Origin of the sequence: Gemmatimonas phototrophica, assembly GCF_000695095.2 — a bacterium.
GTDB lineage: Bacteria > Gemmatimonadota > Gemmatimonadetes > Gemmatimonadales > Gemmatimonadaceae > Gemmatimonas > Gemmatimonas phototrophica.
In genome coordinates, this window is record NZ_CP011454.1 from 4,260,254 (window position 1) to 4,317,924 (window position 57,671).

A 57,671-nucleotide genomic window follows, 5' to 3' on the forward strand; every position below is an offset into this window, starting at 1 on the left:
TAGAACCCGTGGAGGTGCATCGGGTGCACAATGGGGACCGTGTTGATCACGCGCCACCGAACCGTATCGCCAACGGTGTATGACAATCGCTCCGTGTGCGGCCACGACCGCCCATTCAGGAAGAACTTGAAGGTCGGACTGTCCTCATCGAGGTTGCCGGTGGAGATCATCATGACCCGCTCACCGGGCGGCGGCGTGCTTCCCACCGGATCCACGATGTATACGCCTTCAAAGACTCCGTATTCGATGTCGGACGCTGGCGGCCCCTCGGGGAACGCCTTGTAGAACGAAGTCGTCGCTCGCGAGGGCGTGAACCGTACGTCGCGTGTCTCTCCTGGCGCAATCACGAGCTGCGATGCGCGCACCGTCGCCGGCAGAAACGATGGCGCGTCCGGCGCGGGCGCGGCATCACGGTCGCCAAGGCCGAGCACGCGAATAGGGTGCGCAAGGGTATTGCGAATGGTGACGTGCATGCGGGTCCCGGCTGGCACGCGAATCATGGGGCCCGGTGTAGTAGGTGCCTTGCCCTCTTCCGCGAACGTCAAGGCCTTGCGCACGGGCCCCGATTCACCCCGCGGTCGCCACTCCGCCAGCACCGCATGGAGTGTCACATGCCTCTCTCCGTTTACATCGCGACCGGCCGGCGTCCGCTGCTCATTGGACGTTGCCTGGGGAAGCTGAGCTCCTGCCTGCGCCCTCGCCGGTACGGCATTCACGGCCACCGCCAGGAATGCGAACGCCAACGCACGAGATCGGATACATTCACCGCCCAGTGACAGGAAGGTCTTGCCGACGGCCGCGGCTGGGAGATTCATGGCAGAGCAACGTGAAGGGATGGGACTGGCGGGCATGCCTGATCTGAACAGTGGCGCCACTCATCCTTTGCTCCCAGTGAAGAAGCATTCACGGCACCTGAATAGCCCGTAGCATGCCCAGCTCGATGTGCGGACGTTTGCTCGCCCCATCGGCGACGAGACAGTATGCCACATAGGTGCCCTTCATCAGCGTCACAGGGAGATACGCCACCTCGCCGGGACTGACGCGCGCCATACCAGCCATCGTGATGGCGAGCGAGTCGGGATTTTCCGCCTGCATCCAGTCCCCCAGCGACGCGCCCTCCCGCAGGCGCGACAACCGGAGTTGATGGTCCTGCTTTCCCGTATTCTCAACCCGTAGCAGCTGCGGGCCAGCCGTCCACTGTTCGGGGCCGACGTAGGCAAAATCCACCATTCCCACGACGTGTGTATGGCGAGGGGCCGTAGCCGCGGCCGAATCTGCCAGCGTGGCCGGCCGCACGTGCAGGACGCGTGATTCTCCGTTTCGTACGTGGCGATGGCCATCGTCGCCACGGCGCACGCACGCCAGCACGTACACCCCGGGGGTGAAATGCACCACGACATCCCCCAGTGCCCCATTCTCCAGACCCCCCGTGGCCACGCCGGGCGCTGGCGTGGCGGGAGCGGTATCGAGCGCCTCCACGAACGCGCTCACCTCGGGTGCCGTCGCGTTCGCGGGAAGCCGGAAGGCCACCACAATGTGCCTGCCCTCGGCCTCCTCGAGGTGCAGAGGTAACCATCCGGGTGGCACGGTGTCCGGCGCACTCAGGTTTCCCGAGCGCGCCACGATGGTCACCCCCGTTGGCGACGACGCCGGCGTGGGCACATGGTCACGACAGGCCGTGAACGCTACGCACATGGCAACGATCGCCCGTCCACGACCGCGATAATTCATCCGCATCGTCTTCCGTGGCGATAACTCAGACTTGGCGTAACGGCGTGCAACCGCTATTTCATGAGCGTAACGTCGCGCCAGTCTCTCTTTTCATCAATGAGCAGGCCATGTTTCGTGTATCCCAAACGCCTCCCACTCGCTGAGCGGAGTCTCACACATGCGTGTTGCCATCGTGGGGGGGCCCGGTATCGGCAAGAGTACCCTGGTACGCCAGCTGGGCGATCTGTACCGCAACGGCTCGTACGGCGAAGGGGAACAGGGCGTATGGGACCCGCGTGTACTGGCCGACATTGAGGCCGGCCGTAATCCCGTTGGGGTCACCGCGTACTTTGCGCGTCTCTATGATGCCAATTACCGTCACGCCGCCACCCACGATGAGTCCGGGGCTGTGGTGCTCATTGAGGGCGCACAAATCACGCTTGAGGCGCACATTGCCGAGTACCCGGCGGAAACGCACGAGGCGCTACGTGGCGTGGTCACAATGGGGGCGCACTGGCAACCGAACCGTACAATTGTCCTGACCTCCGGTACCAACACTATTGAAAAGCACATCCGCTTGCGTCGACGCCCGCACGAGGAAGTGGAACGCATGGTGGAGCGTTTCCGGCTAATTGATGTGGAGTTTCGGCGGTTGGCCCCTTTCTATCCGGGAACGGTGGTGGTAGAGCGTGATGGCCTGGAATTTCACACGAGGGACGGACTGCTCGCCGTGATCAAGGTGGCGGGGTTGCCGCCGTTCCCCGAGATTCCGTACGAACAATTGGACTGAGGGCAGAACGTATGGCGCGTGTACTCGTAATTGGCGGCACCCAACTCATCGGACGGGCGCTGGTGGACCAGCTCCTCGAACGTGCTGATGAGGTCGTCCTCATGCACCGCGGAGACCATACCCCCTTTGGTGACCGGGTGCGGTCTCTTCGTTGCGACCGCAATGATGTCGAGGCGGTGAAGAAGGCGCTCTCCGGGGAACGCTTCGACGTGGTGTACGACAACGTCTACGACTGGCAGCGCGGCACCACTCCCGAGCAGGTCCTCGCCGCGGCGCGCGCCACGGCCCCCGGACTCGCGCGCTATGTGTTCACCTCCAGTGTGGCGGTGTATCCCATTGGCGGTGTGTACACCGAAGACTCACCGCTGGTCACCGAACATCATCCCGATGTCTACGCCGCGCAGAAGGCGAACACGGAACGCGCGCTCTTTGCGCTTGCGAAGAACGATGGGTTACCGGTAACAACACTCCGCCCCGCCTTCATTTACGGCCCCCATAACGCCTTCGATCGGGAAGCGTTCTTCTTTGATCGACTGCGGGATCAGCGCCCCATCATCATTCCCGACGACGGCCAGGCCACGATGCAGTGGGTGTCGGCGCACGATGTCGCGCGGGCCGCAATCCTCGCCGCGACTCATGAGGTGGCCGTCGGACAGGCGTATAATCTGGGGAATTTTCCGCCCATCTCGCAGCTCGAGTTTGTGCGTCACCTCGCGCGGGCGGCAGGATGCCGCCTGCAGGTGGCCTTCGTGCCCCGCGCCCGCATTCAGCAGATGGGAGGGAGCCTCATGCAGCCCCCCAACTACTTCGGCGTCTATCTCGATATCCCCGCCATTACCGCCAACGCCACGCGTGTCACGGAGCAGTTGGGGCTCACGCTTACGCCCCTCGAGGAGGGGATGCGAGAGACGTATGCGTGGCACGTGCAGCAGCCACGCGTTCCGCGCGACTATGCGTGGGAAGATGCCCTGCTGGCCAGTGATGGCCTTGAGGTCGTGGAACTCCCCACGGCCTGACGCATGAGCGGGGCTACCCTCAATCGTAGCCCGAGAACCACAGGACCCCGGCGGACGGCTCGTAACCTGGCGCGTTCTTCACTCACTTGCGTCTCGCTCGCGACGGGGCTCCGGCACCCTGGCTGCCGCTGGAACGCGATGGCGCCGAGTTTTCATTTACCGCGGTTCGTGAACACGCGGACTCGCCGCGCAAGTAGCAAGACACCGTCTGATGGGCACCGACAGATCATGCCCACCAGACGGGCGCCACCCTACTTGCTGCTCGCGCGCTCCTTGAACCGCGTGCGAATCTGCAGCAGTTCGCTGCTGTGATCCACATTCTTCTTGAGGATATCCTCGAGCAGCTTGAGGATCGCGATGTTGTCCTCAACCAGCGTCGGCTCGCTGCTGAGACGAGTGCCGAAGCCGAAGTGCTCGCCCGGAACCATCACGAGCGCGTTGTGCAGCACCACGTCGCTCGTATCATCGGCCACGCGCACCGCGACGAACTTCTTGCCAGCCTTCTCCATGTAGCCGATGCGCAAGCCGTTCGCGCTCGTTGGCCATGGATGATACGGGTGCATTGCACCATCACTGCCCACGAAACTGGTCGTCGCGTTGGTGAGGTTCGGAAAATTCTTCTCGAAATTTCCGATGTACATGAGCGCGTGTCGCATGAGTCTGAGCGTAAAAGGAAACCGTTGCGGGCGCCGCGTCCTGCCAATGGACGAGCCCGGGGGGAACGCGCGAAATGTGCCGCCTTAACCGTGAAGCCGAAAGGTGGGACGCCAGAGAGAGTTGTTCCAGACGGCAAAGGAAAGGATACCCAGCTGTTGTCGCTCAGTCCTCTGCGTCACGCCCGACCATTCACTTCGGTGCTGGGCTGAAGCGGCGACTGTTCACCGAGAACAGAATGCCGGTGTACTGCATCTCTTCCCACGACTGGTCGCCCCAACGCACATCCTTGGTAGCATCAGGATTGTTCTTGTTGGTCGCGGAGTTGTCGTACCACGCCTTCGATACGATCTTCGCGCCCGCCGGTACAACGAGCGGCTTGGCAAACATGTAGTAGCTCTGCCAGTTGAAGTCGTACCGCGGCACATCGAGAATCACTTCGGAGGTGCCATCGGGCTTTTCGAGCGTATACAGCCAGCGCGTGCCACGCACATGGGTGTGCGGGAAGAGACCGTACAGCGTGACGTCTTCGTTGATGGTGAGGGTGCTCGGCACCATCACATCCTTCTTGCCGGCAGGCAGGACGAACTTGCCGTTGAGGAACTGGCTGGCAATGACCTGATCTGCGGGCCTAGCCGTTGCGTACTTGAAGCCGATACTGGTACGGTCCTTTTCTTCGTGCCCGTGCGCCGTGTAGTGCATCTGGAAGACCAGCGTGGAACCGGCGCGAAGTCGCAGGGCCGCCCCTTCCGGGAAGCGCAGCACGTTCGTTCCTGGCGCGGTGGTGCCCACCAGATTGCCCAGGCGCATTGGCGAGGCGTTTCGCTGGTCGATGCGTGGCGGGTCGGTGAACTCGTTGTTTTCATCGCCGCTGATCGGCGGCTTCGGGGCGGCGGTTGGTGCCCCGCCGGGCGCCGACGACGCGGCAGGAGCAGCCGCAGGAGCAGCGACCGGCGCCGCCGGCGGGCGCGCGAACACCAGTGCGTGGTGCACCACTGCACGGGCGCCCGGCATGATCTCGATCGCCTGCACCCACTTGTCCTCGGTGAGGTTGGTGGGGACTTCAAAGTACTGGTACTCTATGGTGCCCTTTTCAGGCACGACAAAATCGGTGGCCATTGAGAAGGTGGCGTCTGGCGTCCCGATCTCCCACTTGGATGAGAACGCCGGCGCCGCCGGGTGAGCCCCGCGGTCGCCCAGCTTCGCGCCATCCTCAACCCAGCGCACGATGGTCTGCTTGTCGAGCGCCGACAGGCGACGGTCGTTGGCGAACGTGCCGTGCGGTCCATCGGCGTGCCAGGGCGGCATGTACCCGGTCCGCACGGCGTCGCGAATATCGTCGGCATACGCCTTCACGGTATCCGCCTGCAGCACGGAGAACGGTCCGAGCCCTCCGTCGCGGTGGCAGCTGGCACAATTGCGATAGAGAACCGGCGCCACGTCTTTCGCAAAATCGGGGGCCGTACCTTGCGCAACGAGGGGCGCGGAATCGTGGCTCACCGCCATTGTGACAACAGCAATGGCGGCACCGGCCACCAGCGTGGCTACGGTGGCGCGACCACGGCGAACTGATGAAGGACGTCGCATTGGGTGTGTCCTGATGAAGGGCGCGGACGGATACGGTACGGGTTACCCCGCCTAACGTACGTCTTATTGGCCACGATTGACATTTTGTCGTCTTCATCGAGCTCGGCGGCTTCGGTCAGAAGACGATCATTGTGCGGCGCCGTAGCCGCAAAACAAAGCAGGGCGCCCTTGGCAGAGCGCCCTGCGAGCTGACGGTCACGGTGATCCGTTACTTCGACGCCGCCGCCAACCGACGGATTTCGCTGGCCATGGTTCGCACGCGCGCGCCGTCCTTGGCGCCAGCGACATCCTTGCCCACTTCCGCCGCCAGCGCGTTCAGCGCGGCGGCCCGCGCCGTACCAGACTTGGCTTCGGCGGCGGTCAGCGCCGCGTCAATGGCCGACGTGCGCGCGCTTGCGAGCCCCTGCCCACGCACCAGCTGATCGAGGTACGAGCGCACCACCACGAAGGCGGCAGGCCACACCATCTTGGGCTGGCTCTGCGGATTGTACTCCGTGAACGTCACCAGCTTCGCCGCGGCGATTTCGTTGGCCGTCAGTTCCGCGCTCGGCGTGAGCTCGAGAATGTCCATGCCACGATCGAGCTCCGACGAGAAGATCAGCCCGTTCCAGTAGTACGCGCCCCACGAGCCGCCAATGGTGTTGCCGCCACCACGCACATTGCGGTTCATCTCGGCGGACGCGGCGGCGGGCACATCAACCATGCGGGGAGGATTGATGGAACCACGATCGAAGTAGCCAATTTCGAACGCCTTGTCGGCATCGGTGAAGTCCATGATGCTGACGCCACCCTGATACCACCCCTGCACATACAGGTCACGCCCCGGCACGGGAATGATGCCACCGTTGTGCGACACACAGTTTTCTTCGGCCGCCTGCGCCGACGGCAGCTTGAAGTACGCCCGCTGCGCCTGCTTCTTCTTCGCGTCGAGCGTAATGACGGTGTTGCCGCCGAGCTCGATCATGCTGGACGCCTGACACATGGGCCCCGTGCCGCCGCCCCATTCGTCGGTTTGAATGAGCTTCTTGCCATCGTTGCTGAATGCCGCGGTGTGGCGCCCCTGATAGTTGTTCGTATCGGCGAGTGCATCAATACGAAACGGCTTCTCGGGGTTGCTGATGTCCACGAGAATGGAGTGCGTGGAGCAGGACGCGGCAAGCAGGTTGATCGCCGGGTACGCGGTTACGTCATGGCAGTTGCGCGGCCCATCGGGCATGTCCGCCACCGGCGCAGGACGCGGCGCCCGACCTGCAGCACGCGGGCTTACCGGCTCGCAGAACTGCTTGCATTCACCGGCACCGCCAAGCCCCGTAAAGATGCGCGCACCGGGGATCACCTCGGCGCGTTCCGGATGATCCAGCGCCACCTTGATGATGTCGAGCTGATAGAGCGAGTTGGTGGGATCGGCCGGATTGTTGCCGTTCTTGCATCCGGCCAGCTCCGTTTCCGGACGGGCCGCCTGCTGCCCCGACACGTAGAGGTAGATGATGTTTTTGTTCGTCGGGCTGGGCACCAGCGTGTGCGTGTGCGAGCCTTTGCACGTCTGCACATTCTTGATCAGCTTCGGCGCCTTGGGGTCGCTCACGTCAAAGATGCGCACCCCCGCCATGTGATCCTTGGGATCCTGCACGCCGCCGTCGCCACAGTCGTTCCGATTGCCGGGCCCCTCTGCCGACAAGAAGAGCAGGTTGCCGTAAATGGTGGGGTCGCCCTGCGACGTGATGCAGCGCACGACCGACGCCATCACGGGCTTGGCCGGGTTGCTGATATCCCAGATGGAGAAGCCGGCGAAGTTCGCCTGGTAGACGTAGTTGCCGCGGAAGGCCAGATCCGAATTGATGAACGTGAGGCCGCGAGCGGTATCGAAAGGGGCCGGCTTGGGCACCGTCGAGACGAGCCGCATATTCTTTTCGGCGACCCCCGCATCGTAGCGACCGGGTTTGAGGGTACTGCGAGGATCCTTGCTGGACGGGAACGTCTGCGCCGACAGGAGCATCGGCACAGCCAGTGTTGCCGCAAGAAACAGCACGCCACGCATCACGCGCATTGGGTCACCCTTGTAAGTGAAAGAAGGAGTAGAAGAACAGGACGCCTGTTACTTGGCAGGGAGCTGCGTGAGGAGCCGTCGCATGATGCCGATTTCGGCCGTTTGTGCGGTAACCACGTCGTTGGCAAACACATTGGCATCGACTTCCTGGCCGGCGCCGGGCGTCTTGAACAGGTCGTCCACCATTTTGATGGCGCCGGCGTGGTGCTTGATCATGCCGTTCAGAAAAAGCCGGTCAAAGGCAGCCCCTTTGGCGTCGCTCATGGCCTTGAGCTCGGCGTCGGTGAGCATGCCATCCATCCGCATGTCGTGCCACGAAGAAGTATCCGGCGCGAACTGCTCGTAGCGCCGCAGCCAATCCTGCATGATCTGAATTTCCGGCACCTGCGACTGATCGATCTTGCGCGACAGCTTGAGGAGCTGCGTGTTGGTGCTATTGGTTTCGGCCAGCTTGGCCATCACGATGGCCTGAGCATGATGGGCGATCATCCCCTGCATGAATTCCACGTCGGCTTTCGTGTATTTCGCACCCTTGGGGATGACGATCTCGGGCCCCATGCGGTGCATGCTGTGATCCATACTGTGCTGCGCCGAGGCGGGTACCGCGAAGAGCAGGCTCAGCGCTGAGCAGGCGAGGAACAAACGACGGGCCATAGTGGGGACTCCGGTGGGATGCCGCCTTTCCACGGACTGGCAGCTGCCGGACCGTGAGAGGGAGATCCTGTAACGTTACGCTCTGGCGCGCAGCGCCACTAGTTCCACGCCCCCGTTGCCATCGGGTGGTGAAAAGGCGGGCCAGCATCGAAACAGGCAAGGTGCTCTCTATCCACATTCCCAGGACGGCGGGAATGGCCGTGGTGCGCCATCCAACAGCCCGCCTGGCCCCGGCTCAGGCAGTTTTGTGCTGCGGCACGACCCTCAAATGGCTCGTGCTCGCGCCTCAGGCCATTGAGCGGTATCATCGGGCAGGCTGATCGAGAGGCCGTTCCTTCAGGCACTTGGTCCTACGCAAGTTGATTCTCAATTTTGCAGTCCGAGGTTTCGATGCCCAATCATAGCTTCAAGAATTTCGCGTCGGTGTCCGAGCGCGTGCAGTGGGAGAGCGCGTTGCTTGATGCCGCGACCTATATGCCGCGCATCGTGAAGGACGCGAAGGCGAACAGCTCGGACATTGCCACCCGGGCCTACGCGCTGTATTTCGGCGCCTTCGACAAGGCGCGCTGGACCAGAGTGGTCACCACGCTATCCGCCATCGATTTTGCGATCAGCTCGGCGGGCGTGACATTTGTTCGCGTGTACACAGGGAAGGGTGCCCAGTGTTGTGCGGCAACGAATGCGCCTTATGGCAGGTGGAAGGACCAGACCCCGGGCATGATGGCGGATAGCGCACACAAACGTCAGCATGGCTATGTCATGACGGTTGGTGACGACTTCTACACTGCAGACAACAGTATCGACCGGACGATCAAGTCCGCCCAGTTCAATACGCTGTGCCATGAGTTTTCTCACTTGGTATCGAATACGGACGACCCCGTTTACGGCAACATCCAGTCGCGCGCATTGGCCATCGGCAAACCCGATACGGCAGTCGCCTGTGCCGAGAACTACGGGTTCTACTGTGAGATGCTGTATACCGAGTTCAAACGATTGGGCTGATGTGATGGAAAGTGGGAGACCCGTTCAACCCACCGTCTGGCACTTGCATCATGTCGCTTGTTTTTCGCCTCGTAACGCCGGCCGACGCCGAGCTCGTCGCGGCCTTACACACCGCCAGCTGGCAGCGCGCCTATCGCGGCATCCTCACCGATGCCTATCTCGACACGGACTTGCGTGGTGAGCGCGAGACCGTATGGCGCAGCAAGCTGAGGGAAGGAGACGGCCCAGGCTGGCTGGCCCTCGTGAACGAAGTGCCGGTGGGATTCGTGTTCGTGCGTGCCAATGCCGATCCGCAATTCGGCACCCTCGTAGACAACCTCCACGTATTGCCGGAGCATCAAGGGAGCGGCATTGGCCGTCGGCTGCTGCACACTGTGGGCGAGTGGGCGCAGGTGCACCATACGCACGCGGCGGTGCACCTGTGGGTATTCGCGGCCAACACCCCGGCGCGTGGCTTCTACGCCCGCATGGGCGGACGCGAGGTGGAGCTTTTCGATAAACTGGCAAGCGACGGGCGTCTGCTCCCCGAGTATCGGGTAGCGTGGGACAGACCCGCCGCGCTGCTGATGCCCTCGCCATAGGCGGCGCACCAAGCGCGGACAGTTCGCCGCGAGACACCGCGCAGCGTTACGCGGCCGGCACCGCGGTCAACGATAGCAGATTGCCGTCAGGATCCTTGAATCACGCAATGCGCGCACCGCCGGGCACATCCCAGATGCCGTGCGCATCCTGTTGCAAAAACGGATAGCGTTCAAACATTACCCCGCGCTGGAGCATGGTGTTGGTACTCGGTGCGGGAAAGAGTCAGCACAACCAGAATCCATTAGCGGATACGCTCACCCCGCCAACACGATGCCCGCCACGCCCACGAGCGCGACCAGGAGCGCGCCCGGAACGGCGAAGCGCAGCCAGCGCCCGTAGTCCACTTTGGCCGTGAGCAGAATGGCGAGCAGCGCGCCACTCGTAGGCGTGAGCATGTCCATGAGCCCACCGCCGGTCTGGTAGGCAATCACGGCCGCGTCTCGTGAGATGCCGAGCAGGTCGGCGAGTGGCGCCATGATCGGCATGGTGAGCACCGCCTGTCCACTCACCGAAGGGACAGGGATGTGCAGGAGCGCCTGGATGGGGATCATGAGGATGGCCGCTGCGGCCCCAGGGATATTTTCAAGTGGTGAAGCAAGGCCATGGACGATCGTATCGATGACACGGCCGTCGGTGAGCACCACGCTGATTGCACGCGCAACGCCAACGAAGAGCGCGGCCGCCAGCATGGTCTCCATGGCCTTGAGGAAGTCGATGGCTGTCTGTGAAAAGTCACGACCGGAGACGAGCCCAATAGCGAATCCGCTCACCAGGAAAAACGCCGAGAGTTCGTTAAAGCCGTAGTCGTATTTGATCACGCCAATCACATACGGGATGAACGGCACGAGCACCATCGCGAGCAGTACGAGATCACGCTTGGTGGCGGGTTCAGTTGCCGGCGGCGGCATCGCCGGGCGAACGTCGTCGCGCGACGCCATGAACAGCGTCCACGTAATCCAGACAGTAACCGCCGCCACGAGCAACCCAAATCGCAGCACTGGTTGGCTCAGCGGCGGCATCTCGGCAAATCGCAAAGCAATACCCGTTTGAAACGGATTGGTGGGGCCGAAGGCCGAGCCAACGGCGCAGGCGCCGACGCTTATGGCGACGGCGGTGATCGCACCGAACCCGAGCCCGCGGCTGAGCACGACGAGCACGGCGATGAGTGCCACGAGCTCCTCCTGCATATTCTCGAGCGCACCGAGTGTGGCGAAGATCAGGCTTAGGACAATCACCGCGAGCTTCGGTCGTCTCGTGCGGCCCACGAGCGTCCCCACGAGTCGGCCGAGCGCACCGGTGGCGTCGAGCAATCCGAAGGTGCCCCCGACCAGAATGATTACGAGGATGATGTCGGCGCCGGCTACAATGCCCTTCGGAACGGCGAGCAGGGCGTCCATGACGCCTATGGGAGCGGCCTCGACCTGGTGGTACGTGCCCGCGACAACGAGTTCTCGGCCGCTGGCCGCGTCGGTCCGGCGGTCGTAGGCGCCAGCCGGGAGGATCCACGTGAGCAGTGCCGCGACGCCGACACCGGCGAGGAGGAGGACGAGCGGGTGCGGCAGTCTGAGGCGCATAATGCCCCAAGGTAGGGCGCCCGTGGGGGAGACACCAGACAATGCAGGCCCACTTCCGCCGCGCCTCGCGCGGTCGCCCTTTGCGGGATACGTTCGACCGGTACGCTGCAAATTCCCCTCGCATCGCCAATCCTCCAATGTTTCTGCTGCCCGGGTTTCCCATGCCGCCATTCGGCGGCCTCGTTGTAGCGGCCCTCGTGGCTGCGTCGGCACCTGATGATTCGGAATCGGCACGTCAGGCCGCCCTCACCCGATTGCGGGCTGTGCAAGTCACCGCCTCAACCCGTGCAACGGTGTGCGGAGATGCGTCGAGTGGCAGCAGAACCTGGGGCACGTCGTGCGCAAGTCGTGAATTCAATGCGCCGCCGCTCCTCGAAGCCCCCACATTCAAGTGGCAGGTCGAATACGGCTGGTAGGGCACCTGGTCGCCCTGGATTGGCGAAGGGTTCATGCTCACCGGCAGCTGCACCAACGAAACCAATCAGGGGCTCAGTGCCCTCGACTTGCAGACCGGGATGGTCCGCTGGCGACTCGCCGCGATCTGCCAGGAGGCGAACCGGAACGGCAGCATGGGCTCGGTTTCGTTCCACGAAGCGGGCCCCGGCAAGGTGCTGTTCGCCTTCCGGCGCGAGGACCGTCCCGCCACCGACTGGATGCTCATCGATCTCAAGACCGGACGCGTGCTGGAGCAGTACAAGCCAGTCAAGAGCGGTCCCACCACCGAAGTGGGGGGCGCGTTCAGCGTGATCACCACCTCGAGGGAAAATCAGCGCAGCTATCTCAACGTGCTGTCGCCGACACTCGATCGCATCGTTGGCCGCTACGAGGAATTCCGCTTTGGTTGCCCGCCGTCCGAGAGCCAGTGCCCGCCGGTGTTCTCGCTGGCGGTAGCCTCCAGCGGCATGCTTTTTCTGAGTGGCATGTCCATTGATCAGGCCGAGCCGCCCACGCGCCAGCTGCACGCGTTCGACGTGGCCTCCGGTGCGCTCCGGTGGAGACACACCGCGCAGCCCACGCGGGAAATTGACGGGCGTGGGCGGAAGGTACGCAGCGACGACGCGCGTCCCATGGTCGTCGATGGCAAGGTCATCATCCGTCTCGAAGACGAGAACAGCCATGCCCTGCGTGCCCTCGACGCGGCCACCGGCCGCATTCTCTGGAGCACCGACAAGCAGCCGCGCCGGGTCATGGAGAAACGCGGTCTCCTCGGGCCGCGCACGCTGACGACCTGGATTGGCGCAGGACAGTCAATCGTTGGGTACGTGACCAGCGAGGAAAAGAGCGAATTGATTGGCTGGAGCACCAGCAGCGGGAGCCAGCGGTGGAGCCGGGAGGTCCCGCGCAACACATACCTCACCGCATCCGCCGGCGGCGTGTTCTACACGGCGTACACCATCGACAAGCCTGGCAACATGAACGACGACCTCGAGCTTCACGGCTACGACGCCGAGACCGGGACCAAGCTCTGGAGCACCATCATTCCGGGGCACAACCGACCGTTCACAGGCGAGTGGAGCATTACGCAGGGCGACTTCGGAGGGACCGGCGGCCCGGGGTGGCGCATTGGCCGCGACGGCGCGATCTACGGCGTGACCCTCAAGGGGGCGTACAAGCTGCAGTGAGTGGCGCTCAGTGTTAACGCGGCGCACGGGCCGCAGCCACCCCGTCAAAGTAGTCCACGATCCGGCGCGACGTCCGTCCAATCATGTCTTCCGTCTCGGCGTACGGTCCGGTAATGCCGTTGACGAAGAAGGCGATGACCACCGTCCCCGAGCGCGTGGAGATCATGCCGACATCGTTGGCGATGTTGGGACCGTCGCCGGTCTTGTGCGCCACCGGCACATCGAGAAAGTGCGGGATGCGGCGCACCCCGAGCTGTTGGCGACTCAAAATGGTTTTCATCATGGCCGACGCGGTCGCTGAGGCAAGGGTTCCGCGCTCAATGCCCTCGAGCAAACGGGCCGTCTCCCGCGGCGTCATGTCGCCCAGCCAATAGGCGTGGTCCTGAACGGTGAGCCGAGTGCGGGCTTCAATCAGCGCTTTCCGATTGGCCGGATCGCGAACGAATGCCACCCACTGGGCCCGTTCGCCGGTAAAGAGCGGGGTGTAAAGATCGAACAGCGGACTGTCCTGCGCTGCGTACTGCAGCCCGGTGGTTTCTTCCGCCGTCAGATTCGCAAACTCCGGCTTGAGCACCGCCAGCAGCTTGCGGCGATACTCATGCCCCCGGTTCACCATGCGCGTCCGTGAGTATCCGGACGCCGCCAGCCAGGCGTTGAGGCGCTCCACTCCGCCCACCCGGGTGGTCATGAGGTCGGTGGCCGTGTTGTCGCTCGTGATGATCATCTGGGTGATCAGATCTTTCACGGTCGGTTTGAGGCCCATGTCTAGAAACTGAAACACGCCGGTGCCGTCGCGGAGCTCCGCGCGTGTGATTTCCACACGCTCGTCGAGCATCAGCGTGTGCTGATCCGCCAGCTGAAAGGCGCGGATCATGATGGGAATCTTGATGACACTTGCGCTGCTGAAGGATTGGTCAGCATTGACCATGGCCTCCTCTCCCGTGCGCAGATTCTTGACGTACACTCCCGCTGTGGCCGGGTATCGCGCCAGGTCAGCTTCGAGCAAGCGTGTGAGGTCACTCGTGGCGGATTGCGCCACCGCGCCATGCGGCAGGGCGAACAGCATCATCAAAGCCGGAAGTACCCGTCGCATGCACGGTTCCTTTTGGGGGGGATAACGTTGACTGGAGCCGCGAGCGCTCGAACAGGATGCGCGCGGCATCGGCGAAAGAGCCAACCGGCCCGCTACACAATCTTACAGGTGCAACAGGTTCGGATTCTGCCGTCCTGCGGCCGCGTCGTCGAGATTGGCGATCGTGGTCTCGGCGATCGTCGTCATCGCCTCCTGCGTAAAGAACGCCTGATGACTGGTGAGCAGCACATTCGGAAAGGAGATGAGGCGCGCGAGCACATCGTCGTGCATCACCACATCCGACAAGTCCCGAAAGAACTTGCCGTCCTCTTCTTCATACACATCAAGACCCACGGCACCCACGTGCCCGGATTCGATCCCCGCCACCAGTGCGGCGGTATCGATCAACCCACCGCGACTCGTATTGATGATGGTGACGCCCGGCCGCGTCGTGGCGAGCGTCGCGGCGTTGAGCAAATGATGGGTCTCCGGCATCAGCGGCACATGCAACGAGATGATGTCCGAATCGCGAAGCAGTTCGTCCAATGTGACATAGCGGACCCCGAGTGCGAGCAGGTCTGCACGGGGTTCCACATCGGTTGCCAGGATTGGACAGCCGAAGCCGAGCATGATACGCGAAAAGATCGCCCCGATTTTTCCGGTGCCCACGACACCAACGGTGCGGCCATGCAGGTCACGCCCGAGCAGCCCAGACAACCGGAAATTGAACTCGCGGGTGCGATTCCAGGCCCGATGGATACGCCGGTTGAGCGTTTGCAGCAGCCCCACCGCGAACTCCGCAACCGCATACGGCGAGTAGTAGCCCACCCGATAGCACGCGATGCCGTGTGCTGCCGCCGCTGCCAGATCGAGATTGTTGAATCCGGTGGATCGCTGCACAATGCAGCGCACACCACCAGCGGCGAAGCGTGCCATCACGTTGGCGGTCGCCCGATCGTTGACGAACAGACACACGGCGTCGTAGCCGTGCGCGAGCGCCGCCGTGTGGATATCCAGTTGCGCGGCGGTGAAGGTCAGATCGTGGCGGCCAGCACATGCCGCCGTGAGAAAATCGCGATCGTAGGAGTGAGTATCGTAAACAAGGACACGCATGGCACACCGGGTTGGGGTGAACGGCAACCACCCCGATCATCGGCATGCGATTGCTGATTGGAACTTCTCTCGCCACCGTCGCCGCGCAAGGCGGGGCAACCGTGCCCTAGAACAACCGCTGCGCACCCAGCCGCACATACGGCACGTTCCCCGGGGCCAAGTCCGCCACGCGGCGGCCATCTCGCACATACTCGAGTCTGCGCAGCACCGTCATGCCGGCGTCGCCGGTGAGCTGCCACTTGCCACCCCGTGGCGCCCAGCGGAGCTGCGGACCCACCGTGGCGTTGGCAAGCCACAGCGCGTCGCTCCCGGCGATCCGCTGCGTTTCAGACAGGCCGTATTGTGCCCCCACCAGCGAGGCGTTGAGCCCCACGTCGAGTCCCTTGCGCGGCATCCACCAGAGGTCGCCGCGAGCCGGCAGCAGCGCATCCACCAAAAGGCGCCGCGACGGGCGCGACAGCACGTGCACCACAGGAATGGGGAGCAGCCGCCCGAAGCTTGAGGCGTAGGACAGCCCGGCCCCAATCGTGGTGCGCGGCGACACGATCCGATCCACGAAGGCGGCCCCCTCAACGCGGAAGGCGTCACCATACAGCCCCGGTCGCAGCAGGCTCACCAGCGTGTGGCGGTCGCCGACGCTCCGCAGCAGCATGAGTTCGGCGGTGGCCACCTGCAAAGAGGTGAACGCGTCGCCAACCGCTCCCGGGCGATTCGTAAGCGGCGCGCGCGGCAGCGCCGCCCGCACAGCGCGCCATTGGCCACCAACCAGAACGATCGTATTGCCTTGCTGGCGCACAAGACGCTGCGAAAGCGTGATCTGCAATGCCTGCTGTGTGAACTCCTCGCGGGCCGTTGTACCCGCCGGCACCGTCACCGGTGTGCCGCCAAAACTTTCCATGCGGACCGTCACCCGTTCACGCTGGGCGGCGAGTGTGGTGGGCAGCACCGAAGCAGCAAGCAGCCCGGCGAGACAGGCAACGCCGAGCGGACCTGGCCGACGAAAGGCATGCGGAAACTGGAACATGGCGGAGGGGGCGCGAGGAGGGGCCGGATTGGTATCTTCGATATAATCCAGTCTCAATAACGCGGCAATTTCACGAGCACTCGCCATGCGCCACCGCCTCCGGTTCGTCGCCTTCCTCCTTTCGAGCGCCTCACTCTCCGCTCAGCCCGCCCCCATCGCGCGGGTGGACACCCTTGTGGCCACCGGTCAGGTGCCCGCCGCCGTGGCCCTGGTAGACCAGGCGCTCGCGGCCGCGCCGCGTGACTTCGAGGTGCTCTGGCGAGCGTCGCGCGTGCGGCTTCTGCAAGGCGACGCGCTGGCGGAGAAGAGCAAGGCGCAGGACAAGCTCTATCGCGAAGCGCTCGCGCTGGCCGAGCGAGCCATCAAGGCCAACCCGGGCGCGCCGGATGGATACCTCCGGCGAGCCGCCGCGAACGGCAAGGTCGCGCTCTTTGCCGGGGTGCTCGATGCCGCCGACTACGTCATCCAGACCCGCGAGGATACCGAGAAGGTCATCGCCATGCGTGGCGTTCCGGCGCTGAGTGAGGCCAGCGCGCACTACATTCTCGGGCGTGCACATCTCAAGCTCACCGAAACGCCGCGTCCACTTCGCATGCCGCTCGGGCTCGGCTTCGGCAACGCCGCCGACGCGCTCACGCACCTCCGTCGGGCAACCGAATTGCGCCCCGGCTTCGTGATGTTCCAGCTGGAGTACGCGCGTGCGCTGCTCGCCAATGCGCGCCCTGCCGATGCCCGCGCTCTCTTGCAGCAGCTCCCTGCGCTCGCCAATCAGGAACCAGGTGACGAACAGCGGAAGCTTGAGGGGGCTGAGCTGCTCCGCACCATCCGCTGAGTCATGTCCACGAGGACGGCACCGGTCTGGCAGGCAATCACGGCCGTGTCGCGCGATCAACTCACTCGTACCCTATCCAAGGGCTGTACAACCAGGCGTACGCAAGGCCCGTCCGCAGTCACGACTGGGACGGGTTCCTCGCTGCGGCTGCCAATCCCTCAGCACTGCCGCCGCCGTGCCACCAGTCCGAGCCCGACCAGGCCGGCCGCCGTAAGCAAGTAAAGGGAGTTCTCAAGCCTTTTGGGGATGCCGACGCCGGAACGAATCTCCACATCGTTCGCGCAGCAGGCGTTCACGACAACGGTGTAGTCGCCTAACCCAAGAAAAAGAACGTTGATCAGGTTATTGCCAAATCCAAATCCGGCAGGACCGCATTGCGCCGGATATTTTGCGATGAAGCACCCGTCGTCATTCCCGCTGATGCTTTGGCCGCCGATGTAGCCACCCGCAAAGGGAAGCCCAGCACAGAGCTACATCTGCGGGTCGAACGGCGTGGTCCCGGTGGGGCCCGTGATGGACGTGTTGCGGTGGAGTAATCCCGGAATGTCTACGGCGCAAATCGTTCCCCGACAATCAGTTACGAAATGCACGCGATTCTCACATGCCACTCGGCGCATTCGCACACCCGGCTCGGCAATTGTCAGATGGCGAGCCGGGCAGCTAAGCTTGCCCATGATCTCGCTGCGGACATTGGGCGGAGTGGCCGTCACGCTGCTCGATGGACGGACACCGGCGCCAGGTGCGCTGCAACCGCGCCGTCTTGCGATGCTGGCGTTCGTGGCGCGATCGGGGGCGCTCGGCATCTCCCGCGACCGGATCGTCTCCACCTTCTGGCCGGATAGCCCCGAAGAAGCAGGCCGCCGGGCCGTGACGCAGGCGCTGTCCGCACTCCGCAGTGGATTGGATGCCCCGGAGCTCCTGCTCGGCACCCAGGAGCTGCGCCTCAACGCCGAGGTCGTGACCTGCGACCTGTGGGAGTTCGAACGCGCCATCGCCGAACGCCGGTACGAACAGGCCGCGGCGCTGTATACGGGCCCGTTTCTGGACGGCTTCCGCCTGCCCAACGCCCCGGATTTTGAGCGGTGGCTGGACGAGACGCGTCGGACCCTTGCCGATCGTCACGATGTCGCGCTTGAGCGGCTGGCTCGGGCGGCCGACGGACGAGGCGAAACGCTCGCGGCGGCCGGCTGGTGGCGGCGCCGACTGGCGAGCGATCCGTTGAGTGCGCGGATTACGGCCGAGGTGGTGCGTGCGCTAGTGGCGTCTGGGGATGCTGCCGGGGCACAGGGGCAGGCGCGGGTCTATGCCTCGCTGGTGCGGCAGGAATTGGGCGTTGAGCCCGACCCGTTGGTGGAGTCGGCGCTGCAGCAGGCGCAGCGCGAAGCGCCGCCGCGTACAGAACGTCCGTCCTCGCCAGCGACGGTGCTGACCGCGGCCACTGCCCCGCCGCCGCCTGCCGTGGCGGAGCGGCGACCCGACGCGGCATCCTCGCCGCTCCCGACCACTGCGCCGGAGGCGGCGCCCACCCCTCAAGGGCGGTGGCTCCGATTTGGTGTGGCGGCCGCGCTATCGGCCGCGGCGTTGCTGCTGGTGTGGCGCGCCGCCGTCTCCAATGCCGATCGCCTCGAACATGCGCACGTCGTAGACCCGAGTCGGGTGACATCGGATGATGGGCTGGAGCTCGATCCGGCGATCAGCCCGAGCGGGCAGCAGATCGCCTACGCCGCCGGACAACCGGGGCGCATGCGGCTGTTGCTGCGCCAGCGTGACGGCGGGCGTGCGGTGGAGCTGGTCCCCGGACAGTCTGGTGATCAGCGTCGCCCGCGGTGGTCTCCCGACGGCGCGCGACTGTTGTATCAGGCCAATCGTGCGATCTGGATGGTGCCGGCATTGGGTGGTGCGCCACGCGTGGTCGTCGAGGCGCCTGCCGACAGCGCAAAATCAGCCGCGTTTCCCACCTGGTCACCCGACGGGACATCACTGGCGTATGTAGTCGGTGACTCGCTGGTGGTGAGTGCCCTCGATGGAACGGCGCGGCGCGTTGTCATGGCCGAACCAGGGCTGCACTCTCCTGCATGGTCGCCGAACGATCGCTGGATCGCCGTGGTTGCCGGCAACCGCGATTTTCTGTACGGCGTGGTGGGCAACCTCGCTCCCAGTGCGCTGTTGCTGGTCCCTGCGCGCTGCGACATCCAACGTTCGCCTTGTCCGTCCACTACGGTTGGCGAACCCACCGCACTGCACCTAAGCCCGGAGTGGCGAGACAGTCGGCAGCTATTGTACGTATCGCAGCAGGGTGGCAGCCGAGATCTGTTTGGGGTTGAGATTGATGAGCGGGGCCATACGGCCGGTGCTCCCGTTCGACTCACGTCAGGCACGAGTGCAGCAAGCGTGAGTGTCGCCACTGATGGTGTGACGCTCGCGTATAGTGTGCTGCAGCTGCAGTCCAATGTTTGGAGTACTCCCGTGGCGACACCGGGTGCGCCAGTGCGCGTCACCAACGGCGCGCAGATTGTGGAAGGACTGGACGTTACGCCGGATGGGCGTTGGCTGGCGTTCGATGCTGATCGCAGTGGACAGCAGGATATCTTCGTGCTCCCACTCGCAAACGGTCGACCGGGCGCGACTGAAGCCGCACGCGTGGTTGATGCGCCGCGCAATGACTTTCATCCAACGTGGTCGGCCGACGGCCAGTGGCTCAGTTACTACACTTTTGTCGATGGCCAGCGCCGTGCGTCCGTGGTACCGGCGCAGGGCGGCGTGTCGCAGCTGCTGCTCACGGGCCCCAGCAAGGGCGAGGAATACTCGCCGGTGTGGAGTGCGGACGGGCGCGCGGTCGTCTACTGGCGCTGGCTCAACGGTCGCTACGAGCTCTTCGAAGTGCCCCGCACGGGCGAGCGCACCTTTGGCAGCGAACGGCAACTCACTACACGCGGTGGCTTCGGCCCGTCGTTCACGAATGACGGTCGTATGGCGTATTTCGTGAGTACGGGCGAAGTGTGGCTGATGCCCGCAGAACGCGATGAATCACGAGCGCGAAAGGTGTATCCCGTGGCCACCGCCGCGGCGCCAACGCTGTCCGTGTCGAGCGGTCGCGTTACGCCCGATGGCACTCGACTCATTGTGAAAGCCAACGATGGGCAGGGCGATGGTTATTGGGCGGTGCCGATTGATGGCGGCCGCCCACGCCTCATCGTGCGCGTGGACGATCCGGAGCGTCCATCGCCGCGCCTCGAATTCGCCAGCGACGGACGTCACGTTTTTTACACGCGGCTCGAACGATCCGCCGATGTGTGGTCGGCGCGGATCGCGAGACGATAGGGCGACGCAGGGCCTACCCCACGAATGAGGGGAAGGAACAGGAGCGACGTCCGCGTTGCCGAGTCACTCAGCGCCTGAGGACAGAGTCGCGAGCAGCTCGTCGAGTTGGTCGAACGTCTCCGGCATCGCGCCCGACGATCCGACATCCACCGACTCTTCCGTAGGATAGAGGTCGTACACCACGACCAGCGTTTGGCCGTGCTGTTCTTCGAACGTCACGGTGGTGACGGTCACGCCGTGGTCGCCCTCCTCATTCGTCCACACGAGGCGTGAGTGCGGAGTCACCTCGGCGTACGTGCCAAAGAACGCCATCGTGGACTCTCCGTGCTGAAACACGAGACGGTACTGCCCGCCCACACGCACGTCCATGTCGCAGGACAACAGCGTCAACCCGTACGACTTGGGCACCCACCACCGCCATTGCCTCGTTCCTCCCGGGTAAGTTCCGCGACCACGTGATCAAACTCGTCGAAGCGTGCGCTCCAGAGCCGGCGGTACTGTGCAATCCATGCCGCCTCGTCATGCAGTCCGCGCACGCCGAGCCGGCAGGTCCGCACACGCCCCACCTTCTCGGTGGTGACGAGTCCCGCGTGTTCCAATACGCCAACATGTTTCTTCATGCCCGTGAGGGTCATCTGAAACCGTTCGGCGAGCGCCGAGATCGACGCATCACCACGCCCAAGCTCCTCCAGCACACCGCGTCGGGTGGCGTCCGAGAGCGCCCCGAACGTGTCGTCGAGGCCGCTTTTCGAAAACTGAACCATGCGGTTCAGTATATGTCGTGAGGCGACCGCGTGCAATAGGAGCCCCCTACCGCGTCATTCGGTCGTTACGCCCCGGGGGGATCCCACTGAAAGTTCGACGCGTGGAGATGAACGATGAGCCAGGTGTCGCTCACGCGACGGACGACAAATGTGCGCCTCGCGAACGAGATCCGTTCGGTGATCGGCATGGGCGGCACAGGGCGCAAATGCGCCGTCACAATGGCCATGTCGCCAAACATTTGTGCGTTCACGGCAGCCGGCGTGATGGTGATTGGCCCGGTCCGGCCTTTGAACAGCGCCGCAAAACTCGCCCGAATCTGCGGCTTCCCGGTGAGCCGATACGGCGCATCGCCACCGGGCATAAAGGCCGTTGCCCCCTCGGCAAACGTACTCGCGATGAGGTCGAGGTTGGCCGTCTCGTTCGCCTGAATGAACGTACGAACCGTTGCCAGCGCCCGTTCTTCGTCGGCCGTCGTTTGCGCGTGGACGGCCGGTGCCGTGAGGAAGAAACTGAGCAGCAGGGTGAGAAGTCTTCGCATCGGAGTACCCGCTCGTGTCATTGCATGTTGAGCGGAAACGTTCCCCGCACCACCCACGGGGCATCGTCCACTTGCTCGATGAGGTGAACTTCCGGGAATGTAACGCTCAGCCCATCTCGCAAGGTGGCGGCACTCTTGAGCGTGTTCCCAGGTGCCTTGGGATTTCTCGGATGTGCTAGCGTCAGATGCGGCGCGTGTGATCGAGCATGCCGAGTTCCAAGGAGGATTTCCCGGAGTGATTGGAATGCCACCGTGCCACTGAAACAGGGCAACATGATGCCATGCTCGCCAAATCGCTCCGGCGGCCCGAACTGAAGTGTGACCGGTCCGGGCCGCACGTGGTCAACCAGCGCTGCCAACTCCGCAAGACTGAGCCCGGTGAGCTCGTCCTCTCGACACAAGGTCACGTGAGCGGGAATGAGGCGATGCTGTACCGGATCCACAGTACGCCGCACGGCCTCGATGTCGGCCCCGATATTCGGCGGCACAAAGAGGCTGAGCTGCGAGCGAGTCGGCACGTGGGAGCGGGTGGGGTGGTTGATCGGTATAACTACAGGAGGCAGGTAAGCGAAAGGCAACCGGTGGACCGGATCGTGAACGTCCCCGTCAATATTCCTGTCGTCGCATCGCCAACGGTCACCGTGTACGTCTGGCCAACCATGCCAGCCGGAACAACAAAGAACACAATTGGCGCCTGCCCGTCAAAGGTCACGTTACGTACGCTGCCATCCGGGAGCACGAAAGTCGCTGGCGTTCCTGCGGGCAAAAGCGCGTCGGTGCCATCGGGCCGTGTGCAACCGGTGGTAAGTCTCACGCCGTTGACGAGCGTGCTAGGGCCCAGGAGTGCCGCCTGCGAAGTCAGTGACGCGGTCGGTGCCATGAGTACCGGTCGCGTGAGCGCCAGATGCGTCGTTGCCACTCCGGTACCCGCCTCCACGGAGCGCACTTCCAGCGTCAGCGGCTTGCCAGGCGTTGCCCCCACCGTCACGCGGTCACTCGCCAGTCCGGCGGCGTTCGTAATCGATGAACCGGCGAACAGCTGACTCACGCCATCCGTCACGCGGAAGTTCACCAGTACACCGGCGGCCGCAACCGTGCGGCCACGACGGTCGATAGTGGTCAGGCTCGCGGTAACCGGTGCGTCGGTCCCGCACACCATACCCGCGCCAGTTTCGTTGACCAGAGCAAGTCGGACACCCCCGTCGATGGCCGAGTAGGGCGCCATGGTGTCGGCGGCGCCTGAACAGGCAACCGCGAACGCCGGAAGGGAGCAGGCAAGGGCGATGGTACGAAGCGTTCGGAAGGGCTGGGATGCGATGGTACGAGGTGTCGACATCGGCGAGGTCCTGAGTGTGGGATGGAAGGTTGGGCTGCATCCCTCAATCGGAATCGGCGCCTGGAAGCCGACAGCAGTGCGATGCGCCACATGAAGGAGGCGTCACCTCTCGCGCCAGACACAACCTGCCCGACATTGCAACGGCCTCCGCTTGATCACGAAGATTTCGCCGATCGCCCTCGACAGAGCGCATGCATGGGCCACAGGTTGACGGCCTATGCTCTTGTCGATCAGGCGTCCTTTTGATTTCACCTGCACCATGCTGAGCGCGATCGTCTTCGCGCACGCGTGGACATCCGTTCTAACAGCACAATCGGCACGTACGCAGTCGGTCGCACCGCTCGACCCGGGTCGTATGGTCCGGGAGATCACGCTCGCGTACGAGCAGGGGACAGAACTGGCGGTTGCGCGGCAGTGGCGCGAACGGCTTCGCGGCAACGACGCCGCACGCGCACTGCTTGATGGTTCACTCCACCGGCTGGCGTTTCAATTTGCCGACGCCGAGCGCGCGTATCGTCGGGCGGCACAAGATTCCGCGGGCCCAGTGGGCGCCTACGCCAACGCTGGTATCGTGACAATTGCCGCCAATCGCGGCGACTTCGTTGGTGCGCTGCGAAATATCACGGCATTGACCACGCAGATGGCCCGGGCGGGCGATCGCGCCGGATTGAGCGAAGTGCTGATTGCCCAGGCGCAACTCGCTCTCCGCGTGGTGGGTATCGACTCGGCGCTGACGGTCCTGCGCACGGCAGAGCGGACCTTGCCCGACAATGCGCCAACACTGCGAGTCCGTCACCAATGCGCTTCGCTGCAGGTGGCCGTTCGCCGTGGCGCGCGGATTGCCGACAGTACGTGGCGCCGCCTTGGCGCTGATGCGGCGCCGTTGGGCCCTCGCCTGCGGGCGGAATGTCTGTTCATCCGGGCCCAGAGTCTCGAGGCCGCCGGCAATGCCATCGGTGCATTGGCGGTCATGGACACGGTGGCCGAGTGGCAAATCGCCGCCCGGTTATGGAGCGGGCTATCTGTGACCCGTCAGTGGCAGGGGTCTGCGCTGGTGGATCTCTGGCTCTACAAGAAGGCACGTGAACGCCTCGCGGAAGCGCTCATGTACGCCAAACGGAGCGGGAACACCAACGCCGAAGCGTGGGCCATGCACGAATTGGGGCGATTTGCGCAACGGCTTGGCGCGTCGGGTGATGCCGCACGCGACCTCGCCATTGCCCGCCGCCTCTTTCAGGCGTCGGGTGACGCCACGGCACTCGCACTCGCCACCCAGGCCTCTGCCGATGGTGCACTATGGCGCGGGGACCTGACCGTTGCCGACTCGCTCTATCGGGAGGCAGCACCGCTGTCGGCCGTACTCGCCCCGCTGTCGCGTGTTGGTGTCCTCATTGCCCGGGCAGAGATCGCGCGACGCCAACGTGACCTGCTCCGGAGTAGCGCCTTGCTCGATTCCGCCGAGGTGCTCGGGAAGGCGAGTAACATGCGCTTTCGGCTGACGGACATTACGTATCACCGCGGTGTGGACGACCTCGTCCGCGGCGACGCGGCGCGTGCGGTTGTGCGGTTGGATTCGCTGCTGAAACGGCAGAACCTGGTGGGCCCGGCGCGTTTCGAAGTACACAGTCGGCTGGCCGAGGCGTTTGCGTTGCAGGGCCGACTGGACGACGGGTGGAAGGCGTTCGGCAACGCCAAGCGCGTGCTCGATCTCTGGGGGGCCGGCCGTCTCCAGCGATCGGACAAGTTGGCATTGCTGCAGGACCGCGTCTTCGACTGGGACCGGGACTTGGGGTTCGCCACCATGCTTGCCCGCTTTGCAACGGCGGGGCGAAATGCCGAGGCGCTCGCCATGGCCGAATGGCGTCGCCTGCGCAACAGAGAGCAGTCCGCCCTGCAGCGCGGCGCTCTGGCTGTAGACACCAAGCGTCTCGTTGGGGTCACGGTGAGTTCAGTTGATACGTTGGCACTTGATCCCCAACGGTTCATTGCCCTCGCGCGCGCGCGCCTGTCACCGCGTGAGGCGGTACTCAGCTTCGTCGTTGGCGCCGGCAACGAACCCACGACGGCGTTTCTGCTGACACGCGATACGCTGCAGAGCATTGCTCTCTCACCCATCGATTCGCTGGTATCGGCGATCGAACGATTCAACGCGTTCCTGCAGGCCGGGCGTGTAGTTGCGCCGTTGGCGACAGAGCTCTCGCGCGCATTGATTGCCCCCGTACTGACCCATCTCCCGACAGGCGTCACGCGATTGATCGTCGTACCCGACGGCGAGTTGCATCGCTTGCCGTTCGCCGCGCTGAGGCATCCGTCCGGTGAACCATTGCCGTTTCACCTCGAGGTGGCCATCGCGCCGTCGGTGGAGGATGCCATAGGGAGTGCAACACGCGTCGCCCGATCGGGACCGAATGCACGTGCGCCGCGCGTGTTGCTGGTGGGCGCGCCGCGCGATATGCCGTTGGTGAGCGGTACCGATCGCCGTTGGCCGGCATTGCCGGGAGCTCGGGCCGAGTTGCAGGCCATCAGCACCCAGTTGGATTACACGTCGCGCCTCGATGGGCGGGCGGCCACACAGGAAGCGCTGGCCCCGCGGCTGGCCCAGGGAGGCGCGTTGCTGCACGTGGCAACGCATGCGGTGGCCGACCCCACGTCTTTTGGTCGCACCGGGTTGATCGTGCAGCCGTCAGCCGATGACGGAGGCTTGCTGAGCACCACCACGCTCTCGACGCTCCCCATGCCATTCGATCTCGTGGTGCTGTCCGCGTGTTCCAGTGGAGAAGGGCTGATGCTGGCTGGTCAAGCGCTGCACGGCCTGGTCAGCACAGTGCTCGATGCGGGGGCACGCGGTGTGATTGCCACCCGCTGGCGGCTGGATGACACCGCCATCGTGCCGCACATGCAGCGACTCTATACGCTGTTGCTCGAAGATGGCGATGTGGTGACCGCGTTGCACCGTACCCGCGTGGAGGCCATGCGGGCGGGGGTGTCACCGGCAATATGGGCGAACCTCGACTACTTCGGCGATCCGACGCTGCAGGTGGTGCTGCAGGCGCGCACGACGTCGGCGTGGTCGCGGTTTACGGGGAATGTGTGGGGGTGGCTCCGGTCGATCGGCGGGGCCGACTAGCGGACGCGCACGTGGCCCCCTACCGCTCCCACGCCACCTGCGGCGACGGATAGTAGTTGATCCCCAACAGTCGCCAGCGCGGCGCGTGTGCCGCAATGCGCGTGCGGAACCCCTCCCAGCTGCGCTGCGCCGTCGCACTCCACCCCACCTCGGCCAACGCGGGCAAACGCGGCATGAGCAGGTATTGCGCGGCGTTGAGGTTCTTGATCGTCTCGCTCCACAGCGGCGCTTCCACCCCCAAAATGGACGACTCGGTCAGCCCGGGTGAGTACGTGGCCGGGTCCCAGTCGTACGCGGTCTGCAGCTCGATATAGCCCGCCCAGCGTAGTCCCACTTCGGTGGTCGGAGTGTACTTCATGTCGAGATACGTGCGCGGGCCCGGTGACATGATGAGCTGGTTCCCCTGCTTCACCGCCAACAGCGCCGTATCGCTGCGCCAGAGCTGAGCGATGCTTCCCGGACGCAACGTGGCTTTTCCTACTTCTTCCCAGCCCACCATCGTCTTGCCGTACTTGGCCACGATGGCCTGCGCACGCTCCACAAATCGCGCGTACTGTTTGTGGCTGAGCACTTCCACTTCGTCGCCACCAATGTGCACGTACGCACCCGGTGTCATGGCCGCGATTTCGCGCACCACGTCGTTCACGAACCGCCACGTGATGGCCTTGTCTGGGCACAACGCGCTCCACCCGACGCGAATGCCCGTGTACACTCCCGCCGGTTGCGTGCCCTCGCCAAAAATGCTCGGCGTGGGGCGACTGCACCCAAGGCGCGGATACGCCGCAATGGCGGCGTTGGTGTGCCCGGGCATATCGATCTCCGGCACCACCACGATGTGGCGAGCCGCGGCGTAGCGCACGATGTCAGTGTAATCGGCCTTGGTATAAAAGCCGCCCGACGCTCCCCCCACCTCGGTGCTGCCGCCCACCTGCGTGAGCTTGGGCCAACTCGCAATGACAATACGCCACCCCTGATCGTCAGCCAGGTGCAGGTGCAACCGATTCAACTTGTACAGCGCCATCAGGTCGATATGCTGCATGACCTCGTCTACCGTGAAGAAGTGGCGCGCCACATCGAGCATGGAGCCACGCCACGCAAAGCGCGGCACGTCGGTAATACGGCCGCTCGGCACCGAGACCGTTGGCGCGAGCCGCAGCGCACTGTGCTCCGCCTCGATCCCCCACGGCAGCAGCTGACGCAGTGTGGCCACGCCCCAGAACAGACCGGCGGAAGTACGCGCCACCAGGCGTATCGTGTCGGCGGTTATGTCGAGCGTGTAGCCCTCGTTGCGCGTGCCGGGCGCCGTCGCCACGTTGGCCAGCGCGCTCGTATCGACGCGCAACAGCAGCACGTTTCCGGGCGCCGCCATGGCGCGACCAGCGCGGCGCACGGGCAGCCGCAACGCCGTTGACTTGCGCAGCATGCGCGCCAGGAACTCTCCCGTCTGCATCACGTCGGCCGGGCCATCGGCCACGATGGCGGTGGACGCCGAGAAAACAAACGGCGCCCCCGTGACGGCCACCACGCTGGTGGGGACGGGTACCACGCGGTGCGCATCGAGCGTGGTGAGCGGCGCCGACACCACCGGCGCGGCGACAGGAGCAGACTGCGCGAGCAGCGGGGTCACCGGGGCGACGCCGAGCAGCGCGAGGGCTGACCAGACGCGGCGGCCAACCCGCAAGGCAATTCGAGGTGTAGGCATGGCGGAAATTTACGTCGCGGGCTGTATCTTGCCGTTATTGTCGCCCCGCCCTCTCGCTGACGTTCCCACCTGCCCCCCTCCGATGACGCTTGTCCGCGCTCGGTACATCGTGCGCCGCTGGATTGGCGCCGTGCTCCTGTTGTTGCCCACAACGCTGCCCGCCCAAACCACCGCCACCGCCGCGGAGGCGCTGCCGCGCAGCGGCCCCGTGCCGCGCGACACGGTGCGCGAACGTGCCATGCGTCAGCAGCTGCGGGTGGCCGACGGATTTTCGGCGACGATCTTCGCCGCCCCGCCGGTGGCCATGTATCCGGTGTGTCTCACCGCGACCACGGAGGGGGCCGTGTTCGTCTGCGTCGATCCGAACCTCTCGCTCACGGCCACCAAGGGGCGCGGACGCATTGTGCGCCTCGTGGACGACAACAGCGACGGCGTGGCCGATCGGTATACCATCTTTGCCACCATGGACAGCCCACGCGGCGTGGCCTACGACGGCAAGACGCTGTACGTCATGCACCCGCCCAATCTCACCGCCTATCGGGACACCACCGGTGATGGCATCGCCGACGTGTCAGAGGTGCTGGTGAACGGGTTGGGCTTCGACCTCGACTTCCGTGGCGCCGATCACACCACCAACGGCATCACGCTGGGCATTGATGGGTGGTTGTACATCGCCGTCGGCGACTATGGCTATCGGCGCGCCGTGGGCAAAGATGGCACCGCCATTACGCACCGCGGTGGTGGTGTGGTGCGTGTCCGTACCGATGGCACCGGGCTTGAGATGTACGCGCAAGGCACGCGTAACATCTACGATTTGGCGGTCGATCCATTTCTCAACGTGTTCACGCGCGACAACACGAACGATGGCGACGGTTGGGACATTCGCCTGCATCATCTCCCCGCCGGTGCCAACGTGGGGTATCCCGCGCTGTACAAGAACTTTGCCAGTGAACATCTCCCGTCACTCGCCGACTACGGGGCAGGTTCGGGCACCGGTGGGCTGTGGGTGCACGACCCCGGCTTCCCCAATGGTTTTGGGAACACGTTGTACACTGCCGACTGGCTCCTCAACGAAGTATTCCGCCACCCGCTCACTACGCGGGGCGGGAGCTACGCCGTGCAGCAGGAAAAGTTCGTCACCGTCCCCCACCCCGCCGATATGGCGATGGACGGCCAGTCGAACATGTTCATCGCCAGTTTGGCTGGTGGCAGCTACACCTATGAAGGCGATTCGGTGGGTTACGTGGTGCGCGTCAGCCCAAACCGTACCAGCGCGCCGCCCGCGCCCAACATCAATCGCGCGAGCGACATCGCCCTGCGTACGCTGCTCGTTCATGCGAATAGCGAATATCGTACCCGGGCACAGCGAGAGATCCTTCGGCGCGGTGAACGTGCCGGCGTCGTCGTTGGTCTGACTGCCCTTGCCCGCCACGCTCGCAACCCGGCGTACGCGCGTGTCGCCGCGATGTTCACCCTCAAACAGCTGATTGGCCCCCGCTCTCACGGCGTGCTGCGCACCGCCGCCACCGCGAGCGAACCGCTGGTCCGCGCCATGGGCCTGCGCGCGCTCACTGATGATCTGCGCCAGACCACCGGCGTTGAGCCGTCGCTATTTGTGCAGGCTCTCGCCGACATCGATCCGCGCGTGCAAATGACGGCGATCACGTCGCTGGTCCGTCTGCGGGCGCGTCCCGAGGCCAACGCCATCGTGCCGTTGACCGCCAGCGCCGATGTGGCGGTCGCCCACACCGCCATCAACGGTCTCGTAGCCCTTGGCGCCGCAGACGCGGCCCTTGCCGCACTGAGCAGCAGCGCCCCCGGCGTGCGCGCCGGCGCCCTGCGCGCGCTGCAAGCCATGCATGTTCCGGCCGTGACATCGTCGCTCATCACGATGGCGGGCACCAACGCACCGCTCGATGTCATGGCGACCCTCGCCCGTTTGTATCACCGCGAAGCCGAATGGACCGGCACGTGGTGGGGAACACGCCCGTCGTTTATCGGCCCGTACTTTGCGCCAACCCCATGGGCGGAGAGTGCCCGCATTGCCCCGGTGTTGCGGGCTGCGGTTCGCTCGGCCAGCGCAGCGGCGGCACCCGCGCTCATCACCACCCTGGTTCGCAACCGTGTCCTGCCGCAGGGGGCCGACGCCCTCGTGCGCGCCGCACTTGCTTCTACGGTCATGCGCGGGGAGATCATCGACACATTGATCGGCCACAGCACGGTGCCCGCGTCATGGACGCCGATGCTCACGCAGGTCAGCGCACTCAGCACCGCGCACCGCGCCGGCGTGGCCCAACTGCTCGCTGGTGAAAGTGCCCTACCTGAGGGGACGCTTGCTCTGGCGCGCGGGTACGTCGCCGATGCCACCATCGACGACGAGACACGCGCGGCACTTATGGGCAAGGTGGCGGGTTTGCCAGGGCGTAGCGGGCTGGATGCCGCGACCTCACTCCTTTCGTTGATGACGCCAGCCATCACGCCGGCGGGAACCACCGCTGGTCCGCTTGAAGCGGCGTGGCGACGATACGTGGGCGATCGCCGGCGTCTCACGGAGCTTGATTATTTCATCGATCTCTCGCGTTCCGCCGTCGCCGAGCAACGCGTGCTGGGCTTTGCCGTTTTGCTGCAGTCGGTTCGCGGTGCGCGCACGGCGGCGGCCATCACCGACAGGGTGCAGCCCGTGCTCGCCGCTGCGTGGCAGAGCTACGCGGCCTCGGCCGACCTCGCGCGTGCCGCTCGCGTCATGCGTGTGGAGAATGCCTACGCCGCTCAATTGGCCTCTCTGCCTCAGGCGCCGCCAATGCGGGCGCCAGCCACCGAATGGGAACCGCTGTTCAACGGCAAGAACCTGAACAACTGGGAGATCAAGTTCACGGGGCAGAAGCTCGGGGTGAACTTTCGCAATACGTTCCGGGTGGATTCTGGCATGCTGCGCGTGCGCTACGACAACTGGACCGACTTTACCGGACAGTTCGGCCATCTGTTCACCAAGAAGCCGTATTCGTACTACATCGTTGCCGTCGAGTATCGCTTTGTGGGCAATCAGGTAGCGGGTGCGGGCAGCGGGAACAGCTGGGCCATTCGCAACAACGGCATCATGGTGCATTCGCAGTCGGCGGCCAGCATGGGGCTGAATCAGGATTTCCCCATCTCCCTCGAGGTCCAAATGCTGGGCGGCTTGGGAGGCGGCACCCGGACCACCGGGAATTTGTGCACGCCAGGTACGCACGTGGTGATGAACGACAAGTTGGTCACCGCCCACTGCACCAACGCCGCATCAATCACCTACGACGGAGATCAATGGGTGCGCGTGGAAGCGATGGTGCTGGGTGATTCCGTCATCAAGCACATTGTGAACGGCGATACGGTCCTCACCTACTACAAGCCCCAAATGGGTGGTGGCGCGGCGAACAACACCAATCCCGGTGTCCCCGTCGCCGGCAAGCTGTTGAGCGAGGGATTCATTGCCCTGCAGGCAGAAACGGCACCCATCGACTTTCGCAAAGTGGAGCTGCTGAATCTCAAGGGATGCATGGTAAAGACTGATCCCAATTATCGTGCACACTTCGTGAAGTCCGACCCCATGGCGTGCAGGAAAAAACCGTGATGTTCACGCTTCCCCTGTTCGCATTCTCGCTCGCCGTGGCGTTCGTGACTCCGCCAGCGGTGCTGGCGCCGCCACCGCAGCCTCCCGACGGCGCCAAAATCTACGCGGCCACCTGCCAAGCCTGTCACCAGGCCAACGGCCTCGGACTCGGCACCCAGTTCCCGCCGCTCGTGGGCTCGGAGTGGGTCACGGGCCGCGAAGACCGACTCATCCTCATCATTCTCCACGGCATCACCGGCGAGATTGAAGTGGAGGGGGAATCGTTCAACGGCCTCATGCCCACCTGGGGCCCCACCTTTGGCGACGCCGATGTGGCGGCGGTTGCGACGTATGTTCGCGGAGCCTGGGGCAACAAGGCGGCTCCTGTTTCGGTCGCAACTGTGGCGCGCGTACGGGCGGCGTTTGCCACGCGCACTACACCGTGGACCGCCGGCGAACTGCAGCGGGCGCTGGCGAAGTAGCCGGCAGCCCTCAAGCGGGTGTGAACTACGGCCGGCGCAGCCAGCCCCAGTTCACCAGCGCCTCTTCGATAGCCGTGCGCATGATAGCCTGGCCCGGACGGTCATAGAAACCAAAAAAGTGCGTCGCGTTGGGGACCGGCACGAACCGCACGTCATTGCCGACGACACGCGACATCACACTGAACCGTTCGGCATCGGCAAAGTCGCAGTACTCATCCTTGGCCGCGTGAATCATGAGTGTACGCGGCTGACCGGCAGCAACAAGGTCAATTGGTGAAAAGAGGCGAACAGGAGCCCGCGCACTGACGCGTTTGTGGAAGTACCCGTCCTCCTTGGGGCCGGCGGGATCCACGCACACACCGCTCGTGATCACCGCCGCCGGATACCGACGCTCGGTCGGAGCAACACTGGTGTCGAGCACCTGAGCGGAATAGCCACGCGTGCCAAGCCACAGCGCGAGCCCCGCCCCGGAGGAGAAACCGGCGACACCAATGCGATGAGGATCAATGCGGAGGCGGGCCGTATTGCGCTGGACGTATTCGAACGCTGCCCGTGCGTCCTCGGCCTGCTCGATTGGGCCGGCGTCGAACCGGTTGCCGGTGCGAAACTCCACCCCCACGACCGTGATGCCGAGCCGCCGGAGTTCACGGACAATGCCGGGTGAGTAGCTCCAGTTTCCTGACGTGCCTGACCCGCCATGAAACCAGAGCAAGGCGGGACGATCACCGGTGGTGTCGCCGGCGGTCGGACGCAGGAGGTGCAATTCGAGCGGAACATCGTCGATGCGGCGATAGGTGTCGATCGCGTGCCCGGCGCGCGTGGCGCGATGATCGGCGATCAGTGAGTCGACGCGCCAGCGTGCGGCCGAGTCGGGGCGCAATGCCATCCATTGGGCGTAGACCGAGTCGACACCGCGTTCGTTGTTCTCGTCGAGATATGTGAGGAGCAATGCCGTGGTGATGCGCCGCTGTGCCGACTCGTTCTGGAACAGTGCGCGCGCCGCCTCAAACTCGGCGCGCAGCCATTGCGCGTCACCGGTGCGCAGGGCAGAGCGTCGCGCCAGCAGCGTGCGCGCGCGCTCGTGCACCAGCGCGCCCCGTAACTCGGCATGCTCCGGCAGCGACCACCAGCGTTCCTCCTCGAGCGGCAGGGTGCGGAGAAGTGTATCCAGCGTAACGTCGGGAGCCACATCCGCCGCCTCGCTCTCACGCCAGTGGAAGTAGGGCCACAAGACACGCCCCCAGGCGTGCCGGAGGCGGAGTCGCATCAGTTCTTCCTCGAACTGGCTCGCCGTGAGGCGCTCGCGATATCGCCCAAGCGCCTCGCGTTCACCCTCGAGCGCGGCGTCCCAGTTGCGGCGGAACTCCGCGGGGGGCGTTTGCCACGTGGCCGCAAACGCAGGTGTGGCGAGTGCGCTGTTCCGTTGCCGCCATTGGGAGAGAACCGAATCGGCGCCCGGCGCCTGCGCCGCAAGGCGAGCGCCGGGGCTGAGCATGGCACTCACGGTGAACAGCGCGGCGAGCGCCCGACCGGCACCACGCGAAAGAGAGGTCATGGTTCGTGCTACGCTCGACCCCTGCGCCGAGTTCCGGTCAGTTGAGGTCACGGGGCGGGGCCTTTTCGGGGTTGGAGCGGCGCGAACGATCAATGCTGCTTGATCCAGCACCGCCGCGTTAACTCGCTCCCGAGATCAGCGCCCGCGACGGCGCGGGTCCATCACCGGCACGTTGCCCAGAAATGAGCGCGTCCACACCACCAGCACCCCACAGTCCCCCAGATCGGTGAACTCGGCGGGGCGCTGCATGGCGCGCGGATACATCTCAATGGCGGCCACTTCGCTGGGCGGCACGATTTCATCGATGGAGATGCCGTTGGCCTCAAAACGGAAGCCATCGAGGTAGATAGGAGGAATACATTCGCCACCGCCACCACCGCGAACGTACACCACGTTGCCGTACCCCGCGCGCATGCCCAGCCGCACCCCCGGGATGCCCCACAGCACACTCGTGAGCTGCGTGCTGGTGCGCTCGCGAACGGTGGCGCCGTCGAGAATGGTGCCCAACCCGCGGCGCCACCGTCGTTCAATGGCTCGCACGTCGGGCGGCAACACGCGACCAGCGGTGACGCGCACGGTGTCCAGCATGACGCGCGACTTCTCGAGCGTCACCTGCACCGACAGCGGGATGCCCGGTGTAAGGACGACCGGCAGGCGGCGTGCGTCGAAGCCCACGGCGCGCACCTCCACCGTTTGCGTGCCCGCAACGGCATCGGCCAACCGAAAGGTACCGGTGCTGTCCGTGCGCACCACACTGCCGCTCCCCAACACGCGCGCAATCGCGTTGGCGAATGGCGATCCATCCGGTGTGCGCACCGTGCCGCGCACCATCCCCGCGCCACGCCGCAACGAGAATGCCATGCTGTCGGCGCGCCCCGCCGCCGCCACCTCGCCGCCGGTGCCCGCAATTGCTGCGTCGCGCACGTCGAGCACGAAATCCGCCACCACATAGGCCCGTGTGGGCACGGGCAGTTCCACCACCCCGGTACTGTCGCGGCCGCGAGAGGCGAGTGCCGTGACCGTCGTGCCCATGGGTACGTGACAGAGTACGAATGTGCCCGACGAGTCGGTGCGCGCGGCGCGGGCCACCTCTTCGCGCCCCATGCGCGCCTTGGCAAACACCCACTCCGGCCAACTGGCCCGCACCATCGCCCCCACCACCGGGCGTCGCCGCATGGCGTCGCGCACATCGCCCGTGACGACGGCCACACTGTCCTCCGGGGGAGAGCCGCACAGGCGCTTTGCCAGCGTGGCCGCACTCGGAATGGCGAGCGTGAGCGTGATGGTACCTGCCTCCACCACCTGCACCTGCGCCACCGGCGCCTCAATGCGCAGGGAATCGAGTCGCGGGTGCAGAAAGCTCACCAACCATGGGCCCGCTGACAGGGCCGGCACACTAAAGGCGCCGGTCGAGTCGGTGCGCGTGTCGATTCCGTCCGAAACCTTCCCTGGCTGAAAAAGCCGCACGGCGGCGTACGCCAGTGGCGCGCGGGCAACACTGTCGTACACCACGCCACGCACCGGCGCCGATACAGGAGGCCCTGCCGGTGTGAGCTGCGCCATGGCGGGGGCGCCACCGCCAAGCAGCATCAGCCCCGCTGCCAGCAACGCGCGAACCGTAGCGAAGTGCATGCTACTGGCGCCGCCGCGGGTCAATGGGAGCGACCTTCTTGAGCGCGTAACCGGTCCATACGAGCACCACACCACAGTCGCCGCCGCTGAAGAACTCGGGGGGCACTTTCATGGGGTTGTCGTACACCTCCATGGCCAGCACATCGCCGGGCGTCACGATCTCGTCAAGCGACAGCTCCACGAATCCATCGAGATTGGGATTCCGTGCCGTCGTGGCGGTTATGCCCCGCGAGATACTGTAGCCGTCGAGGAAGATGCGCGGAAAGCACTCGCGTCCGTTCTGACCGCGCATGATGATGGTGTTGCCGCTGCCCAAGCGGTTGCCAAGCCTCACGCCAGGGACGTTCCAGAGCGCCGTGGTCAGAGTGGTACTGGTGCGTTCGCGAATGGTGGCGCCGTCCATGATGACGCCCAGCCCCTGTTTCCACCGGGCTTCGATGCGCTCCACCTGCCACGGCACCACGCGCCCGGCGGTCACCCGTACCGTATCAATCCGTGTACCGCTGGACGCCAGCGCGATGGCGACGTTCGCGACCTCTCCCGCCCGCAGCACCACGGGGATGCGCTGCGGCTCGAAGCCTACCGATCGCACTTCGAGGGTCTGTGTGCCGGCCACGGCATCGGCGACGCGAAATCTCCCGGCACTGTCGCTGCGCGCCGGCGAACCACTCCCCAGCACGCGCGCCACGGCGTTGACCAGCGGTTGACCATTGGGCGTCGTGACCACGCCACGCACCGTCCCGGCCCCACGCCGTTCCCGTGTTGGCGCGCCGGTCGCAGTGCGATCCAGGACGAAGTCGGCCACCACGTATTCGGCCGTCGGCACCGAGAGTTCAATCACGCCCGTCGTGTCGGCCCCCAGATAAGCCAGCGCGGTGACGATGGAGTTCTGCGGAACATGACAGAGCACGAATTGACCGGTACTGTCGGCGCGAGCTTCGCGTACGGCATCCTCGCGACCCATCTTCTTGTTGGCAAACACCCACTCCGGCCAACTGGCCCGCACCATCGCCCCCGCCACCGGGCGCCGCTGGGTGGCGTCACGCACGTCGCCCGTGACGACCGCCAGACTGTCTTCCGGAGGAACACCGCACAGGCGCCGTGCCAGCGTGGCCGCGCCCGGAATGGCGAGCGTAAGCGTGATGGTGCCCGCCTCCACCACCTGCACCTGCGCCAGCGGCGCCTCAATGCGCAGCGCGTCGAGCCGTGGATGCAGAAAGCTGACCAACCACGTGCCCGCTGGCAGCACGGGCACACTAAAGCCACCCTGCGAATCCGTTCGCGCGTCGAAACCGTCGGCGGCCTGATTGGAGCGGAAGACTCGCACCGCCGCATCGGCGAGTGGCGCCCGAGCCACGCTATCAAACACCACCCCGCGCAAACGCGCCGCAGGCTGCGCGTGTACGCGGCCAGCCACGGTCGCCGCAAGCAGCGCTGCCCCCACGCCGAGCGTCATCTTCCTTCGCGCGACAGACGACTTGATCATTCCCTTTGCGGCGGTGAGGACCATGGGGCCGTAGGCAAGAGGAGACGGGTACGTTCTAATTTCGCTGTGAGCGTGCCAGTCTGCGAGGGCGCGTCATCTCGGCATGGCATATGGACGCCTGATGCCGAGCGGTGAACGCCCAATGGCGCCCCGCGCCCTTGTCTGGCTTGCGCTGAGGTGGCGCGTTGCACGACCTTCCCGTTGCAACCCACGAGGAGAGCTCCCAAGCCATGACCTTTATTCTGTACGGCATCCGCAACTGCGACACGATGAAGAAAGCCCGCGCTTGGCTCGATGCACGCGGCGTCGCGTATGCGTTTCACGACTACAAGGTCGCGGGCATTGATGCGGGGACGCTCCGCGCGTGGGCGACGTCCGTGGGGTGGGAGAAACTGCTCAACCGCGCGGGCACGACATTCCGCGGGCTGGATACTGCGGACAAAGCTGACCTGGATGAGGCCAAAGCGATTGCGCTGATGGTCGCCAACCCGAGTCTCATCAAGCGTCCGGTATTGACGGGCGTGGGTGGGGTACCGCTGGTGGGGTTCAGTGTAGCGGCCTATGAGGCGGCGCTCCCCTGATCATCGCTTACCCTGTCGCTGGCTTCTGTTGCGACGCGGCGCGTTGTGCCGCATAGCCACTACCTACGGCCGCTCCACCAACACCTTGATCAACCGATCCTTGAAGCTGTCGAGCTTTCCGAACGTGTCGGGATCGAAGCGATCCGTGTTGCTCAGAATGATCAAGGTCTTGTTGATGCCGGGCATGCGAATGAACGTGTGGTTGAAGCCGTACGATCGGCCACGCCGTTCCACCACGAGGGGTGAACTGGGAAGAAAATAGTAGTCGTACACCCAGCTCCCGTAGGCCACATAGCCGAGCTCGGGGTGCGACGTGTACATCTCGGCGATGCTCGCCTTCTTGAGCAATCGTTCGCTGTAGAGCGCCTGGTCAAAGAGCATCAGGTCCGCCACGGTGCCGTACATCGCACCGGCAGCACCGGCATTCTCAACATAGTCCGACGGCTCGGGCGTGAGGCGGCCAGAGGAGTCGGCGAGATAGCCTTTCGCGATACCCGTGCTGGCGCGCGTCGCGATGCCAGTGTGTTTCATGCCGAGCGGCGTGAGAATGCGCTCCTGCAAAACGGTCGCGAACGGTTTGCCGGTGATCTTCTCGATCATCAGCTGGAGCACGAAGTAGTCGAGATTGGAGTACGCGAACTCACCATAGGGGCGATAGGCCAGCTTCGCCGTCTCCATCACCATGGCCCGTGCACTGCGCGGCGCGGCGTACAGCGCGTCCGGCTCTTCGGGAGACCCGGCACGGTGCAGCAGCATATCGTGCACGGTGATCTGCTCGGCACGCGGGATCTTCAGGTCGGGGAGCACCTGAGCAATGGTTGACGATACGCGGAGTCGCTGTTCTTCCACCAATTGCATGACGAGCACCGCAGCAAACGCCTTGGTGATCGATGCCAGCCGGAAGCGCGTATCCACCGTCATTGGTACGTTTGTGCCGGCCGACCCCACCGCCGCCTGAAACACGGTGGTACCCTGCTCCGCCACCAACACGACCCCGGAAAACTGACGCTGCGCAACTTCGGCGCGCACGACGCTGTCGAAGGCCGCGGTGGAGGCTGGCGCCGACGCGCGTGCCGATGCGGCGGATTGTGACGCGGCAGGTGGCCCGACAACGAGACCCGCGAGAGCAGTGAGCACGGCGAGACGGCGAGACTGCATGGGATGGGTAAGATGGGTAACAGGGAACGCCCGGTCGGGGCTGCGTACGGCTAACTCCGGTCGGGGCACGGCAGTTTCAGTGTTCCGCAGGCGAGTAAAACCTTTCAGCCTCTGCCGCAGTCGAAGTTATGGTGGGCCCACCGATTCGGCCGTGCCGCTCCAGTTTTTAACCACTACAGAGAGGTCTCCGTGATCCCTTTTGTTCGCCTGCCGTTTGCTGCACTGCTCCCCGTCGCCTTCGCGCTCGCGGTCAACATCGCCGCTACCGAACCGACGTCTACCGCGGGTATTCGCGAATCGCGCGCAACGCAGGACACGACCTTCAGGCCCGAGGGACGCTACGACCTGAACGTCGCGGTCGAAGGGCAGGCCATGGTCATGTCGTTCGTCGTGGAGAAGAAGGCCGACGGAACCTTCACAGGCGTATTTCGCCACTCGGAGATGGGGGAGTTCAGCTCCACCAGCTTCAAGGCAGAGGGGCGCAAACTCACGGTGGGTATTGAAACGCCGGGCGGACCGGCGATGGTCGTCATGACCGTGCAGCCGGACAACGCCGTCGAGGGAGAGTGGAGCATGTCCGGCGACGGCTCCAAGATCAGCGGCAAGAAGACCGGTTGATTGGTGTATTCGTGGTTGCTGCATGAGATGGAGGGTCGCCGAACGCAGCGGCCCACCCGGTAGGTTTCGCTATTCGCACAACCAGCTCGACGGCCACCTTACGGACGAGCCGCACGGGGCGTTTCGGACGGGCACGCCCGGTCAAACGTCCAGGAAACTCCATTCCTTGGTGAACGGGATCCGGCTCATGAGCACCGAGCGGTCCTTGAGCACCACGAGCCGGTCGCTGGGGTTGATGCCGATGCCATTCTTTTCGTCGTAGAGTCCGGGCTCCACCGAGAAGGTCATCCCTTCCTCGACCACCGACTCGTCGCCGAGCGCGAGGAACGGCGGCTGGTGTCCCACGAAGTTCTGCCCCTGCCCGTGTCCCGGCCGGTGGTAGATGAACTCCTGCATCCCCTGCTTGATCTGGTACGCGTGCACCTTGTAGGCAATGTCGGCGCAGACGGCGCCGGGCTTGGTTTCTTCCACGATCATCTGCACGGTGTCGGCCACCACCTGCCACATGCGGTCATGCGCACTGTTGGACGGGCGCAGGATGTAGTTGCGATACCCTTCACCGCCGTAGCCACCCAGCAGGATGTCGCAGTTCACGTAGACCGGCTGCCCCTTCTGCAGAGGCGCGTGGAAGAACTGATTGGGGTGCGGGTACGCGGTGGCGACGCCGGTGCGCACGTAGTGGCCGGTCACTTCCATCCCCACGGCGCTGTGCGGCCGCCCGTCTCGCCGCACGTCACGCATCATGAGGTTGATGCCATACTGCGACAGGGCTTGGCCCACCTGATAGTCGGTAGCGCGGGTACCGTGCTCCAAAATGAAATCGCGCGCAAAACAGTGCACGAGATCGAAGTAGCGGTAGGCGCGTTGGGTGAGCGCGATCTCCTCCGGCGTCTTGATCACCTGCATGCGCAGACACAGGTCGCTCACATCGGCGACCTTGGCGTTGGGGAGAATACGATCGAAGGTGCGCTGCGCCGACGGGGTGAGTTCGCGGTCGAGACCGATGGTCGCGTCGCCGAGTCCCTTGGCGGCGAGCTGTCCCAGGACCCACGCCCAGAGGTCCACGCGCCCTCCCTTCGCCAGTTGCCCCCGGTTGGGGAAGCCGCCCTCGGCGTGCGGATAGCAGAAGTAGTACTCGTTCTCGGTACACCACCACGACGTGATGAGGTCACGGTCAATAGCGGGGGAGAACCAGTAGACGGTGTCGGCCTCGCGCGTGGGCATCATGGCCCACGTCGTGCGCTCGCCACTGCCGCGGAAGCAGCCGGTGAAGTACACCAGATTCACGTCGCTCTGCAGCAGGATCACGTCGACCCCCCGCGCGCGTGCCTGCTCGCGCAGCCGCCGCGACTGTCCCTGATACCACGCGAGCGGCAACCGATCGGTGCCCACCGGCGCCGGCGTGGGATGCCGCGGATTTTCAACGAGCAGGCGCTCCGATCCCTCCCGGCCACTGGTGAGGGAAAGGGCACCGAGCGCCTCGGTAGCGGTGGCAGAGGCGGCCAGCCCCAGCCCGATCTGGCGAACGAAGTCGCGGCGAGAAGCAGTCATGCCAGAATGGAGTGCGCGCGACGTGCGGCGTCAATGACCGCGGCCGGTCGGAACGCCCGAAGCCCACATCACACGCGGTTCTCTGGCTGGCAGGCCAATCACCCCTGCGGTATGCGAAAACAGGCGGTGATCGACCAGCTCCTCACCCGTCGCCATACCCGCGCCGCACGCTCGTCCGCCGAGACCCTGCGGCCGTGTCGTGCGGTGGGCATTTCCACCATTACCCGGCGGATTGGGCCGGCGTATGTTCCTACAGACAGAACGTGGGACTCCGCGCTCTGCACGCACATCGCGACCCTTTCATGGTACCGCGAAATGACACTTACGCGTCGGTTTCTCGACGAACTTTCGACGGCGCAGTTGCTCGAACGGCTCGACCTCGCCCTCGAAGGTGCCAATCTCGGTATCTGGGATTGGGACCTGCGTGACAACTCGGTCCAGTTCGATCGGCGATGGTGCGAAATGTTGGGACTCGACCACGCGACCACCCCGATGGTGCTTGATACGTGGTCGGCGCGCGCACATCCCGACGACCTCGACGGCTGCTATCGCGACATTCGCGCGCATCTCGACGGGCACAGTCCGCGCTACCAGAACGTGCACCGCATGCGCCATGCCGATGGGCGGTGGCTGTACATCCTCGATCGAGGACGGATTGCCGGACGCGACGAGCAGGGGCGCCCCATTCGCTTCACCGGGACGCATCTCGATATCACCGCCATCACGCTGGCAGAAGAGCGCACCCGCAGAGAGGAGCAGGCGCGACTCACCGTGCTGATGAACTTCTCCGCCACCCTCGCGCACGAGCTCAACACGCCTCTGCAGGTAATCGCACTCGCCGCGCATGCTCTCACCCGCCTCGGTGCGACGGACGACGGCGAGGGAAACGGCACGGCGAGCCGCGAGGTGGTGAGCCGCGAGGCGGTCGACGCGATCGTGGCAATGTCCGATCGCGCCGGTCGGATCACGTCGGCGCTTCGCGCGCTATCGCAGCGCGACGGCCTCGCGGAATCTCCCTTCAGCCACAGCTTTGCTCAGGCGATCGAACTCTTTCACGATCGGTTCGATAGCGAGGGGATCTCGGTGTCGATCGTGGATGAATCGAACGGCGCCGTCGTGCGCGCCACCGCCGGAGACGTCTTGCGAGCGCACGTCTTTCTGCTCGATGGCGCACTGCGGGCCCTGCTGGCGACGAAAGACGCGAAGCGCTCTGTGCATCTGGCGGCTCAGCTTGAGGGAGCGCACGTCATCGTGACGTGCACAGACTCCGGGGTGCGGTGGGCACCAGAGGGAGGCCACGACGAGATTGAACCGTCATCGCTCAGCCCCAGCGAGTTGCTGGGACCGATCGTGGCCCGGTTCGGCGGGGGCATCGAAGTGAGTGACCGGTCGCACGGGAACCATTTCACCGTGCGCTTCCCACTCGTGACGGCCTCGGTATGATCACCGAGCGCGACGGCCTGCATGGGCACGTGACCACCTCCCCGCGTATTCTCGTGGTGGATGACGAACTCACGTTGCGCCGGATGCTCGAGCGCGTGCTGTCGATGCGCGGGTTCGACGTCTGCACGGCGGCCAATGGCGACGAGGCCATGGCCCGACTGTCGTCGGAGCACTTCGATGTCGTACTGTCCGACATGGTGATGCCGCAGTGCGATGGGCGATGCCTGCTCGAGGCGATGCGCGCGGCGGGAATTCGCATTCCGGTGGTGGTCTTGACCGGGTACGCCGACGCGACCGACTTGTCGCTCGTCGCGCTTGGTGCGGCGGCGGTGCTCGGCAAACCGGCGTCCGTTGACGTGATCTGCACGACCCTCGCCACGGTGCTGCCGCCGCGTACGGCACCGTAGCGGTAGAGTTCGCTCGTTCGATGTCGCGCTCGAGCTGGTCGCGCGCGAGCCCGACTGGACGGGGCGACGGCGAGTGAGAAAATGATGCCCATGCCGACGTATGTAGGAGTGTTGACCGGAGCTGTTCGCTGCCGGCTCCCGCCCGCCTCCTCATCCGTATTGTCCCATGTCCCCTCGTATTGCTCGCGCCGCTGCCCTCTGGCGCCCTCGTCGCCCTGTCTTGCTCGCCCTGCTGGTCGGTACGCTGGCGGCGTGTGGCGGCGGCGATAGCGGGGAGAGCACGGCGCCGATGATGGTGCCCCCGCCGCCCGCAGCGGTGGCCAGTGTCACGATGACACCCGATTCCGCCGACCTCGCGCTCGCCGGCACCCTGCAGCTGTCGGCGGTCGCGCGCGATGCCCAAGGGGCGACCCTCACAGGCCGATCCGCCACCTGGACGAGCTCGGAGCCGACCATCGCGACCGTCTCCACCGCCGGACTGGTCACGGCCGTGGCCGCGGGGCGCGTGCAGATCACCGTCAGCGTAGAGGGGCAGACGGCCTCGGCGTTGCTCCGCGTGCGCGGGGTGGCCGATACGCTGCGCGGTGATGCGGCGGCGGCGGCGGCGGCGGCGATTCCCCTGCGCGTTGCACGGCCACGCGCGGAGGACTATCGCACCGACCACCCGGAGCTGGGCAAGGTGACCATTTCCATCAATACCGTCATGGTGCTGCTTGAGCCCGCGGCCACGATCGGTCAGCTCAATGCGCTGCTGCGCAATGTGGACGCACAGGTGGTGGGCGGCGTGCCGGGCGCGGCGCAGGCGGCCGGCGTGCTGGTGCTGCGACTGCCCACCCGTACACACGCCGAGCTGGCGGCGGCAATGACCACGCTGCGGCAGTCACCTCTGATACGGGCGGTGGTGGAAGATCTGGAACTGGAGGGCGCGGTCGTGAGCGCCGAGAGCAGCGACGCAGAGAGCGCCGCTTGGCGTTGGGGCACGGTCGCCACGACGATGGCGGATGGGAACTGGGGGCTTAAAGCCATGCGTGTGCCGCAACTCTGGAACCTCGACGACTTCATCCGTCGCGATGGGGCGACCACCGTCACTGCGGTCTTTGATGGCGGATTCCCCGCGCACCCGGATCTGCGCGTCGCGTCGGACATCACCCCCTCGGACGTCGTTACGTCCGAGAAGGGACGACGGCATGGCACCCACGTCGCCGGCACTATCGCCGCAACGTACGACAACGGCCTTGGCGTGGACGGCGTGAATCCCTTCGCGCGCCTGGTGGTGAAGGGCGGCGCGTACGTTTCCACCTTCCTGACCGGATTCGCCGAGTTGCTGATGAGCACGCCGTCAGCTGGACGGCCGCGCGTCGTGAATATAAGTCTGAATTACAACTGGGGTGAAAAAGGCGTCAACACCGCGCTGCAGGACTCGGCCCGGACGCGTGCGCAGCGGCAGGGGCTGATGGTCGAAGCCATGATGGCGTCGGTGCAGCTCACCAGCGGTTCGTTGCCGCTCGTGATCGTCTCAGCGGGTAACGATCGCAACTTTTTTCCGGCACAGGATGCCCGCTTTGCGTCGCCGTTCACCAACGCGGCGATCGAGCGCGGCGTGAAGGCAATCGTTGTGGTGGAGGCGCTGCAGCTTACCGAGGGCGGCACGCTCTCGGAGGCCGCATTCTCCAACGACGGTGGCCATCTCTCCGCGCCCGGCGTGCAGATCATGAGCACACTGCCGGTGGCGGGAGGCGCGCAGCCCTACGGGCGTTTGAGCGGGACCTCCATGGCGACGCCGCACGTGGCGGGCCTGGTGGGCTATCTGCTCGCGCTGGACCCATCGTTCCCGGCACCCACGATGACGAGCAACCCGATGCTCGACCTGCTGCGCGCCACCGCGCGACCGGTAGCTGGAGCATCGCCGGGCGTCGATGCCTTCGCCGCCGCGATCGAGATGGATCGGGTGCGCGGGAACGATCGCGTGCTGCGCGCGCTCGTTGATGTGGACGATGGCACGATCGATGGCAACATGCGCGTAGATCTGCGCACCATGCAGCCGGTGCTCGGTGATGCGGCCGGCGCGCGCGACGGTCGCATCGACATGCGGGATTTCCGCCGCTGGCGCGACCATCAGTTGCAGGCGGAAGGCAACGACGATGCGGTGCTCGATGGTTCGTCGAATCATCCCAAGAGGGATCTCAATGTCGACGGCCGGCCGAACAGGACGGAGAACGTGTTTCCGCGCACCGACTTCAATGGCGACGGCCGGCTGGCGTTCCTTGACGAGTCTCCGATGACGGGCATCTTCGGCGGCGCGCGGCGCACCGACCTGCAGGTGCTGCAGCGACTCTTCGACGACCCCGACTACTCGAGGACGATCTGCCGAAACTGGTCGACTCGGGCGACCTGCTCTTCGATCCCGTGGCCTGCCTGGCGGTGCCCGGGACCGCCAACGTGCGCGCCACACTGCGTCGTGAGGAAGAGGAGACGGCCTTTCGCGTCTTCGACCTCACGCTGGCCTCACCGCGCAAGATGGTGACCGCGGCGGCCGATGGTACGGACTACCGCGCGCGACTCTCGGCCCGCGATGCGCGCGGTGAAGAGCTGGCGTACTTCGAACGCAAATTGCGGATTGGCCTCGGAGAAGACGTGCTCATCGAAGGCGAATGCTTTCGGCTGGATGTGGACGTGATCTTCCCCGCCCAGGTCACCGCCGGCGCAACACAGCCGCTCAACATCAAGGTGACGCGTTTTCGGCCTCGCCTCGAAACGCGCAACGTGGTGTCGAACGCCGACGTGACGATCACCGTCGTCGGTGGCGACGCGGCAAGCGGGTTCGGCACCACCAACGCCGCCGGCGAGTTCACCACCACGATTCGGCCGGCCGTCGGCCCGCCGAGCATCACCGTGATCATCGAGGTGGAGACAGAAAACGGCAGCACATCGGTGCGCGTGACGCGCCCGATCACGAGCGCGACGCCGCGCGTGCTCACCACGTCGCTGCCGTCCGCCACGATTGGCACGTTCTACGACGTGGCGTTGGCTTCGACGGGCGTGACCGGCCCCCCCACGTGGACGGTGGTCACGGGCTCACTCCCCGCCGGCATCACCCTCAATGCCTCCACCGGGCGACTCAGCGGGACGCCGACCACCGCCAGCACGAGCCGCTTCAGCGTCCGCGTTGCCGGCACCACGGCCAGTGATCCGCAGGAGCTGGAGCTGGTGGTGCAACTGGGCCAGGGCGTGCGCACGTACCAGGGCTCGACACTCACCACCCGCAGCAATAGCACGACGGTGAATCGCACCTGTTCACTGCGAACGCTCCGCGCCCTGTTCCGCGGCACGAGCTTCGACGTGAGTGTCGTGGCGCCCGGGGGCACCTCGGCCGAATGCTCCCTGACGACGGTGCAGGAAGGCAGCTTCATCCCGATCTCCCCGTCCGGCGCCTTCGACCATACCACCAGAGGACCGGGGACCAGTACCGGGCGCCTGCAGCGCTGGGTCGGCACCATTACGGCGGGGGGACTCACCCTGCGCTACGAGCAGGGCCTGGCCATCCCGGGTACGCTCACCATCGATCCGGCACAGATCATCTTCCGGATCGACTTCTCAGGTTCGCCAATGTGAATCGGTGGGATTCGGGTGAACGGCGCGAGAGAGGGCCGCAGCCGGGTGAGCCGACGACGACTCACCCGGCTGCGTGCGCATCAAATGCAGCCTAAGATGGCGCAGATGCCATCCTCGATGGCCCCATAAATGTCCTGGAGAACCGCCTGCACCTCACCGACGGCCCAGCCGGCACCCTTGAGCGCCGCGGCTACGGCGGCCTGCCCGATCGAGTAGACGGTCTTGAGCGCGCCGGCCACCTCAGCGATGGTATAGCCGGCACCCTTCAGCACCGTGGCCGCCGCGTCAGCACCGAGCCCGTAGACGTCCTGCAGCACACCGGCTACCTCGTTGATCGCGAAGCCCGCCAGCTTGAGTGCCGCGATGACCGCGGTCTGCCCGATCGAGTAGACGGTCCTCAGCGCGCCAGCCACCTCCGCAGCGGCGTAGCCGGCCCCTTTGAGCACCACGGCGGCCGCGTCGGCGCCGAGTCCGTAGACGGTCCGCAGCGCACCGGCGACCTCGCTGACGACGAAGCCCGCGCCCTTCAGCACCGTGGCAGCCGCGTCGGCGCCAAGCCCGTACACGGTCTGCAGCGCACCGGCGACCTCGTTGACGACGAAGCCCGCGCCCTTAAGCACCGTGGCCGCCGCGTCGGCGCCGAGCCCGTAGACGGACTGCAGTGCACCGGCGATCTCGTTGACGACGAAGCCCGCGCCCTTGAGCACCACGGCCGCCGCGTCGGCGCCGAGCCCGTAGACGGTCTGCAGCACACCGGCCACCTCGTTGACGAGGAAGCCCGCGCCCCTGAGTGCCGCGATGACCGCGGTCTGCCCGATCGAGTAGACGGTCCGCAGCGCGCCGGCCACTTCCGCCGCGGCATAACCGGCCCCCCTGAGCACCGTGGCGGCCGCGGTGGCGCCGAGCCCATAGACCGTCTGCATTACGCCGGCCACTTCGTTCACGAGGTAGCCCGCGCCCTTGAGCACCGTGGCCGCCGCTCCTGCGGTCAGATTGTAGACCGTCCGGAGCGCGTCCGTCACTTCACCGATGGCATAACCGGCCCCCTTGAGCACCGCGGCGGCCGCGTCGGCGCCGAGCCCGTACACGGTCTGCAGCGCGCCCGCCACTTCTCCGGCGACGTAGCCGGCCCCCTTGAGTGCCGCGACGACCGCGGTCTGCCCGATCGAGTAGACGGTCTGCAGCGCGCCGGCCACCTCCGCAGCGGCGTAGCCGGCCCCCTTGAGCACCGTGGCCGCCGCGTCGGCACCGAGCCCGTAGACGGTGTGCAGCGCGCTGGTCACCTCGCCGACTGCGTAGCCGGCCCCCTTGAGCGCCGTGGCGCCCGCGTCGGCCGCCAGCCCGTAGGCATCACGCAGTGCGGTACCGGCCTGCACCACCGGCACACCGAGCGTGTTGAACACGGTCATCGCCTGCACGTCCGACGCGCGCAGGGCGCTCAGACGCAGCGCAGTAGCAACCTGGGTAGGAGTGAACGGCGCGAGGTCAGAGAACAGGCGCGTCGCCACCATCTGCGCGTTCAGCCCGAACTCGCGCGCCAGCACGTCGGCGATCTGCGTGGCCGTGAACCCACGGGCGCGCAGCGCGCGCACGCGGATGGCCGCGTTGTTGCTCACCCAGAATTTGAGCGGAATCGAGCCACTGCCGACCACGTAGGGCATCGACCCGATCTCGAGCCCGGAGACCTCCACCGACAGGCGTGTCGTTGCCCCGACCTGCTGGGCCAACGGCTGCCAGACCGCGAGGTACTCGGCGGTGCGCTGATCGAGGCGCAGGCGCGTGTTGGTCGGGCTCGCGGCGGTGAAGCTGGCGAGCACCGAGCCGCAGCCGCCACCCGTTGCCGGGGTGCACACTTTCACGGTGAGCTGGGCGAGGAGCGATACGTCCACCGACATGGGGCGCCGGGGGGGCGTGATGACGGGCGCCGAGAAGGTCAGTGCCCCGGTGAGCACGCTCGCGTCGAACGGCAGCGAGAAGAGCGAGGGTGTTGCGGGGCCCGCGACGACGTCCGCTGACGGGCGCTCGGCAGGCGGCGCGAGGCGCAGCTCGGTAGGCGCGACGGGATTGTCACCGCAGGCGGCGGCGAGCAGGAGCGAACCGGCGGCCAGGAGGCGGACCAGTGATCGACGTGGCATTGGAAGGATCCGGAGTGGGATGTGGGGTACGCGAACGAGGGCGAGGGTGAGTGGCAGACCCGCCGACGCTCAGGTGATCGGAAAACAGAGACGGAAGCCGACAGCCACCGGCTGCCGCCGCACAGGCCGATAGATTCCACTAGCCCTTTCCGAGCCCCCTCATCTTCGCACCATGGACCGACGCGCCCTCAAGGACGAAGTGTTCCTCCGCATGGCGACCGAGCTCAGCCGGCTTGGCACCTGCTGCCGCCTCAAGGTGGGGGCAGTGCTCCTCCGTCCCGACGGGGGGATCGGTGCCGCGGGCTTCAACGGCGCCCTCCCGGGGATGCCGCACTGCACGCCGGAAAGCTGCCGCCCCGGTCAGCGGTGTCTGCACACGAGTCACGCCGAAGAGAATGCGCTGGGGTTCTGCGACGGCCAGGTGACGGTGGCGTACGTGACGCATGAGCCCTGTCTTGCCTGCACCCGCTCGCTCATCCGCCGCGGGGTGCGACGCGTCGTGTTCGCGAATCCCTACCAGAGCATCGCGCCGCAGGAGGCCGAGGAGCGCGCGTCGATTCTTGCGCACTTCGGGGTGAGCTGGGAGCAGCGAACGCTCTGATCGTCATGCGGTTGGTTGCCGCCAGGACGGCTCATCGCACGCGGAGGAGAAACCACGGCCTTCGAAATCACCACAGGGCTTCCGATATGGAGCTATCCATTGGGGGGCATATGGCGCTGCGTGCGGAAGGCGTTCTGTCCATCACCAATTCCTTCCGTACTGCTGCGATCCGCTTCTCGCTGCAATGACCCTTCAACGTCTCGTTGCAGTGGACTGCGGTGCGTGAGCATTCAGCACGCCTCGACAGTCTTGTCGGAGGAGGCCTCACGTGTGCTTCTGCTGTGAACGCTCCAAGCAAGAAGCAGTTGGGGGGCGGCCGCTAGGCCGTCCCACGCTCCATTGTGCGGCCGCCCCATAGCCGCTACCGCACCTGCGCTCGTCGGCAGCAAGCATCGTTATGCTGCGGCGTCGCGACGCGCGATCTCGGCCTGCACAGCGCGCGGCGCCGTCGATGTCGCGGCGATGGCGGCGATGCCCATTGCCATCGTGCTGATGAAGACCGGCGTGTTCGTCCGCCAGTAGCCGAGGACAATCCACGCGAGGACGATGGCGGCAATGATGCCAGCGACAGTGCGCTGGATCGCCTGCGTGGACTTGAGCTTCGCGCGTAGCGCGTGGGTGGATAGCGAGGTCAGATCGTTGGCCACGGGGCTGCTCCAGTTGGACGGGGTGTACGGAGAACAGAACCCGCCGTCACGGCGAGCGCAACCACCGGTGACGCCCTCGGGAGGCCAGCGCGCCGAGCCACGTGGCAAGGACGAACGTGACGAAGGCAACGAGTGCCCCAACGACAACGGCGAGGGGCCCACTGAAGGGAGAATCTTGCAGGCGGCCCGCTCTGTGCGGCGGCAAGTCCGATGGCAAAGTAGTCGGCGAGCGAGATTGCCGAGAGCAATCAGAACTCGAAGCCGAGGCTCCGGGCGGCGGCGGCCCCACCCGTTGAGATGAGGAGCACCGCCGTGAGCCCCCAGGAGAGAATGCGACACTCAGGGGTCATGCAATCCTGCTCCTCGCGACGAGTGAGTCTGCGTCAGCACAACGCCTTACGTTCTGCTGCAGCGCATCAAGCAGAATGCGGTCGGACGGGCGACGTGCGCCAGCACGGCGCCGGCCAGCCGCGCTCCGCAGTGCGCTACAACAGCAATGCAACGTGAGGCGACGACCGGTCGCGACGCGTAGCTGGCATGCTAGCACGCCGCATCGTCATACACGAGCACCCGTTTGGAATCGAAGTACCATCTACGATTTCTGAGACTGAACTGGTACTCTTGATCCTCGGCCCACGCACAAATCGGCGGGTCTGGAGGGTCTAGTTTGCCCCACCGAAGCACACGAACTACTGCCTTTCCTTGGGCGCGGCTGATGCCCGTAACACGAACCCCTGCTGAAGCACGGGAAGTCGCTGAGTCGGCAGGTGGGCTAAGCAATGCTATGGCAACTGCCGAGTCACGAGCTGGCACATTTGCGACAACCTGAATCGCGTCGGCGAGGGCTCGGCGAAATTCTCGGTCGGCAATTGGTGTGGCAGAGGAGTAACACCCCAACAACAAAGACGTGAGCGCGAACATCCATGTACGCCGTAGCGTCCCATCGATCGAGTGCGAGTTGAATGTCATGTCACCATTTGGCTTCGCCCGAAGGTGGGTGCGATTGCCTAACGCCCGGTTCTGCAGCGGGCGCCGAGATCAAATGCGCGCGCAGCGCGCTTCAGAAAGCGCCCGAGTTCAGCACGCGTCGTGAGGCTCGCGCCACGCGAACGGTTGCCGCCGTTTCGGTAGGTGCCGTGTACGCGACATACCTGAATTAAAGGTCGTATCTCGTCAATGATGCGCGCGCCGCGTGGGGAGCCCGTGACCTGCAGTGTGGCACCAACGATGGCAACTGCTGTCAGGGCTTCATGAAGGGTGAACGAACTGAAGACAAAGAGAAGGACGAGACGCGTGTCGAACACCACGGCGACCACACTACCAGCGCGACCAGAGCAGGAGTGTGCCGCACGGCGAGATCCCAAAACTGAACTGTGCCGGTAAAGTCGCGGGCGTATAGTACTCGGCGGCGGCAATCAGTGAGGGGTCGATGGAGTCCAAATCCAGCGGTCCCGCGTCGGGCATCCCGTCGAAGATCACGCGTATCGGGCACTGCCGCTGAGAAACGCTGATGCTGCCACGACTCGAGACCAGCGTCCGACGGCCGGTGCCGGCGGTGCGCATCCCGGGGATTCGACTGGTGAGGAAATTCAGCATGCTTCCACCTTCGGCCCTTGCAAAGTCTTCCGGGGCCAAGAACCTGCCGAATCCCATCTTCCGCCTCTCGTCGAAGTCCGCGAGGTTGCGCCCGAGCATCGTGCGCACCATCGCGTTCGCACGCACCCGCACCGTATCCATGACCTGCGCGCGCACCAGCGCCACCACCTGCGCCACGGTGTCGCCGGGCACGAGGTCGACCGGCTGCTGCCGCGGCGCGTACCCGAGCGCCTGCACGGCGAGCGTCCACGTGCCGGTGGGTGTGGCCGCGAGCAGGAAGCGCCCCGCACTGTCGGTGCGTGTCTCGAGCCCGGTCGCACTCAACCCGACGATGGCGTTGGCGAGCGGACGTCCGTCGACGGTCTGCACGGTGCCGCGCACCCCACCCGCGCCACGCAGCACGATGTCCACCAGGCCGCTGTCTTCCGGAGGCTGCGGGCCACTCGGCGTTGTCACCACCGTGTCCGCACGCCCCAGCACCAGGTCGCGCGGCACAATGCCGGTGGCCGACGACGTGAACGTGACGACGCCGCTCGCCCCTTCGGCGCTTACCGCGCGCAGCCGTACGGTGGTCTCGGTGGGCACGCCGCACAACACGTAGCGGCCGTTGTCGCCCACCGGCACGTCGGTGGTCACGATGGTACGTTCAATGCGCCCCGTCTCGACCCGCAGGTCCGGCCACTGCGCCGTCACCTGCCCGGCGCTGAGCGGCAGGGCGCTGCCCGTCGCTGCTGCGCGCGGCAACGCGCTTGTCCGCACGGCCTGCCGCACGGTGCCGAACAGATAGCCGGTGCCCGGGGTGGCCGCGCTCCCGCACACGCGCGCCACAAGTGTGCCGACCGACGGCATCGCCGCGCGCACGGTCACGCCCCTCCCGGCGCGCACGGTGAACGGCACCGCGACGCTGCCCACACCGAGCGTATCGAGGCGTGCGTGGCGTGCCGTGAGCACCCACGGCCCGGCCGGCAGGCTGTCCACCCGTGCGCGTCCGCGCGCATCGAGGGTAGCGTCGTGCACGCGCGTCGTATCGAACACCGACACGAGGCGCACGCTCGCACCCGCGAGCGGCAGGCGTGTGATGCCATCTACGCCCGTGATGTCCACGCGCCCGGGACGCCCCGGTGACGCGGACGCTTGCGCGTGCGCACGCGCGGCGCCGAGCATGCTCACGCACGTGACCATGGCGGCGACGAGGAACGTCGTATGATGCGTCATCACTTGCGATTCTCCATTTATACCGATGCGTTCGAGCCACTTGCGACCTGTCCAGAACACGAGCGCCCCGCATTCCGAGGTGACGCGCTGGAACCGCAGCGGCACCACGGTCTTGCATTGTCGTTCTCCGCGCCGAGCACGTCGTCGAGATCGCCCTCAGGAGAGGAATTTCAAACGGGCTGCGTCGCTTTCCTTTGGAGCATACGGCGCGATCACCGGCCTCGCCAGCGCCTCGTGCCGGGCGGCGGCCTGTCATCGATCGCGCGCTGACAACCTTCGCGGCGCGGGCGCGTCGGTCGCGGTGGGTGGCCAAACCCATCGGAGGCGCCGGTGGAACGGCCGCCCACGCCAAAGGTCTCCTCGTGGTGGCGGGGTGTCGGGGCCGTCCTCAGGTAACTGGCGCAGCGCCGTCGGACGGGCGTGGGGCGCGCGCTGCGCCGCATGCCACTCCGATTGCGCGGCCTGCGCCCGAAAAAGATTGGATCAATGGCAGAACCAATCGCATCCGCCCATCGCTTTGTGAGTTGGCATAACGTTTGCTTCTGCTGTGGACGCTCATATAAAAAGGGTTTGGCGGGGCCTCCGCAACCAAGCCCAGGTCATCACGGAGGCCCCGCCAAACCCATCCTTACCCGCGGCCATCGGCAGCAAGCGTCGTTAGCCTGCGGTGCTCCGGTGTCCGAGGTCGGCGTCCTCTATGAAAAAGAGGGATGAAATGCGCCTGCGTCCTGCGCGTCACGCACGTTCAACTGTGTCAGCTATTCGTACAGCATATGCACCGATAACAACGGCCCGACGCGCTAGGGTGTCAGCGCGATGCGGGCCGTAGAGTCGAGAGAAACGCGCGCATTAGCCGTTCCGTATCGACCGGCTCTCTGAGGAACTGGTAGTGGTGCGAAGGAGATGCGACGACCCGCGCCTGTGGCACCTCTCGAGCGAAGCGTTCACGCTCGCGCAGGACCCACGGCCGTAGCACCGAGTCGACGACCGCCGTCGTTCGTGCAATCCCCAAGGAGTCGCCCGCGAGGAACGGGAACATCACAGTGATCGGATCCCAATCCGAATAGAGCGCGAGCGCCGGGGCGCGCACGCCTCGATAGTCAAGGGCTGGTGTGTTTGTGAAGATTGCCTGCGCGACCCGGTTGGGCGTTCGCGGCCCCACGAGCGATCCCGCGGAGTCGAAGAGAAATGTGGCGATCACCTCGCCAATCGGATACTCGACACCCCGTAGGCGGCGCAGATAGTCCTGCAGTCCCGTCGGGCTGGCCAGCTCTACGGCCAAGGGGCTCGGCATGATACTGCCGAGCGCCGAAAAGAGGCGCTCTTCGGCGTTGAAGGCAGCCGAGTGATCCAGCGCTGCGTCGAGATAGATCACGCCGGCCGTACGCGTTGGATATGTCGTGGCGAAGCCCGTGATCTCATCACCGCCGAGCGAGTGCCCGGCGAGCACGACGTGATGCAGCCGCAGCGTGTCGAGGACCGCCCGGAGTTGCTCGACGCGCGCTGCAATCGCGTAGCCCTCTCGCTCCGGTTGGTCAGAGCCGCCGAATCCGACGCGCGAAACGCCGATGACGCGGTACTGATCGGTGAACCGCGGCGCAAAGCCGTCAAAGACGTGGGCTGAGTTGCCCATCCCCGGATAGAAGACGAGCGTCGGGCCGGAACCGCCCCAGTCGAGGTACTCGATTCGGACGCCGTCGACCGTCACGGTGCCCACGCGGTGTGGCGACGTATCTGTCGGCCGATGGGGCGCGACGTGTGGCGCCTGGGCTTCGGCGCTGCCTCCGGGAGCGAGGAGGACGGCGACGACGGCTAGAGTCAGAATGCGCGGGAACGAAACGTACATGTGAAGCCGAAGATGTTGGGAACGGAAGAAGGGAGGAAGGCGCGGCCAGTGTGTGTGCAAGGCGAGTTCGGCGCAACAATGCGTGTTAGCAGGCTAACGCTTTGCGTTCTGCTGCAGCGCATCAAACAAAATGCGGCCGGACGGACGTCGTGCGCCAGCACGGCGACCGCCTGCCGCATACCGCATCGCGCTGTCGGCAGCAACGTTTCGTTAGACCACGCTGCGCGGACGGTGCGGCTTGCGTGTAATAGGCCTGCACTGATTGAAGTAGTCACGTGGCCATTGGCCTCCACCGCATTCGCAAGGCGCCAGCGCTGACGGCGACGGCTACGAGCACCGGGACGAAAGGAAACACCCAGAAAAAGGCGCGATCCGCCAGCGTTGGATGGACCGCACCGAGTACGCTGTAGAGCGGGCCCATCAAGAGCACCAGTCCAACGAGGGTTAGCGCGAACGCGAGCGATGAGAAAGCGGCGAGCCCACGCGGCGGCATATGTGCAATGCGGCGCCAAATGACGGGGAGTGCCAGCAGGTACAGAAGGACTGAAGGGGCTAGCAGCACGAACGCATCGGCCTCGACCGGGTAGCGCTCCCCACCTCCTGGCACTGGCGCGCGTTGACTCCAAACGCCGATACCAGTGATGAGTAGCGCAGCAGCAGCGGGAAAGACGAGAAGCGCGAGGAATCGCCTTAACATTCAAAGACTTTCGTAAAGTGGTCTAACGAGTATTAGACTGCAGGCGATCACTGCAGCCAGCGCGTTATACAGCGGATTTCTGCAGTCTAATCCACAGCGCTTCGCGTCGATGCCATGGTGGATCTCATTGCCGCGGCATCGGTTACGCCGCAGAGACGTAATTGGGCACTCCGAATTAGACTGCAGATATTGCAGTCTAACATTCAGTTGCGCCGAGGGTTCCGCAAGCGGGAGGCATCGCTCCCCATAACGGTGCGCGACGGTGGTTCCGGCCGCTCTGTTGGACCGCCGGCGCGTGACCCTGACAGTCCGGGAAGATCCAAGGGACTCTTCACGCCGAGCCCCCCGCGGTTGAGGACGTGGGTATAGAGCATCGTGGTGGACACGTCCCGATGCCCCAACAGTTCCTGCACCGTGCGGATATCGTAGCCGGCTTCGAGCAGATGGGTCGCAAAAGAATGCCGGAACGTATGGCACCCGACGCGCTGCGCCGTACCCGTGCGCCGCGCCGCCTCAGCGACCGCCCGTTGCAACACGGTAGGGTGCACATGGTGCGTGCGCCGCTGCTTGGCCTCGGCATCCCAGTATTCGCGCGATGCGGGGAAGACCCACCACCAGCCAGCATTTCGGACAGCGCCCATGGCTTTCGTCCCCGTGGCCAGCGGCAACGCGACATACCCGCCCCCGCGGGCGGCCCGTTGCTGCATGTCCAGCCGAACGGCACCGAGATGTGCGCGCAGGGGTGCAACGAGGCTGGCCGGCAACATGGTCACCCGATCACGCGCCCCTTTACCCCGTCGCACCCGAATCTCGCCGCGATCAAGATCCACGTCTTTCACCCGCAACGTGCAGCACTCCATGAGGCGCATCCCCGAGCCGTAGAGCAACGAGGCCATGAGCCACGGAACGCCGTCCATGACCCCGAGCACCGCGGCCACCGCCGCTCGAGACAACACGTTGGGCAGCACATGAGGCCGTTTGGCGGGGGCGATGCCCGTCACCGTGGGCAACGGCTGCTCCAACACGTCCCGATACAGGAACTGGAGCGCCGCCAGCGCCTGGTTCTGTGTTGACACCGCCACCCCTCGCGCGGTAGCCAGATACGACAGAAAATTCCGCACCGCAGATGGCGGGAGCTCGGCCGGATGCCGACGCCCGTGAAAGTTCACGTACGCGACAATCCACCGCACATACACCTGCACCGTGCGCGGACTGTACCGCCGCACGGCCGCGCGGTCGCGCACCAACAACAAGAGGCGTGAAGACGTCATGCATCACGATGCACACGTCTCCACGCCTCGTTGTCATCATGCCAACGCCCATTGTCTCACGACAACGCACGCTGACCACAAACCACCACTACTTCATGCGGTCCCGACGGACCTGCACGCGCAGCCCCTTGATCTTGGTGTTCTTGAGCGCGGTGATCACTTCGTCCGCCATCGCCTCCGGCACATCCACCGTGCTGAAGTTGTCGGCAATCTGAATGGCGCCAATGTGCTCCGAGTCCAAGCCGGCCTCGTTGGCAATGGCCCCCACCAAGTCGCCCGGACGCATCTTGAGTTTGCGACCGGCGCCAATCCACAACGTGGCCGGCGTCCAGGCGGTCTCGCGGCGCGGCTTCTTGCCCTTCGCACCGCCAGCCTCGGCACGCGGCGGACGACGATCGCCCCCGCCACGCTCGTCACGCGCAAACCGCTCGCCGCCGCGGCTATCGCCACCACGCGACTCCCCGCCGCGCGACTCGCCACCACGGCTCTCCCCACGATCAAACCGCTCGCGCGGCTCACGCGGCGTCACCGCCGGAATCTCGTCCTCACCACCGTCACGCGCCGCGACGAGCTTCACCGCCGCCGCCGCCACGTCCATCACGTCAAACTCATCCGCCAACGCTTCCACCATGCCGCGGAAGCTCTCCAAGCCTCCCTCAACAATGGCTTCGCGCAACGTCATCTTCACCAGCTCCTGACGGTGCGCCCGCAGGTCGGCCACGGTGGGCACCTGCGCGATGTCGATCTTCTGGCTGGTCTGCCGCTCAATGTTGCGCAGCAACCGGTGCTCACGCGGCTCGGCCAACGTAATGGCCACACCCTCGCGACCGGCACGGCCGGTACGGCCAATGCGGTGCACATACGTTTCGGCATCCGCGGGCACATCGAAGTTCACCACGTGGCTCACGTGCTTCACATCGAGCCCGCGCGCTGCCACGTCGGTGGCAATGAGCAGATCCACCTTCTTGGCGCGGAACTTCTGCATCACGCGGTCACGCTGGTCCTGCGACAGCCCGCCGTGCAACGACTCCGCTCGCAACCCGCGCGCCGAGAGCGTCTCGGTGAGCTCGTCCACTTCCGTGCGCGTGCGGCAGAAGACAATCGCGCTGGTGGGCTGCTCGATGTCGAGCACCCGCGCCAACGCCGGCATCTTGTGCGCGCGGCTCACCACGTACGCCACCTGGCGTACCCGGGCCACGGCGCCCTCGGCCAACACTTCCCGCTCCACCGTGACATGCTCGGCGTCGCGCAGATACTTGCGCGCAATCCCGGCAATACGCGGCGGCAACGTGGCCGAAAACAGACAGGTCTGCTTGCTGGCCGGCGTGGCGTCGAGAATGGCCTCGAGTTCGTCGGCGAAGCCCATGTCGAGCATTTCGTCGGCTTCGTCGAGCACCACCGCCTGCAACGTGCCCAGCTTGAGCGTGTTGCGCTTGATGTGGTCGAGCGCGCGACCAGGGGTCGCGATCACGACATCCACACCC

At 65.3% G+C, this 57,671-nt stretch carries 43 protein-coding genes and 1 pseudogene (2 of these 44 running past the window's edge); 17 read left to right on the forward strand and 27 right to left on the reverse strand.

The window, feature by feature from the left end:
* Both GEMMAAP_RS17955 and GEMMAAP_RS17960 read right to left on the reverse strand, forming a co-directional pair.
* Positions 1-815, reverse strand: the 5' end (the start) of a protein-coding gene (locus tag GEMMAAP_RS17955; RefSeq protein WP_026848115.1) for a multicopper oxidase domain-containing protein. 1,816 nt of this gene lie to the left of the window's left edge; 815 of the gene's 2,631 nt are visible here — the first part of the coding sequence; its start codon is at positions 813-815; the stop codon falls past the left edge of the window.
* Between the two features lie 88 nt (positions 816-903).
* The gene (locus GEMMAAP_RS17960; RefSeq protein WP_043579304.1) at positions 904-1,731 is read right to left on the reverse strand and encodes a hypothetical protein; all 828 of its coding nucleotides are present in this window, start codon (positions 1,729-1,731) and stop codon (positions 904-906) included.
* A gap of 157 nt (positions 1,732-1,888) precedes the next feature.
* Between GEMMAAP_RS17960 and GEMMAAP_RS17965 the strand changes: the two genes are divergently transcribed.
* Positions 1,889-2,500, forward strand: a complete 612-nt coding sequence (locus tag GEMMAAP_RS17965; protein WP_026848113.1) for a hypothetical protein — start codon at positions 1,889-1,891, stop codon at positions 2,498-2,500.
* Between the two features lie 11 nt (positions 2,501-2,511).
* Positions 2,512-3,516 (forward strand): NAD-dependent epimerase/dehydratase family protein, encoded by a 1,005-nt coding sequence (locus tag GEMMAAP_RS17970; RefSeq protein ID WP_043579302.1) that lies wholly within the window; start codon positions 2,512-2,514, stop codon positions 3,514-3,516.
* A 251-nt stretch (positions 3,517-3,767) separates the two neighbouring features.
* Here GEMMAAP_RS17970 and GEMMAAP_RS17975 read toward each other — a convergent pair whose 3' ends face one another.
* From GEMMAAP_RS17975 to GEMMAAP_RS17990, 4 genes are all read right to left on the reverse strand, one after another.
* Positions 3,768-4,172, reverse strand: a complete 405-nt coding sequence (locus GEMMAAP_RS17975; protein ID WP_026848112.1) for a hypothetical protein — start codon at positions 4,170-4,172, stop codon at positions 3,768-3,770.
* 190 nt (positions 4,173-4,362) lie between these two features.
* Entirely contained in the window at positions 4,363-5,757 is a 1,395-nt protein-coding gene (locus GEMMAAP_RS17980; RefSeq protein ID WP_026848111.1) for a c-type cytochrome, read from the reverse strand.
* Between the two features lie 208 nt (positions 5,758-5,965).
* Positions 5,966-7,804, reverse strand: a complete 1,839-nt coding sequence (locus GEMMAAP_RS17985) for an LVIVD repeat-containing protein (RefSeq protein WP_026848110.1) — start codon at positions 7,802-7,804, stop codon at positions 5,966-5,968.
* 48 nt (positions 7,805-7,852) lie between these two features.
* Positions 7,853-8,458, reverse strand: coding sequence for a DUF305 domain-containing protein (locus GEMMAAP_RS17990; RefSeq protein ID WP_053333531.1), 606 nt, complete (start codon positions 8,456-8,458; stop codon positions 7,853-7,855).
* Positions 8,459-8,848: 390 nt separating this feature from the next.
* On the opposite strand from GEMMAAP_RS17990, the gene GEMMAAP_RS17995 reads away from it, so the two are divergent.
* Both GEMMAAP_RS17995 and GEMMAAP_RS18000 read left to right on the forward strand, forming a co-directional pair.
* Entirely contained in the window at positions 8,849-9,460 is a 612-nt protein-coding gene (locus tag GEMMAAP_RS17995) for a M35 family metallo-endopeptidase (RefSeq protein ID WP_026848109.1), read from the forward strand.
* Positions 9,461-9,510: 50 nt separating this feature from the next.
* A complete protein-coding gene (locus GEMMAAP_RS18000) occupies positions 9,511-10,041 on the forward strand; it encodes a GNAT family N-acetyltransferase (RefSeq protein WP_026848108.1) in 531 nt (176 codons plus the stop codon).
* Positions 10,042-10,296: 255 nt separating this feature from the next.
* Here GEMMAAP_RS18000 and GEMMAAP_RS18005 read toward each other — a convergent pair whose 3' ends face one another.
* Positions 10,297-11,616: a YfcC family protein gene (locus tag GEMMAAP_RS18005; protein ID WP_043579300.1), complete on the reverse strand. Its 1,320-nt coding sequence runs from the start codon at positions 11,614-11,616 to the stop codon at positions 10,297-10,299.
* A gap of 449 nt (positions 11,617-12,065) precedes the next feature.
* Here GEMMAAP_RS18005 and GEMMAAP_RS18015 point away from each other — a divergent pair, with 449 nt between their 5' ends.
* Positions 12,066-13,238, forward strand: a complete 1,173-nt coding sequence (locus tag GEMMAAP_RS18015; protein ID WP_026848105.1) for an outer membrane protein assembly factor BamB family protein — start codon at positions 12,066-12,068, stop codon at positions 13,236-13,238.
* Positions 13,239-13,251: 13 nt separating this feature from the next.
* Here GEMMAAP_RS18015 and GEMMAAP_RS18020 read toward each other — a convergent pair whose 3' ends face one another.
* The 3 genes from GEMMAAP_RS18020 to GEMMAAP_RS18030 all read right to left on the reverse strand — a co-directional run bounded on the left by GEMMAAP_RS18020 (position 13,252) and on the right by GEMMAAP_RS18030 (position 16,534).
* Complete coding sequence (locus GEMMAAP_RS18020; protein ID WP_053333530.1) at positions 13,252-14,307, reverse strand: serine hydrolase; 1,056 nt, start codon at positions 14,305-14,307, stop codon at positions 13,252-13,254.
* Positions 14,308-14,433: 126 nt separating this feature from the next.
* Complete coding sequence (locus tag GEMMAAP_RS18025) at positions 14,434-15,423, reverse strand: 2-hydroxyacid dehydrogenase (protein ID WP_026848104.1); 990 nt, start codon at positions 15,421-15,423, stop codon at positions 14,434-14,436.
* 106 nt (positions 15,424-15,529) lie between these two features.
* Positions 15,530-16,534 (reverse strand): hypothetical protein, encoded by a 1,005-nt coding sequence (locus tag GEMMAAP_RS18030; RefSeq protein WP_043579298.1) that lies wholly within the window; start codon positions 16,532-16,534, stop codon positions 15,530-15,532.
* Here GEMMAAP_RS18030 and GEMMAAP_RS18035 point away from each other — a divergent pair.
* Both GEMMAAP_RS18035 and GEMMAAP_RS18040 read left to right on the forward strand, forming a co-directional pair.
* Complete coding sequence (locus tag GEMMAAP_RS18035) at positions 16,533-17,279, forward strand: tetratricopeptide repeat protein (protein ID WP_026848102.1); 747 nt, start codon at positions 16,533-16,535, stop codon at positions 17,277-17,279. The two genes, GEMMAAP_RS18030 and GEMMAAP_RS18035, sit on opposite strands and share 2 nt — an antisense overlap.
* 672 nt (positions 17,280-17,951) lie before the next feature.
* The gene (locus GEMMAAP_RS18040) at positions 17,952-20,600 is read left to right on the forward strand and encodes a BTAD domain-containing putative transcriptional regulator (RefSeq protein ID WP_026848101.1); all 2,649 of its coding nucleotides are present in this window, start codon (positions 17,952-17,954) and stop codon (positions 20,598-20,600) included.
* A 63-nt stretch (positions 20,601-20,663) separates the two neighbouring features.
* Here the strand turns inward: GEMMAAP_RS18040 and GEMMAAP_RS18045 are convergent.
* The 5 genes and pseudogenes from GEMMAAP_RS18045 to GEMMAAP_RS18065 form a co-directional block, all read right to left on the reverse strand.
* Positions 20,664-21,017, reverse strand: a pseudogene (locus GEMMAAP_RS18045) (SRPBCC domain-containing protein); the annotation flags it as partial.
* Entirely contained in the window at positions 20,987-21,364 is a 378-nt protein-coding gene (locus GEMMAAP_RS18050) for an ArsR/SmtB family transcription factor (protein ID WP_026848100.1), read from the reverse strand. The gene GEMMAAP_RS18050 and the pseudogene GEMMAAP_RS18045, both read right to left, overlap by 31 nt.
* A gap of 65 nt (positions 21,365-21,429) precedes the next feature.
* Positions 21,430-21,903, reverse strand: a complete 474-nt coding sequence (locus GEMMAAP_RS18055) for a YybH family protein (protein WP_026848099.1) — start codon at positions 21,901-21,903, stop codon at positions 21,430-21,432.
* Positions 21,904-21,920: 17 nt separating this feature from the next.
* Positions 21,921-22,421, reverse strand: coding sequence for a 2'-5' RNA ligase family protein (locus GEMMAAP_RS18060; RefSeq protein WP_053333529.1), 501 nt, complete (start codon positions 22,419-22,421; stop codon positions 21,921-21,923).
* A gap of 32 nt (positions 22,422-22,453) precedes the next feature.
* Positions 22,454-23,239 carry a hypothetical protein gene (locus GEMMAAP_RS18065; RefSeq protein ID WP_145979227.1) on the reverse strand — a complete coding sequence of 262 codons (786 nt, stop codon included), beginning with the start codon at positions 23,237-23,239 and terminating at the stop codon, positions 22,454-22,456.
* A 217-nt stretch (positions 23,240-23,456) separates the two neighbouring features.
* Here GEMMAAP_RS18065 and GEMMAAP_RS18070 point away from each other — a divergent pair, with 217 nt between their 5' ends.
* Positions 23,457-26,366: a CHAT domain-containing protein gene (locus GEMMAAP_RS18070; protein WP_082821469.1), complete on the forward strand. Its 2,910-nt coding sequence runs from the start codon at positions 23,457-23,459 to the stop codon at positions 26,364-26,366.
* Positions 26,367-26,385: 19 nt separating this feature from the next.
* On the opposite strand, the gene GEMMAAP_RS18075 is transcribed toward GEMMAAP_RS18070, so the two are convergent.
* Positions 26,386-28,068: a beta-N-acetylhexosaminidase gene (locus tag GEMMAAP_RS18075; protein ID WP_053333528.1), complete on the reverse strand. Its 1,683-nt coding sequence runs from the start codon at positions 28,066-28,068 to the stop codon at positions 26,386-26,388.
* An 82-nt stretch (positions 28,069-28,150) separates the two neighbouring features.
* Between GEMMAAP_RS18075 and GEMMAAP_RS20860 the strand changes: the two genes are divergently transcribed.
* Together GEMMAAP_RS20860 and GEMMAAP_RS18085 are read left to right on the forward strand one after the other, a co-directional pair.
* On the forward strand, positions 28,151-31,675 hold the full coding sequence (locus GEMMAAP_RS20860; RefSeq protein ID WP_053333527.1) for a DUF7133 domain-containing protein: 3,525 nt from the start codon (positions 28,151-28,153) through the stop codon (positions 31,673-31,675).
* Positions 31,675-32,136 carry a c-type cytochrome gene (locus tag GEMMAAP_RS18085; RefSeq protein WP_053333526.1) on the forward strand — a complete coding sequence of 154 codons (462 nt, stop codon included), beginning with the start codon at positions 31,675-31,677 and terminating at the stop codon, positions 32,134-32,136. Before GEMMAAP_RS20860 ends, GEMMAAP_RS18085 begins: the two co-directional genes overlap by 1 nt.
* A 25-nt stretch (positions 32,137-32,161) precedes the next feature.
* Here the strand turns inward: GEMMAAP_RS18085 and GEMMAAP_RS18090 are convergent, their stop codons facing one another.
* The 3 genes from GEMMAAP_RS18090 to GEMMAAP_RS18100 form a co-directional block, all read right to left on the reverse strand.
* Positions 32,162-33,691, reverse strand: a complete 1,530-nt coding sequence (locus GEMMAAP_RS18090) for an alpha/beta hydrolase (protein ID WP_026848095.1) — start codon at positions 33,689-33,691, stop codon at positions 32,162-32,164.
* A gap of 135 nt (positions 33,692-33,826) precedes the next feature.
* On the reverse strand, positions 33,827-35,323 hold the full coding sequence (locus GEMMAAP_RS18095; protein WP_026848094.1) for a carboxypeptidase-like regulatory domain-containing protein: 1,497 nt from the start codon (positions 35,321-35,323) through the stop codon (positions 33,827-33,829).
* Between the two features lies 1 nt (position 35,324).
* Complete coding sequence (locus tag GEMMAAP_RS18100) at positions 35,325-36,809, reverse strand: carboxypeptidase regulatory-like domain-containing protein (protein WP_158514919.1); 1,485 nt, start codon at positions 36,807-36,809, stop codon at positions 35,325-35,327.
* Between the two features lie 230 nt (positions 36,810-37,039).
* On the opposite strand from GEMMAAP_RS18100, the gene GEMMAAP_RS18105 reads away from it, so the two are divergent.
* Positions 37,040-37,390 (forward strand): ArsC family reductase, encoded by a 351-nt coding sequence (locus GEMMAAP_RS18105; RefSeq protein ID WP_026848092.1) that lies wholly within the window; start codon positions 37,040-37,042, stop codon positions 37,388-37,390.
* Between the two features lie 63 nt (positions 37,391-37,453).
* Here GEMMAAP_RS18105 and GEMMAAP_RS18110 read toward each other — a convergent pair whose 3' ends face one another.
* Positions 37,454-38,548: a serine hydrolase domain-containing protein gene (locus tag GEMMAAP_RS18110; protein WP_053333525.1), complete on the reverse strand. Its 1,095-nt coding sequence runs from the start codon at positions 38,546-38,548 to the stop codon at positions 37,454-37,456.
* Between the two features lie 189 nt (positions 38,549-38,737).
* Here GEMMAAP_RS18110 and GEMMAAP_RS18115 point away from each other — a divergent pair, with 189 nt between their 5' ends.
* Entirely contained in the window at positions 38,738-39,166 is a 429-nt protein-coding gene (locus tag GEMMAAP_RS18115) for a hypothetical protein (RefSeq protein WP_026848090.1), read from the forward strand.
* 141 nt (positions 39,167-39,307) lie between these two features.
* Here GEMMAAP_RS18115 and GEMMAAP_RS18120 read toward each other — a convergent pair whose 3' ends face one another.
* Complete coding sequence (locus GEMMAAP_RS18120; RefSeq protein WP_053333524.1) at positions 39,308-40,717, reverse strand: M24 family metallopeptidase; 1,410 nt, start codon at positions 40,715-40,717, stop codon at positions 39,308-39,310.
* Between the two features lie 315 nt (positions 40,718-41,032).
* Here GEMMAAP_RS18120 and GEMMAAP_RS20400 point away from each other — a divergent pair, with 315 nt between their 5' ends.
* The 4 genes from GEMMAAP_RS20400 (at position 41,033) to GEMMAAP_RS18140 (ending at position 46,179) form a co-directional block, all read left to right on the forward strand.
* The gene (locus GEMMAAP_RS20400) at positions 41,033-42,160 is read left to right on the forward strand and encodes a PAS domain-containing protein (protein ID WP_158514920.1); all 1,128 of its coding nucleotides are present in this window, start codon (positions 41,033-41,035) and stop codon (positions 42,158-42,160) included.
* Positions 42,157-42,567, forward strand: coding sequence for a response regulator (locus GEMMAAP_RS18130; RefSeq protein WP_053333523.1), 411 nt, complete (start codon positions 42,157-42,159; stop codon positions 42,565-42,567). The genes GEMMAAP_RS20400 and GEMMAAP_RS18130 overlap by 4 nt, the downstream gene beginning before the upstream one ends.
* 166 nt (positions 42,568-42,733) lie before the next feature.
* Positions 42,734-45,091, forward strand: a complete 2,358-nt coding sequence (locus GEMMAAP_RS18135; protein WP_082821471.1) for a S8 family serine peptidase — start codon at positions 42,734-42,736, stop codon at positions 45,089-45,091.
* Complete coding sequence (locus tag GEMMAAP_RS18140; protein ID WP_158514921.1) at positions 45,007-46,179, forward strand: Ig domain-containing protein; 1,173 nt, start codon at positions 45,007-45,009, stop codon at positions 46,177-46,179. Before GEMMAAP_RS18135 ends, GEMMAAP_RS18140 begins: the two co-directional genes overlap by 85 nt.
* An 80-nt stretch (positions 46,180-46,259) precedes the next feature.
* On the opposite strand, the gene GEMMAAP_RS18145 is transcribed toward GEMMAAP_RS18140, so the two are convergent.
* Positions 46,260-48,314: a hypothetical protein gene (locus GEMMAAP_RS18145; protein ID WP_075071568.1), complete on the reverse strand. Its 2,055-nt coding sequence runs from the start codon at positions 48,312-48,314 to the stop codon at positions 46,260-46,262.
* 172 nt (positions 48,315-48,486) lie between these two features.
* On the opposite strand from GEMMAAP_RS18145, the gene GEMMAAP_RS18150 reads away from it, so the two are divergent.
* A complete protein-coding gene (locus GEMMAAP_RS18150) occupies positions 48,487-48,915 on the forward strand; it encodes a deoxycytidylate deaminase (protein ID WP_053334561.1) in 429 nt (142 codons plus the stop codon).
* 395 nt (positions 48,916-49,310) lie between these two features.
* Here GEMMAAP_RS18150 and GEMMAAP_RS18155 read toward each other — a convergent pair whose 3' ends face one another.
* From GEMMAAP_RS18155 to GEMMAAP_RS18185, 5 genes are all read right to left on the reverse strand, one after another.
* Complete coding sequence (locus GEMMAAP_RS18155) at positions 49,311-49,670, reverse strand: hypothetical protein (protein ID WP_158514922.1); 360 nt, start codon at positions 49,668-49,670, stop codon at positions 49,311-49,313.
* A 1,209-nt stretch (positions 49,671-50,879) separates the two neighbouring features.
* Positions 50,880-52,373: a carboxypeptidase regulatory-like domain-containing protein gene (locus tag GEMMAAP_RS18165; RefSeq protein WP_145979231.1), complete on the reverse strand. Its 1,494-nt coding sequence runs from the start codon at positions 52,371-52,373 to the stop codon at positions 50,880-50,882.
* Between the two features lie 808 nt (positions 52,374-53,181).
* Positions 53,182-54,219 carry an alpha/beta fold hydrolase gene (locus GEMMAAP_RS18170; protein WP_053334562.1) on the reverse strand — a complete coding sequence of 346 codons (1,038 nt, stop codon included), beginning with the start codon at positions 54,217-54,219 and terminating at the stop codon, positions 53,182-53,184.
* 900 nt (positions 54,220-55,119) lie between these two features.
* Positions 55,120-56,187: an integron integrase gene (locus GEMMAAP_RS18180; protein ID WP_082821472.1), complete on the reverse strand. Its 1,068-nt coding sequence runs from the start codon at positions 56,185-56,187 to the stop codon at positions 55,120-55,122.
* An 88-nt stretch (positions 56,188-56,275) separates the two neighbouring features.
* Positions 56,276-57,671 carry the 3' portion of a DEAD/DEAH box helicase gene (locus GEMMAAP_RS18185; RefSeq protein WP_082821473.1) on the reverse strand. It continues 452 nt past the right edge of the window, so only the last 1,396 of its 1,848 coding nucleotides appear in the window; its start codon lies off the right edge, out of view; it ends in the stop codon at positions 56,276-56,278.

Coding starts and splice junctions, on each gene's coding strand:
- GEMMAAP_RS17960 (WP_043579304.1), bottom strand. CDS start 1,731: ATGAATTATCGCGGTCGTGGACGGGCGATCGTTGCCATGTGCGTAGCG.
- GEMMAAP_RS17965 (WP_026848113.1), top strand. CDS start 1,889: ATGCGTGTTGCCATCGTGGGGGGGCCCGGTATCGGCAAGAGTACCCTG.
- GEMMAAP_RS17970 (WP_043579302.1), top strand. CDS start 2,512: ATGGCGCGTGTACTCGTAATTGGCGGCACCCAACTCATCGGACGGGCG.
- GEMMAAP_RS17975 (WP_026848112.1), bottom strand. CDS start 4,172: ATGCGACACGCGCTCATGTACATCGGAAATTTCGAGAAGAATTTTCCG.
- GEMMAAP_RS17980 (WP_026848111.1), bottom strand. CDS start 5,757: ATGCGACGTCCTTCATCAGTTCGCCGTGGTCGCGCCACCGTAGCCACG.
- GEMMAAP_RS17985 (WP_026848110.1), bottom strand. CDS start 7,804: ATGCGCGTGATGCGTGGCGTGCTGTTTCTTGCGGCAACACTGGCTGTG.
- GEMMAAP_RS17990 (WP_053333531.1), bottom strand. CDS start 8,458: ATGGCCCGTCGTTTGTTCCTCGCCTGCTCAGCGCTGAGCCTGCTCTTC.
- GEMMAAP_RS17995 (WP_026848109.1), top strand. CDS start 8,849: ATGCCCAATCATAGCTTCAAGAATTTCGCGTCGGTGTCCGAGCGCGTG.
- GEMMAAP_RS18000 (WP_026848108.1), top strand. CDS start 9,511: ATGTCGCTTGTTTTTCGCCTCGTAACGCCGGCCGACGCCGAGCTCGTC.
- GEMMAAP_RS18005 (WP_043579300.1), bottom strand. CDS start 11,616: ATGCGCCTCAGACTGCCGCACCCGCTCGTCCTCCTCCTCGCCGGTGTC.
- GEMMAAP_RS18015 (WP_026848105.1), top strand. CDS start 12,066: ATGCTCACCGGCAGCTGCACCAACGAAACCAATCAGGGGCTCAGTGCC.
- GEMMAAP_RS18020 (WP_053333530.1), bottom strand. CDS start 14,307: ATGATGCTGTTCGCCCTGCCGCATGGCGCGGTGGCGCAATCCGCCACG.
- GEMMAAP_RS18025 (WP_026848104.1), bottom strand. CDS start 15,423: ATGCGTGTCCTTGTTTACGATACTCACTCCTACGATCGCGATTTTCTC.
- GEMMAAP_RS18035 (WP_026848102.1), top strand. CDS start 16,533: ATGCGCCACCGCCTCCGGTTCGTCGCCTTCCTCCTTTCGAGCGCCTCA.
- GEMMAAP_RS18030 (WP_043579298.1), bottom strand. CDS start 16,534: ATGGCGAGTGCTCGTGAAATTGCCGCGTTATTGAGACTGGATTATATC.
- GEMMAAP_RS18040 (WP_026848101.1), top strand. CDS start 17,952: ATGATCTCGCTGCGGACATTGGGCGGAGTGGCCGTCACGCTGCTCGAT.
- GEMMAAP_RS18050 (WP_026848100.1), bottom strand. CDS start 21,364: ATGGTTCAGTTTTCGAAAAGCGGCCTCGACGACACGTTCGGGGCGCTC.
- GEMMAAP_RS18055 (WP_026848099.1), bottom strand. CDS start 21,903: ATGCGAAGACTTCTCACCCTGCTGCTCAGTTTCTTCCTCACGGCACCG.
- GEMMAAP_RS18065 (WP_145979227.1), bottom strand. CDS start 23,239: ATGTCGACACCTCGTACCATCGCATCCCAGCCCTTCCGAACGCTTCGT.
- GEMMAAP_RS18070 (WP_082821469.1), top strand. CDS start 23,457: ATGCTCTTGTCGATCAGGCGTCCTTTTGATTTCACCTGCACCATGCTG.
- GEMMAAP_RS18075 (WP_053333528.1), bottom strand. CDS start 28,068: ATGCCTACACCTCGAATTGCCTTGCGGGTTGGCCGCCGCGTCTGGTCA.
- GEMMAAP_RS20860 (WP_053333527.1), top strand. CDS start 28,151: ATGACGCTTGTCCGCGCTCGGTACATCGTGCGCCGCTGGATTGGCGCC.
- GEMMAAP_RS18085 (WP_053333526.1), top strand. CDS start 31,675: ATGTTCACGCTTCCCCTGTTCGCATTCTCGCTCGCCGTGGCGTTCGTG.
- GEMMAAP_RS18090 (WP_026848095.1), bottom strand. CDS start 33,691: ATGACCTCTCTTTCGCGTGGTGCCGGTCGGGCGCTCGCCGCGCTGTTC.
- GEMMAAP_RS18095 (WP_026848094.1), bottom strand. CDS start 35,323: ATGCACTTCGCTACGGTTCGCGCGTTGCTGGCAGCGGGGCTGATGCTG.
- GEMMAAP_RS18100 (WP_158514919.1), bottom strand. CDS start 36,809: ATGATCAAGTCGTCTGTCGCGCGAAGGAAGATGACGCTCGGCGTGGGG.
- GEMMAAP_RS18105 (WP_026848092.1), top strand. CDS start 37,040: ATGACCTTTATTCTGTACGGCATCCGCAACTGCGACACGATGAAGAAA.
- GEMMAAP_RS18110 (WP_053333525.1), bottom strand. CDS start 38,548: ATGCAGTCTCGCCGTCTCGCCGTGCTCACTGCTCTCGCGGGTCTCGTT.
- GEMMAAP_RS18120 (WP_053333524.1), bottom strand. CDS start 40,717: ATGACTGCTTCTCGCCGCGACTTCGTTCGCCAGATCGGGCTGGGGCTG.
- GEMMAAP_RS20400 (WP_158514920.1), top strand. CDS start 41,033: ATGACACTTACGCGTCGGTTTCTCGACGAACTTTCGACGGCGCAGTTG.
- GEMMAAP_RS18130 (WP_053333523.1), top strand. CDS start 42,157: ATGATCACCGAGCGCGACGGCCTGCATGGGCACGTGACCACCTCCCCG.
- GEMMAAP_RS18135 (WP_082821471.1), top strand. CDS start 42,734: ATGTCCCCTCGTATTGCTCGCGCCGCTGCCCTCTGGCGCCCTCGTCGC.
- GEMMAAP_RS18145 (WP_075071568.1), bottom strand. CDS start 48,314: ATGCCACGTCGATCACTGGTCCGCCTCCTGGCCGCCGGTTCGCTCCTG.
- GEMMAAP_RS18150 (WP_053334561.1), top strand. CDS start 48,487: ATGGACCGACGCGCCCTCAAGGACGAAGTGTTCCTCCGCATGGCGACC.
- GEMMAAP_RS18165 (WP_145979231.1), bottom strand. CDS start 52,373: ATGACGCATCATACGACGTTCCTCGTCGCCGCCATGGTCACGTGCGTG.
- GEMMAAP_RS18170 (WP_053334562.1), bottom strand. CDS start 54,219: ATGTACGTTTCGTTCCCGCGCATTCTGACTCTAGCCGTCGTCGCCGTC.
- GEMMAAP_RS18180 (WP_082821472.1), bottom strand. CDS start 56,187: ATGACGTCTTCACGCCTCTTGTTGTTGGTGCGCGACCGCGCGGCCGTG.